Raw genomic sequence first — 56,104 nt, 5'->3', positions numbered from 1 at the left:
TCGACCGGGACGGCCTCAAGCACGCTCTCGCCACGGCGTACGACGAGATCCACGGTGCCGGCTCAGTGCCGGGTCCGGTGGCCCAGCGGTTGACGGAGTTGCTTTCTCCGGCACAGAGGCGCTGGGGAGTGTTCGATTCCGATGTGCTCACGGCGCGCGTCCTCGTCGCTGACCGGGAGCGGATCCATCATGAAGGAGTTGGCGCGGACAAGCGGTACCGGGACGTCGTCCGTGACCTGAGGGGTGTGGCTCAGCCCGGCGAGCCGGCGTTCGCGGCGCTACTCGCGGCCCGCCTGGGGTTGGTGGAATGCCGAGTGTCGTTGCCGGGCCAACGGGACGAGGCTCTCGCCGAGTGGGCGCGGTGCGCGGCGCAGGTCTGGACTGCACCTGTAGACGGACTCCTCGGGCAGCGCCACCTGCTGTCGCTCGTCCGCGAGCTCGGTGCGTTCATGGCCGAGTGCCCGGAGAGGGACTGCTCGCACTCCGAATGTCGTCCGCCGGAACTGATCGAAGTCGTCCTGAACGACTTGCCGGAGGCAGGTCAGGGCTGAGTCGACGCTCAGCGGTACTCCAGGCGCCCCGTCGCCAGGAGCGCGGACAGCCCGTCGCTCAGCTCTCGTCCGACGCCCCCCAATTCCGCGAGTGCCTTTTCCATCTCGACCAGCTTCCTGTGCACTTGGCCGTACGCCTGCTGTTCCTCCAGCGGCAGCCGCAGCGCGTGGAGTCGGCGGACGTCAACCCGCGAGGTGTTCGAAGCATGGGTACCGGCTCGCCTGGCATTCGACCTCTCCCGCAAGCAGGCGGCTAGGAACCACGGGTCGAGGCGTTCTGGATCGACTCGGAGGCGGTACACGTGGTGGCCCAGAGCTCGCGGAGCGGCCGTCTCGACCCATGCGTCGAAGCCGTGTGCGGTCGCTACGACGACCACGTCACCGAACGACGTCAGCGGGAACAGACCGTCCTGGTCCGCTTGTTCGGCGGCAGTCCGGTCGAGCCACTGCTGTTCTTCCGGGCCGATCGCGACGAGGCCTGTGACCAGTCTGACCCCGTCGTCCGGGACGTCGCCCCGCCGTACCGTTTCCTCCGGCAAGGCGATGCCGGAGAGGATGCTGAGGGCCTTCGCCCGTTCCAGTTCGGCGACACTCACGGTCCCCAGACTGACGGTGCCCTGCACCGCAGAGAGTTCGCGCAGGGACCTCCCCGCGTCCTGGGTGGCGAGTAGCCCCTTCTCGTACCGGGTCCACAGGCGCCGCAGGTCCACCGGCCTCGTCGGTCCAGCGGCCGCGGCGTGCCGGGCCGGCGTGAGGTCGGTTTCCTCGCCGAGCAGGTCGGTCACTGGAACGGACACGATGCCAGGCCCTTCACCGCCCTGAAGTGCGCTGAGAACCCGGTCTCCTATCGCATCCCAGTCGATGGCCGGTAGGCGGGAGGCCGAGACTGTGGATGGTGTGTGGCGGCAGTCCGACGTGTCCACCAAGACCACCGAGTCTTGGGAGCGCGGCGCGGGCGCGGCGAGGACCCACAGATGGAGTCCGATTCCGTAGGGCGGCGCGGCCCCGGCCGGCAGAGCGACCACCGCGCGGATCACTCCAGCCCGGAGCAGGCCTGCACGGATGCGCCGCCCGGCCCGGCGGGCGGCCACCCCCGGAGGCAGGAGGACCACGGCCACACCGCCGTGCCCGGTGGCGCCGGCGCCCTTCCCGTGATCCAGCATGGAGACGACGTGTTGGACCCATGCGAGTTCTGATTCCGTGCGGGGCGGTTGTCCGTACGTCCAGCGCCGGTCCGTGGCGAGTTCCGTGTGGCCCCAGTCGCGTTCGTTGGCAGGCGGATTGCAGAGTACGACGTCGACCGGTTCGGACGGCGGGCGCAAGGTGTCCCGCAGCGTGTCCATGGCGGTGACCGAGACCAACGCCTGCTGTCCGGCCTCCAGGATCAGCCTGGCGTCTGCGATCGAGGATAGAACCGGGTCGCCATCGTTCCCCAGGAGCCCAAGAGGGCGGAGGTCGCTCCCCACTTCTGGCTCGGACCATCGGCGGGCCGCGGCGAGCAGCAGCGTGCCGGTGCCGCAGGCGGGATCGGCCACCGTCCGTACCGGCTCCGCCCCGCGCGCTGCAGCCGCGATGGCAGCCATCAGGGTGGCGAGCGGGGCCGGCGTGGTTGCGATCTGCCGGACGTGCGTGCCAAGCCACCGGTCGAGCAGGAACCGGAAGGTCTCGGCTCCGCCCTCGGTGCCAGCCATGCGCACGGCCTCGTCCACGAGCGCCTGCTCCGCCGGGTCCAGCGCTACATCATCCTCTGTGCGGCCGGTCACCGACGCCCTGTCAGCCGCCGAAGCACTAGCGAGTCGTGCGCCGACACCCGCGACCACTCGACCCATCCGGTCCCGATCACCCAGGTCCGCGACCCGCGGCCACAAGCGTTCCAGCGGACCGGCGGTCGCCGCGATCTTGTCGTTTTGCTTGAGCCATTCCTCGACAGCCTCGAGGGCGAACTGCGGGCTGGCGTCGGTGCCACCGACCGGCTCGGGGAAGTCAGGGTGCCTGCGCCGCCAGTTGCTCACCGCCGCGCGACCTACCCCCGCGAGGCGGGCGATCGCCGCCAGGGTCACCGACACTTGATCCGTACGTTGGGCCATCTCGCTCCTCCCGGAACGCCAGGTGCCGACAGCCGTCCCGCATGAGCAAGAAGCCGGCACGTAATCTGTAGCTTGACTGTGCTTTCAGTGTATCGATCCAGGGTGCCGGGCACATCTACCGGATCTGGTGTTCCGACTCACCCGCTCGCTGTGTGTGACGCTTTCCCATACGCGTGTACGGGATGAAGGGGAGACGCCGCTGAGTGGTCGGCTGATGTCCTGGAACCGGCGCAGACTGCGATCTTGGACAGCGCCACACCAGCCGCCGTTCGGTCGAGCGCCTGCCGCGCGGTGCCCCAACCTCTGCCGGTCCGTGGGGTGCCACTCGTTCACCGGCTTCGCCCGTGCACCAACGAGCGGTGATCGCTCAGCCTGTCGTGTTCATCGCCGGTCAGGGCAGGTATGTGCACCCGTCAGCGATTGACGAACCGGGTGTTTCAGTGGGAGTTGTAACGTCCTAGTCGCGGCGATGTCGTCGTCGTCCGTGGCGGTGCTGTTCCGGCCTGGAGTCACGTGTCGACGTCCCGGGCGTCCAGCCGCAGGGCGAGGGGATGGCCCCGGGTGGCGAGGGCCGCCGTCACGCGTCGAACAGCACCGTCCACGCTTTCGTGCTCCCAGATGCGGAGTGGCAGCCAGCCCAGGAGCACGAGGTGCGCGTCGGTCTCCTCGTCCCGGCGAACGTTGGTGTCGAACTTCCTGCGCCACCAGTCGGAGTTGTGCTTCGGAGCGTGCTGATGTGTCGGGCAGGCGTGCCAGAAGCAGCCTTGGACGAACACCGCCGTCCGCCAGCGCGTGAAGGTGACATCAGCGCGCCGACGCGGCATTCCTGGGATCGGCAGGTCCACGCGGTAGCGGAAGCCCAACGCGTGTAGGGCGCGGCGCAGCGCCAGCTCCGGCGCAGTGTCCCGGTTGCGTTGGGCGGTCATCACCTTCCGGACGTTGGCGTCCCGCGGCGCTGGCACGCCCCTACGACTGCCTTTTGTTTCCACCTCCGGACAACTGCTCAGCGTTCATTCGGTAACCCCGTAGGGTCGCGCTCCCGTGTCTGCTTGGGGTGGCCGCCGCCGCACCGCCGCCGCGGAGTGGCAATTCGAGCCAACACGGCTGAAATTGGTCAAACGGTGGCCCGCTCACCCATGGTTCGACACCATGCGCTGGGAGTGATCGACCCGATCCTCACGGAAGCGGAGGGGGAACACGGTGATCGAAGTGCTGCCGGTGACCGGAGAACAGTCGGAGATGCTCGGTGCGGCCATCGCTCTGGGCAACCGCTACACGAAGCGGCTCGGTCTGCTCACGCCACCCGCGTACCGGAAGTACGCCGACGACGGTGGCTTGCTCGTTGCGTTGGACCACGGTGAGCTGGTCGGATACGCGCTCTTCGGACTGCCCAAGCGTAGCCAGCACGTTCGCCTCGTGCACCTGTGCGTGGCGGAGGAGCACCGGGGCAAGGGGGTCGCGAGGCTCCTGATCGCAGAACTGCGGCGCAGTCAAAGTCACAGGCTTGGGATCAGGGCCAGGTGCCGCCGTGACTACGGGCTCAGCGCCACCTGGAGCGGCCTGGGCTTCGTGCCGAAGGGCGAGGGCCTCGGGCGGGGTAGTGACAAGGAGACCCTCGACACCTGGTGGCTCGACCACGGTCACGACGACCTGTTCACTGGAGCGCAGAGCGACGCCCTGCTGGTCGTGACGGTCGACCACACGGTCTTTTCCGGGCTTCACGGCACGGGTGCCGAGAGTGCGGTCGAGGAAGCGAGGGCCCTTGAGGCCGGGTGGCTCGCAGACCTGGTCGAGCTCGCCTATACGCCGCAGCTCCTCCTACACGTTCAAGCGGTGGAGGACCGGGAGGAGCGGAACCACCAACGTGCCGGCCTGTCCAGGCTCCGCTCCCTGGCGCCCGACACCGCCGCGGTGGTCAGCCGCCAGCAGGAGTTGACCGCAGCGGTGGGCAAGGAGATGCCCGGCGTTGTGATCGATGTCGGCCTGCGTGCGCGGCTGCGCTACGTGGCCGAGACGTCTTGTGCTGGCCTGCAGGTACTGGTGACCCGTGATTCCGACCTGGCGGCGCTGGCAGACATCGCCTGGGAGGTGGCGCGCGTCAGGGTAGTCTCTCCCGAGGCCGTGACGCTCCATGTGGACGAACTCCGCCAAGCCCAGATGTATCGCCCTGCCGATCTCATGGGAACGGCCTTCTCCGCCGCCGAGGTCGAGCCCGGAAGTGAAGAGGGGCTCGTCGCCTTCTTCGACGAGGCCGGTGGTGACGGTGGAGTCGGCTTGTCGGAGCGTCTGACCAGCCTTGCCCGTGATGGTGTCTTGTGGCGCAGGGAACTCATCCGGGACGGCGATGGGCGCCCTGTCGCGCTGTACGCCTGGGCGCTGGACGGCCGCACGCTGAACGTTCCTCTCCTGAGGACCGCATCGCACGCTCTGGAAGAGACGCTGGCCCGCCAGTTGCTCTTCATGCTGAAGAGACTCGGGCGGGACCGGGGCGCCCAGGCCGTGCGCATCATCGACCCCGGCCCCTCAAGGGCGGCTGTGGTCGCAGCAGGCCCCGACGGCTTCGTCGAGGACGAGAAGGGCTTCACCGCGCTCCTGGTAGACGTGTGCGGGCCGACGGAGGCGGTCTCCGGGGCCGCCGGGCAGATCGCGGGGCGGACCGGCGCTGTGACGCCGGTCCTGGACGCCCGTGCGCCAGCGGAGATCGCGAGCATCGCCGAGAGGGTGTGGTGGCCGGCGAAGCTGGTCGATTCTGCCCTGCCGACCTTCATCGCACCCGTCAAGCCGCGCTGGTCCACGGAGCTCTTCGACGTTCCGGCAATGCTCGTACCGCGCGACGACGTACTCGGAATCAGTCGCGAGCACGTGTACTACCGGTCGGCCGGCCATCGGGGCGAGAGCGTCCCCGCTCGGATCCTTTGGTACGTCAGTGAGGGGTCCGCAGGGCAGCAGGGCAAGATGGTGATCGGCTGCTCGCGCCTCGACGAGGTGGTCATCGGCGACCCTGACGCCCTCTTCTCGCGATTCGAACACCTGGGCGTATATGGTCGTGCCGAAGTGCGTGCGGCAGCCGATGCTACGGGCCGGGTCATGGCGCTGAGGTTCTCGGACACGGAGCTGTTTCCCGTACAGGTGACGCATTCGCGATTGACCGCGCTGGCGAACGGGCTGGGGCTACGGTTGTCGCTGATGTCGCTGTCGAAGATCGACAACGCGCTGTTCCAGGCCGTGTACGAAGAGGGGCACCGAAAGACGTGAGCGATCCGGAGCGCGCGATGCTGTTGTCCGTCCACCCGAGGTTCGCGACGGCGATCCTGGCCGGCACCAAGACGGTGGAGGTACGCCGCCAACGCGTCGCCGCTCCTCCTGGGACGCCCGTACTCCTCTACGCGACCGCGCCGACGATGGCCATCGTCGGCATGGCGAGGATCGCCTCGGTGCAGGTGGCCAGCCCTCGTGAGGTGTGGACCGCCAGTCGCACGAGCACTGGCATCAGCCGTCGGGAGTACGACGACTACATGAGCGGCGCGACCCGGGCCAGCGGCCTCTCCTTGGAGGAGCCGGTCGCCTTCGAGGAGCCGGTTCCTCTGGCGGCTCTCAGGGCCTCCGGCTCGTTCCATCCACCGCAGAGCTACCGGTATTTGACTGGCGAGGATCTGCGGAAACTGGCTGCGGCGACCCGTCTCAAGAGCGAAGCCCTACAAGGGGCCCTCAGTGAGTTGACGCCTGCGTAGGCTCCTGTACGAGCAGTGGGGACGTCACGCTGGTAGTGATCGGCCACCTGGTGCCGTAGCAGGACTTCCGGGTGGCCTCCGAGCCGCCGTCTCCCCGATGGCTGACTGCCGCGTCGCTCACCCAGGATGAGAGCGCCGGTGGGATACGGCAGCGGGCTCGTGGCAGTTCGCGTTCCAATGGCTCTACAGGTAAGACGCTTGGAGCGTGCGGGCCTTGTGCCCGGACTGCCCGATAGGCAGTCTCGGACACGGCCGAAGAGAGGTCCTCCGCCAAGCCGATCAACGCCCTCCGCGTGGACGGGGTTGCCGTCAGGCCTGGAGCCTCGGAACAACCACCGTGAATGCGGCGAGACGGAAAGCGTTGCGGATTTCCGTCAAGGGCTCCCGATCGCGGTTGAAGCGGAGTTTGTTCGTGAGGAGGACGGCCCACCGGTCTTGGGCCGGGCTGATCCACATGCCCGTGCCGGTGAAGCCGTAGTGGACCCAGACGTCCTCGGCCGGGTCGGTGCCGGGGGCGGGGTGCCAGAAGAGGCCGCGGGCGGGGGTGAGGGTGCCGGTGTGGATGCGGAGGGAGTCCTTGATCCAGGTGGGGCCGAAGGTGACCTGGGTGGGGGCGAGCATGTGGCGGAGGAAGAGGGCGAGGTCGTCGAGGACGGAGAAGGTGCCGGCGATGCCGCAGATGCCGCCGAGGAGGCGGGCGGAGAAGTCGTGGGCGGTGCCCTTGAGGTGGGTGCCGGTGGAGTCGTCGTACTCGGTGGGGGCGCAGCGGGCCGCCTCGGCGGCGGGGAGGGGGCCGAAGCGGGTGTGGGCCATGCCCAGGGGGTGCCAGACGCGGGCGGTGGCGAGCCGGTCCAGGGGCTGGCCCGACAGGTGCTCGGCGAGGTAGCCGAGGATCAGGGCGGCCCGGTCGGTGTACTCGACGGCCTCGCCCGGCGGGCGGTGGAGGGCTTCGTGGAGGACGCCGTCGCGGATGTCCTGGGGGTCGGTGCCGTAGAGGTTCTTCAGGTTGGCGCGGAGGGGCAGGCCTGCGGTGTGGGTCAGAAGGTGGTGGGCCGTGGCCCGGGCCAGGGGGTGGCCGGCGACCTCGTACCAGAAGGTGCCCAGAGGGGCCTGGAGGTCGAGTTTGCCCTCTTCGGCGAGCGTGCCGATCGTGGACCAGACGGCGAGGATCTTGGTGAGGCTGGCCACGTCGAAGACGGTGTCCAGCCGCATCGGGTCGTCGGGCCGGTCGGGGTCGAGGAGGCCGACGGCTCCGCCCGCGCGGATGCCGTCGGCGTCCCCGACCGCCCACACCGCGCCGGGGTAGACCTCCTCGCGCACGCCGGTCTGGAGGAGGTTTTCGATACGGGCGGTGGAGGAGGGCGTCGTCATGGTCTCCCGATCGTCGTACGGCCGCGGGTGGTCCGCTGGCCAGCCTAGTGACGTGGCCGGGGCGGGCCCGACTGCGCCACGGGTGGTGTCAGGTGAGCCGTCGGCCCAGGTCGGTGATGGCCGAGGCGGTGGCGCTGAGGGGGAAGCGGGCGGCGTTGGTGCGGCCGGCCGCACGAAGCAGTTCGAGCAGGCCCGGTGTGGTGCGGAGGCGGTTGAGGTCGTGGGCCGCGGTGGCGGGGGTCGTGAAGTCGGTGGCCATGCCCGTGCCTGCGAGGGCCTCGGTGAGGCCGGGGACGGGTTGGTAGAGGACGGGGAGGCCGCAGGCCTGGGCTTCGAGGGCGACGAGGCCCATGGCCTCCAGAGTGGTGGAGGGCACGGCCAGGACGTCGTGGTCGGCGAAGACCTTCCACAGCTGCTGTCGGCGGAACCAGCCGAGGTAGCGGACGTGGACGCCGTGCTGGCGGATGACCGGTACGAGGTCCTGGAACTGCGCCCGGGGTGCGGCGACGCTCAGTTCGATGGAGGACGTGGCGGCGACGGCTTGGAGGAGGGGTTCGAGGCCCTTCTCGGAGCTCACGCGGCCTGCGAAGAGGACGCGCAGGTGGCTGGTGCGGCGTCGTGCGGGTCGGGGCGGCGGAGTGGTGAGGAGCTTGTCGGGGACGCCCCAGGGGATCTTCTCGATCTTGCGCCTGTCGGTCTTTGGGGCGAGCTTGAGTAGGCGGTCGGTCATCGCGTGGGTGGGGACGACGATCGCGTCGGCCGCGTTCGCTGCCTCGCGCAGGACGCGGAGCTGGGTGCTGTGGTTCTCGGCGTACAGGAGGTCGGTGCCGTGGACGAACGCGATGCGGGGGTGGCGGGGGAAGGCGCGCAGGAGGGCTGGGGTGGCGCCGAAGGCCAGGTGGTGGAGGTGCAGCACGCTGATCTGCCGCGGGTCGACGGCGGCCGTGAGGGCGTGACGGAGGTCGGTGACGTACCGGTTGAAGTGGTCGCCGCCGATGCACTTGCCGGTGGCGTGGAGAAGGTCGAGGCCGGCGGGCGTCCGGGGGCGGGGGCCGTCGGGGGCGAGCATGAAGGCGCGGGCGGGGATGGCGGGCTGCTCGCCGGTGTAGAGGTCGAGGAAGAGCTCGACGCTCCCGCCTGGGCTGGGGTACGGGAGGTCGAGGGCGGTGGCGACGAGGGGGTTCACCGGCGGCCTCCGGGGTTCTCCTCGTAGAGGCGGGAGATCTCGATGCCTTCGCTGGTGCGGTACTTGAGGCCGTGTTGCTGGTAGCTGGCGGGCGTGCCGTGGGTGCGGAGGAAGACGAGCTTGCCGAACGTCATGCCGGGCCGGACGCGCACGGGGCGGGTGGCCCTGATCTCCAGGGTCCAGCGGATGGCGTGGCCCTGGTGGCCGAGGGGCGCGGAGACGTGGACCCAGATGCCGAGGCAGCCGGTGGTCCGGTCGCCGTTGAGGAGCTGGGCGTAGGACTCGGATCCGGTCTGCTCCAGGGTGTGGCCGAGGTAGAGGTTGCCGGGTTCGAGGACGTAACCGTCGTCAAGGAGGGTGACTTCGCGGAAGGCGGTGGGGGCGGCGGCGTCCAAGTCCCCCTGGCAGATGCGGAGGGTGCTGCCGAGGCGCCAGTCGTAGGCGTTGGGGGAGAGGCGGTCGGGGTCGTACGGGTCGATCGTGATGTGGCCCGCGTCGCGGGCGGCGGCGATGGCCGGTCCGGTCAGGATCACGACGTCACCGCCGAGGAGTCGAGGTCGCGCCAGAAGGCGGAGGGCTGCGGGCCGGCGGATGCCTGGTACTTGCCCGAGTACAGGTTGATGGCGCCCTCCGAGACGAAGAACATGATCTGCCCGATCTTCATCCCGGCGTAGACGCGGACGGGGCGGGTCGGGGTGAGCATCAGCGTCCACTGCCCGTGGAAGCCGATGTCGCCGATGGGCGCGGTGATCTCGACGAACAGTCCGAGCCGGCCGACGGAGGAGCGGCCGAAGAGCAGCGGGACGAAGCGGTCCGAGCCCACTTCCTCCATGGTGTGTCCCAGGTACAGCTCGCCCGGCTGCAGGGTGTGCCCGTCCTTGCCGACCTGGATGCGGTGGGTGGGGTTGGGGCGGTGGGAGTCGAGGACGTCGTCCGTGTAGGTCAGCAGGGTGGACCCGAGGCGGACGTTGTAGCTGTTCGGGTTGACCTGGGAGGAGGAGAAGGGGGCGATGCGCAGCCGCCCGTCGCCCGAGGCGGAGATGATTTCCGGACCGGTCAGGATCACTGGTCGTCTCCGTTCGTCAGGGTGCTCCGGATCGCAGAGCCCAGGCTCAGGCCGACGGGACGGGTCCGGCCGCCCAGGCAGCTGTTGGCCAGGTAGTCAGTGGTCAGCACGTTCGTCAGCCCGGACGGAAGCGGGTCGGGAGAGGTGACGAGCGGCCCGACCCGCTCGGTGAGGTGGCTGAGGAGGGCTTCGGTGTCGTGGCGGTGAGCCGGTGCGATGCAGGCCTCGACCAGGGAGTTCGCGAACGGCTCGATGGCCAGCAGATCGCCTGTGGTCAGGATCTCGCCCAGGACCGTGGTGCGGAGGGCGGTCTCGTTCAGGACGACGGCGTCCCTGCCCAGGCCGCTCCGGAGGCGGTCGGCCAGGTTTTGGGCCAGGGCCCGGCGATCGAGCTGCTCGTTCCGGTACGGTTCCGCGATCCGGCCCAGCGGCTCGGCCAGCTGTGCGTCGAACGCCGCGATCCGGTCCCGTACGGAGGCCAGCTCGGGCGGCAGGACAGATGGGGTGGTGTTCGCCGTGTCGGAGAAGAGGGCGGTCCGGCCGACCCAGCGGTCGGGGGTGTACGTCGCGACGGCGTAGCCGATGCCGAGCTCGCGGCCCTTGAGGATGAGGGTGCTGCCGATGTGGGTGGGGCCCGTGTGGTCGCTGTGGCAGTGGCCCGAGAAGATCACGTCCAGGAAGGGACAGGCTTCGGCGAGCCCGAGGTCCTCCTCGAAGCCCGAGTGGCTGAGGAGCACCCAGGATTCGACCTCGTGGTGGTGCGCCAGCATCAGCTCGCGCAGGGCCTTCACCGGCTCGACGGCCCGCTGTCCCAGCCGTTGGGCGACCGGGATCGAGTTGAACGCCTGGAGCCCGATCACCCCGGTGACGGCCGTACGCCGGCCTCCGATCTCCACGACGTGCAGCCGCCGGAACAGAGGGTTGCCGGTCGAGTCGTCGACTGCGTTCGCGCAGACGGTCCGCTTGTGGAGGGCGGGCTCGAAGTAGTGCGCCCAGCCGTGGTTTCCGGGGACGATGACGTCGTACAGGCCGAGCAGGATGTCCCGTTCGAGCTCTCCCTGGCCGAGTCGGTAGTAGCCGGTGCCTTCGAAGAAGTCGCCGCAGTCCACGAGCAGGCTGTCCGACCGTGCCTCGTGGAGGTGGCCGAGGAAGGAAGCGCCGGCGCCGAGGGCGGAGTGGACGTCCGTGGTGGCCAGGATCCGTTGGATCGTTCGGCTCGCGGTCACGGGGCGACCTCGCAGATGTCGGCGCCGAGCTGGAGGAGCTTGCCGGGCAGGTCGGCGTGGCCCCGGCGCAGTTGGGCGACTCCGCCGAGGGTCGTGATCCCGCGGGCGGTCAGGGCCGCCACCATGAGGGCGGAGCCGGTGCGGATGTCCGTCGCTTCGACACCGGATCCGGTGAGGCGCTGGGGACCGGTCAGGCGGCACTCGGTGGGTGAGATCTCCTCGATGTCGGCTCCGAGCCTCGCCAGCTGGGGCAGGAGGTTGCCGTGGCGGCCGGGGTTGATCGAGTCGGCAAACAGGTGGGTGCCGGGTCGGCCCAGGGCCAGTGCCATCAGCGGTGGCTCGAAGTCCGCGTCCAGGCCCCCGGGTGCGAGGGAGGCGATGGCCCGCAGCGGCCGGCCCGTCGGGTTGGCGTTGCTGCCGTCGACGAGGAGCGTCTCGTCCCCCACCGATGTGGGGATGCCCAGCCGCTGGAGCGTTACCTGGAACGGCACGAGGTCCCGGCAGTGGATGCCGTCGATCCGGGCCTTGCCGCCGGTGGCGGCGACGGCACAGGCGAGCGTCCCCGCCTCGATCTTGTCGCCCGGCACGCGCCAGGCCGGGATCTCGTCGGTGGGCGTGGATGCCGGATCGAGGGCGAGGACTCGGTCATTCACCTTGACCTGCCAACCCACCGAGCGCAGCGCGTCGAGCACGGCCAGGACTTCCGGCGAGAGGTTCGGGAGTTCCAGGCGCAACGCCCGGTCGGAGACGACCGCCCGCAGCACGGCGGCGACCGTCGCGCCGCGCGACCGGAAGGGCAGCGCGTGCGAGACCGTGCCGCCGCTGCCCTGCCCGCCGGCCTCGACGGCGTACCCGGCGTCCTGGACGGTGACGTGGTCCCCGAACGCCTCGTACACCTTGAAGTGCAGTTCCATCCCGCGCTGCCCGATCCGGCAGCCGCCGGGCCAGGGAAGCCGGGCACTGCCGCGTAAGGCGAGGAGGGCGGGCACCAGGTAGTACGAGGCCCGAATGGCCGAGGCGCCGCTCAGGTCGGGAACGGCGGGCGGGTGCTCGGGGGTCATGACGAGCAGGGTGTCCGACCGCCCTACGGCCTGCGCCACGTGCCAGCCGGTCCCGTGGAGGAGGGCCACCATCGCCTGGACGTCGGCGCTGGCCGGAACGTTCTCCAGCTGGACGTTCCGACGTACAGCCGCCCCGGTCGCCAGCAGGGGAAGGGCGGCGTTCTTGGAGCCGTCGACGGTGACGGAGCCGGCGAGCGCGCTGCCGGGGCGTACGGCTATCACTTCGGCGTTCGAGGCCGAAGCGCGGGTGAGTGCCACGATCAACTCCTTTGGTCGGGAGGTTTGGGGAGGGCGGAGGCCGTGGGGCGGTACGGGCGGGCGGCGAGGTCGAACTCGGCCCAGCAGGACTTGCCTGAGGAGCCCTGTTCAACGCCGTGCTCGTCTGCGAGGGCTGCAATGATCAACAGGCCCCTGCCGTGCTCGGCGTCCGGGTAGACGGCGGACTTCTGGGGGACGGCCGAGCTCTGGTCGCGGACCTCGAAGCGCAGCCGGTCGCCGCGCAGGCGAGCTGTGATGGATGTGGTCCCGGCGCCTCCGTGCCGGACGGCATTGGCCAGGAGCTCGCCCGCCACGGTCTCCGCTCCGTGCAGGTCGTCGGTGACCGTGCTCCGGCGCCAGCCATTGACCTCGTCCATCACCGTGCGCCGGGCGCGGGCGGCGCCTTCCGGCGTACCCGTCACCGGCAGGGTGACCTCGTGCACTTCCATGGGCGGCCTCCTGAATGGGTGCGGTTCCACCAGGCAAGCGGGCCGAGGGGGCAGCCCGCGACGTAGCACGCAGGTCGCGCATCAATCATGCAGCTTCTGCATGGCGGGCAATTTCCCTACCGATAGGCTCGGTTGAGCAGGCAGGATCGGTCTCGGCAGAAGGGGCCGTGGCGCAGATGGCCGACACACAGGGCGAGGCACACCGCATCGGTGCGCTGATCCGTCGGGCAAGGGTCTTACAGAGCCGCTCACAAGCGGACGTGGCCGCCGAACTGGGTTACCACCAGTCGAAGATCAGCCGCCTGGAGGGCGGCCGCGGAACCGACGACATCCGGGTCCTCCGCGAAGTCGCCCAGGTGCTGCGAATCCCGCCGGCCCACCTCGGGCTCGCTGAGGCCGCCCGGGAAGCCGAGTCCCCCGATCCGGAGACAGACGACATGCGCCGCCGTACCTTCCTCGCCGCCGGTGTCACCGCGCTGGCCGCCCCCGTGCCCGCCGCGCACCCGGCGCTGGTCCAGGCCCTCCTGCCCGGCGTGCTCGCAGCCCCGACGACAGAGCCCGTCTCCACGGACCAGCTTCACCTACGTGCAACCGCCATCCGCAGGCTGCTGACCACGTGCGACTACGCGGAGCTGGAGCGCACGCTTCCCGGCCTGATCACGGACCTGCGCCATGCGCTCGGCAGCTCGTCCCGGCCCGAAGAAATTTCCCGCTTCCTCGCCACGGCCTACCAGACCTCGGCCAGTCTCTTCCTCAAGCAGGGGGATGCAGGAACGGCCTGGCTGGCCGTCGGCCGCGCCATGGCGGAGGCCGAACGCTTCGGCGACCCCCTCGTCCTCGCCGCCAGTGTCCGGCTCCACGCCCACGTCCTCGTCCGCGAGAAGCACCCCGGCCAGGCAGTCACGCTGATCCGGCACACGGCTTCCCAGCTCACCGGCTCGTACGACCGCCGCTCCCCACACCACCTCGCCGTCCTCGGGCTGCTCCTGCTGCGCGGAGCCACGGCCGCGAGCCGCGCGGCCGACCGTGCCGCCACCGGGGAGTTCCTTGCCGAAGCGGAGGAGGTGGCCCGGTACGTCGCTCTGGACCGGCCGGACGCCTGGGCCAACTTCAGCCCTACGAACGTCACCCTGCACCGGATCAGCGCGGCGGTCTCCTTCGGCGACGCTGGCATCGCCCTCGACGCGGCCCGCCCGCTCATGCACCGCCACATCCCGGTCCCCGAGCGCCGTGCTGCACTCTGGATCGAAGCCGCCCGCGCCTATGCCCAGCAGGGCCGCCTGGCCGACGGCTACCAGGCCCTGCGGATCGCCGAGACCTGCGCCGCCCAGGACGTACGCCGTCCCGCCGTCCGCGAGCTGGTCGCCGACATGGCCGCGCGGGACCGCCGACGTACGCTGCCGGAGCTCCACCACTTCAGCCGCAGACTGGGAGTACCCGCGTGACTGAGCCGCAGCCCAAGCCCTTCCTGTACGTCGTCGTGTGCGCCGCCGGTATCGCCGGCGACGTCGGCAGACTCATCACCGCGGCGCAGGAACGCGGCTGGGAGGTCGGGGTCATCGCTACTCCGCAGGGTCTGGAGTTCCTCGACGTCCGGGCGATCGAGGAGCAGACCGGGTACCCGGTGCGGTCCGCATGGCGTTCGCCCGGCGAGGCGCGGACGTACCCGCGGGCGGACGCCATCGCGGTCGCTCCGGCCACGTTCAACACGGTCAACAAGTGGGCCGCGGGCTTCGCCGACAACCTGGCCCTCGGCATCCTCTGCGAGGCCCCCGGCATGGGCGTCCCCACGGTCCTGCTGCCCTACGTGAACACCGCTCTCGCCGCCCACCGGGCCTACCGGCGCAGCATCGATGAGCTCCGGGAGATGGGCGTGCTGATCGGCAGCTATGAGCCCCACCGTCCGAAGTCCGGTGGCGGGGCCGACCGCTTTCCGTGGGAGGAAGCGGTCGATCTGCTGGCCCCGCTCTTCCATGCCGGGGCCGAGCCGCAGTGAACGTGTCGGCATCGCCCTTCGGGGCAGCCAGCCCACCCGACCTGGAGGAGCAACGTGGAGCAGCAGAACGCTGAGGGGCGACCGGCCATCGCAGCGGCCGTGGTGGTGCACGAGGGCCGCGTTCTGATGGTGCGGCGCCGGATCAGCGAGGGGCGGCTCTCCTGGCAGTTCCCCGCCGGTGCGGTCGAGCCGGGCGAAGCCCGGGAGGAGGCCGCCGTACGCGAGACGCTGGAGGAGACCGGCCTCGCCGTGAAGGCGCTGAAGCTGCTGGGGGAACGGGTTCACCCTGACACCGGCCGCTTGATGTCGTACACCGCCTGCGAGGTGTCCGGCGGCCACGCGCACGTCGCGGACACCGACGAGCTGGCTGAACTTGCCTGGGTGGCCCGCGCCGACATCTCCGAGTACGTCCCGTACCGCCTGTTCGAGCCGGTGCAAGAACACCTCGACGTCGTCCTGGAGCACTGACGCGGACCGACCGCGCGCATTGGGATAGCACGCCAGACCGTGGATCTCGGGGACCATGGTGGGGCAGGCCCTAGCCGTCTTCGAGAAGTCGGTCGGTGGCGTCCTGGACGCGGGCGGAGGCTCGGCGGACCGCAACGAGCACGGCGTCGAGTTGGGTGTCAGTTGGTTGGCCGCCGGAGTTGACGGCGCGAGTCAGCTGGTTCAGGTTGTTGCCGATCTGACCGAGGTGCCTGCGGGCAGCGAACAGCTCGGTGACCGTCTCACGACGCCCGGCGATGGCCGCGGCGCTGGTGTGCGGGTCGAGGGCGGCCCTGAGGGCGGCTTTGGCGAAGAAGCCGGCGACGGTAACGCCGATGGCCTTCGCGGCGGTCGCGACGAGCGCGTGCTCGTCGTCGTTCACACGGACGCTGCACACTTTGGAGCGCTGGCCGTGCTTGTGGGTACGGCGTCGTATACGGGGCTCTGGAGGGGGAGCAGAGGCGTACGTGGCTTCGCACGGATACTGTTGCTCTTCCCCCGGCTGCGTCCGTCCCGCGGTCGCGGCCTCCTCGTCAGGCGTCCCCCGGCGCCGGACGATGCTCCGCCCCCCTGGGGCGGTGAGTCCTTTGGACACTCCGCCGGTGGTGGAGTGTCCAAAGGGATAACTTGCTCCGTCTCGGGCTTGGGTAGGGGCCGCCTGCTGGTGGTCGTGGGGACTCGTGGTTGTGGAGGCGTCGTGCAAGAGCGTGTCTCCTGTTGGTCGGGCTGGAACGGCTTCGGTGCTGTGGGGATGGGGCGTACGAACGTCAGCTCGCCCCGCGACGTATGCGCGGGTGAGCAGCCTGACTTCGGACGGGACTCACGCGGCGTCCGCCCTGCCACTGTCGAGTTCGACCTGGACCTGCCGGGTGATCTTGTCCCGGCGGTCCCTGCCGATGGAGAGGCCACGTGCGCGGACAGCCGTCTCGATGTGGCGGCTTGACGCGCGTCCATCGCGTCCGAGCGGGGCGGTGCGGGCGATGGCGCGGAGTTCGTCGTCGGTGGCGGCGGGCTTGCGACCGGTGCGCTTCTTCGGCGGGACGTGGGCTTCCGCCACTTGATCGGCCTCTTCCGCCACATCGCCTGGTGCGTCCCGTAGGGCGTCAGCCGGAGCGAGGCGGCCACCCTCGCGTGGAGGGCTGTGAGGGTCCACGAGCCCTTCTGGGTAGGGGAGCTGCTCCGTGGCGGGGTGCGCGCGAGGACCGTCCAGGGCCGCGGGATGCGCTGACGATTCCCCTGCCGGACGGCGACTGTGGCGGGAATCGTCGGCGGCGACGTGGCGGTGGATCTGCCGCATGAGGACGGCGAAGGCGAAGAGCGCGGCTGCTGGAGGCACGGCTGCGACGACGTAGTCGAGGGCCGGGGCCGGGGCGCCGTTGGTGCTGCTGACGCCGGCGACGTTGAGGGCGATGGAGCCCAGTGATCCGGCAGCGGTGAGGGCGATCGCCCACCCGTCGGTTTCCCGGCGGAGGCTGGCGCGGAGCATCAACACTTCCCCGGCGACGATGAAGGCATCGAGCGTTGCCGGCCACGCCCACTGGCGGGCTGGGGAAGCGCTGAGGCCGTGCTGCCCCGCGACTTCGGCGAGATGGGCGTAGGAGAGCCAGAATCCTGCTGCGGTGAGCGCGACGATGACGCAGCCTGCGACGGCCAGGGCGTACCGCTCAGCCGTCTGGGTGCGGTGGGAGGTGGTGGTCAAGCGGGTGGTGCTCCAAGGGGTTGGCGCGTTCAAGCGGCAGGGGAGGTGCGGCGGCGGTCGGCGCCATCGAGGACGACCCGGTGGGTCATCTCGGAGAGGCGGGAAGCGACGCGGTCGCCGAGGGCGGTGCGGAGCTCGGGGATGGGGAGGTTGGTCGTGAGCAGGGTGGGGCGCAGGTACTCGTACCGGTGGTTGATCAGCCGGTAGGTCAGCTCCTCCGTCCACTCGCTGCCCTTGGCGGCGCCGAGGTCGTCCAGGAGTAGCAGCGGGCAGCGGGCCAAGGTGTGCAGCTCACGTTCCGCGTCGAGGCCGGGGCGGGGCCTCAGGCGGGCGTACAGGTCGGCGGCTGTGACCGCCTCCCAGCGCAGGCGGACGCCGGCAGCGAGCAGTGCGCGGACGGCCCCGTAGGCCTGGTGGGTCTTGCCGGTGCCCGTGGGACCAGCGATGAGGAGCGACGGGCCCTCTGCTATGCCCCGCGTACCGCTCGGGCCGGGGCGCCCGGCGCACGCGATATCGTCCACCCAGGCGGTGACTTGGGGGTGATCGGCGAGGGCATGCCGGTAGCGCGGGGGGATCCGGGCGTCGGCCAGTTCCAGTGCGCTGACAGGCTCGGGCGTGGGCTCCGGTTCCTCCGAGCCGATGACGGGGTCCATGCCCCGGCGGGCCAGGATGCCCGCCACGGCCCGGACGGCCTGACCGGAGGGCTGGGGCAGGGTGGTGGCGGTCAGAGCGCACCCCCGTAGGCAGCGGCGACGTCGGTGGGGTTGGTCCAGGGACGGTGGGTGACGGCGGTCGTGGGCGTCCCCGCGTTCATGACCTCGTGCACGACACTGGCCAGGGTCTTCGGGTGAAGGCCCTTGGCCCGGTGGCGGTCCAGACCGGCTCGTACGTGGGCGGGGTCGATGCCCTCGGCCAGGAGCTTCGCGGCTTCCCGTCCGAGTTGACCGAGCACGCTCGCGGGCGGACGGTGTTCGCAGGCCGCGGCGTACTTGGTGACGAGGTCCTTCGCCGAGACGGTCTGGGGCGCGGGGGCGCTCGCGCCCCCCAACGGGGTAGTTCCTAGTTCCCTGTTCCTAGGTCCTAGATCCGGACGCTGAGGGTTCACCGCGGCCTTTACGAGCCCTCCCTGAGCACGCGCTGACGACTCACTGAATCGCCCCTGACCTGCAGAGTCTCGGCTCATGGTGGGCTCCGTGTCTTCTCCCGGACCTTTCACGGAAGCCTCAGCGACTGCTCCGCGCATGGGCAGTGAGGTCTCACGGGGAAGGCCGAGGTCGTGGTGCGGGCAGTCCGAGATCCTGCTGGCGCTGGGGCGGTTGATCTTCTGGTGGCGGCCGAAGGCGACGATGTGCAGGTACTGCCTTCCGTCCTCGCCCTCGTAGCGGCAGATCAGGCCGACAGCGTCGAGCTGCGTCAGGTCGTCCTCGACCTCCACCGGGCCGTGCTCGCGGCGCAGCGACCACAGCTGTCCGGCGATGACGGCGGCCTGGTCACGGATGCGGCCCCTGTCGTCGGCTTGGGTGAGCAGGCCGAAGAAGGTCCGCTCGGCTGTCAGGGACACGGCCGCCAGGGACTCGGAGGCGAAGGCCTCGGGCTTGATGGTGCGGATACGGGCGATGAGGACCGACCGCCTTTCGAAATTGGGGGCGTGGAGACAGCGGGGCAGTGATGCGTGGACAACACAGCCACACCCCTGCCCCGGAAGTCCAGGGCTGGTTCTAGGACTCCTGAAAGATTTTCCGGCTGCAGGGTAGACCTGAAATCCCGGTCGCCGAAATCTCCCCCAAATTCTGCTGGCATCGCTCACGGCAGACAGGAAATCCTTCCGAAGGCTCGGGCGCGCAAGCTACAACACAGCAATGCCGCCACGCCCCCTTGAAATCGGACCCGCCGGACGGGCCGCCGCCCACGCCATCGAACGCACCCGCGTCGCCCGTGGCTACTCCCAGCGCCAGCTCGCCGCCCGCGTCACCGCACTCGGTCGCCCCATGACCTTCAGCGCGCTCTCACGTATCGAACGCACGGTCCGGCGCTGCGACATCGACGACCTCGTCGCCATCGCTGCCGCCCTCGGAACCCCTCCGCAGATCTTGCTGGCGACGGTGCCGATCCACCCGGCTCCCGTCGGGGTGGGCGGAATATAGCCGACGACCCCCGGTTTCCGAAACCGGGGATTCTCCGGACCATTCGTGGTCCTGTACGTCTTCGCCGCCCATGGCGGCGGGGCGCTTTCATTCCCTTCGTCTGCCTTAAGGATTCTCGCTTGTCTCCTGTCGATCCGGTCTCCTCCGTCAGTGCTGCCGAATTCCGTCACCGTCCGCCCATCAGTCGCGCGTTTCTCGGGGTGCAGGACGCGGCTGAATATCTCGGTATTTCACCCAAGACGCTCTACGTATGGCGTCACCGGCGCCAGGGTCCGCCGAGTTTCCGCATGGGTGCCCGCGGGCGAGTGACGTACCGGATCGATGCGCTCGATGCCTGGATACGGGAGCAGGAGCAAGCGGATTCCCGATCCAACCCCGCCCTCAACCCGGTGAGCGCCGCGCCGCCTACTTGGCAACCGTCTGACGCCTCCCGACCTCCCCCTCACGACCCCTACCCACAAGGAAACACTTGGCCGGCTACATCGAAGACCGCTGGATCAACAAGAAGAAGGACCCCGTCACCGGCAAGCGCGAGCGCACCGCCCGGTACGGAAAGGGGAGTCGCTACCGGGTTGCGGGCATCCCGGGGGTCCGGGGCATGTCGTTCGACACCCTGGAGGACGCCAAGGCGTGGCTCCGCAGGGCCGGTACCGACAGCGAGCGGGGCGAGTTCGTCGACCCGCGCGACGGCTCCATCACCCTCGCCGACTACGTCACGCGCCACTGGCAGGCGGGCGTACGAGGCACACCGGGCACGGTCAAGCGGGTCGACGAGCGCGTGCGCCTCCACGTCCTTCGGCACATCGGCGAGGTGGCGCTGCGTGACGTCTCCGCGTCCGTCCTGCGCAGCTACATCGCCACGCTCGAAGGCGAGTGCGCACCGCGCTACGCCCGGCAGATCCTCACCACCCTCTCGAACGTCTTCGAGACGGCGATCGACGACAAGCGTCTGGTCCGCAATCCGATGCGTGCCAAGTCGGTGCGCTGGCCCAAGGCTCCTGAGGACCAGCGGGAGGCATGGCTGCTGGAGACCGCGCAGCGGGTACGGGACGTCATCAACCAGCGGTACCGGATCGCCGTCGTCGTCGCCCTCGGGTGCGGGCTGCGCCAGGGGGAGGTCTTCGGGCTGTCGCCGGCGGACGTCGACTTCGAGCGCGGCCTCATCCGTGTCCGTCGACAGGTCCAGCTCCTGTACGGGCGCCTGTACTTCACCCTCCCCAAGGGCGGGAAGACCCGGGTCGTCGACATGCCGCCTTCGGTGGCCGCCGAGCTGCGCGCACACTTCTTGCAGCTTCCGGCCGTCGAGGTCGAGCTGCCCTGGGGCGGCCCTGAACCGGATCGGGAGAAGCGCTCCTTCCCGCTGGTCCTGACCACCACTTACGGCAACGCGATCCGCGCCAACATCTTCAACGACGAGGTGTGGAAGCCCGCCCTCGCGAAGGCTGGTGTGATCCCCGTGCGGGAGAAGGGCCAGCGTTGGAAGGCCTCCCGCAAGGACGGCTTCCACGTTCTCCGGCACACCTACGCCTCCGTAATCCTGGAGGCGGGTGAATCCGTCGTCACCCTCGCCCGATGGCTCGGCCACTCCAGCCCGACCATCACCCTCGACCACTACGCCCACTTCATGCCCGAGGCCGGCGGCAAGGGGCGGGCAGCCGTTGATGCGCTGATCGGCGTGATCCCTGAGTGCGTCCCCGAGAACGTCACGCTCGAATGAGAAATGGGTGGCACAGCGTCTGCTGTGCCACCCATTGTGGCGTCCGGGACTCAGTGCATGGGCTGTCTATGCTGGCGGACGTCTCGCACAGTGTTGGAGACGGCTCAGAACAGTGGAATGCCAAGGCTCGCTGAAACCAACTGGGCAACTCCTGTCCAGCCGAGGGCGGGCAGATTGGTCTTGGCGCTCTGCAGCACCCTCTCCGTGAGCTGTCGAATCCGCCCGGGCTCAGGTGCGCCCACGGCGAGTTCCGCTGCGAGGGCCTCCGCATCGGCGATGACTACGGCTCGGACTTCCTCCGGCACGTCTGCGGACTGCGCGGCGGCCAGAACCTCCCGCGCGAACAGCGCGAGCTGCTGCGGGTCGTAGCCGAAGACGTTGTTCTGGGTGTTGTCCTGGCCCATCTGGGGCGCGCCCCCGTTGACGGTGATGTTCCACTCGTTGTGGATGCGGGGTCGTTGCTGCTCGTTCAAGAAGTTCCTCACAGAGATGGGATCTTTGAAACCACACTCGATGCCGAGAGCCGTCAGGGTGAAGGCTCGAATGGTTTGAGGTGTCTGATCGACCGTCAGGATCTTGTTCGCCTCGAGGTACTCGACCGCCCGGAAGACCTCAGCGACCTCCAGGATCTCGTCCAGTACGGCCATGTGCTTGGAGAGCAGGAAGTCGATCACCTCTACGCGCCCCGATGGGTAGTTGGCCACGCCGGCTGCGACAAGCCCGTTGAGGGCATGGTCGAACCTCATACGGGGGTTGTCTCGTTCTGCGATGAGTCGATCGGCCTCGGCCAATCCACGGGGGGTGAGGGAGCAGGCCGTTCCGGATGCATGGAGCTCGGTGTTGTGCACCATGCCGGCGGCTTTGAGGTAGTTGATGAGGGTGACAAGGCGAGCATCGCCGACGGGGTGCCAGAAGGGTTCCGCGTCCACCAGGGCTTGGGTGTCGCCAGCGGACTCCGCGCGTAGCCAGACCAAGAGCAGGTCCGTCTCTATCTCGATCGTCACAGAAGGATGCTAGGCGGTCTCTTCCGCATCTTGCAGGTAGAACCCGTGCCGTCCACTGTCATGAGGTCTCTCCAGATCCGCAGTGCTGAGGACCTTTGCAGACGGGCAATGTCCCAAGTGGCTGGATGTCCTGGGGTCTCTCGGCGGTGCCCTGCGGCATGGAACATTCGGCGGGCCATGCAGCGTAGCGGCGCGAGCTGCTCGCCAGAACGCGACTGCATAGAACGTCAGGTGAGGGCGCGATGCCACCCTTCGCGGAGTTGCGCATTCTCCCCAGATTCTCCCCACGGGACCTCTGGGGCGTGATTCAAAGTTTGCTTGCGCTAAGTTGATCAAGCCTTCATGGTGAGTCGCTACAGCCAGTCCCTCTTCCTGAAGATCACGTACAGGCTCGTACAGACCACCGCCATCAGCAGGATCGCGAACGGATACCCCGCCGCCCAGTGCAGCTCGGGCATGGTCTCGAAGTTCATCCCGTAGATGGTTCCCACCAACGTGGGTGCAAACAAGATGGCGGCCCACGAGGAGATCTTCTTGATCTCCTCGTTCTGTTCGAAGCCGGCTTCTGCCAGCGCGCGCATTTCGGCGTTCTGTTGTTGGGAGACCAGGGTGGCGTTGACCGTGAGGATTTCGGTCAGGGCCTGGCGGAAGCCGTCCACGCGTTCGCTGGTGTGGGTGACGTGGTCCGCTACGTCGCGGAGGTAGCGCTGGAGTTCCTCGTCCGTGCCGTACTTGGCGAAGCCGGCCATCAGGGCGTGGAGCATGCCGACCAGGGGGCGGGTGGCGCGTTGGAACTCGACCATTTCGCGGGAGAGTTCGTAGATGCGGCGGGAGACCTCCGGGTCGCCGCGGAAGACTTCCGTCTCGATCTCGTCCATGTCGTTCTGGACGCCCGCCACGACCGGGACGTAGCCGTCCACCACCGCGTCGAGGATGGCGTACAGGACGGCTTCCGGGCCGAGGGAGAGGAGGTCCGGGGTCTCCTCCATGCGGCGGCGGACCGCCGAGAGTTCGGGTGCCGCGCCGTGGCGGACCGTGATCAGGAAGTCGGGGCCGACGAAGACGTGGAGTTCGCCGAAGTCGACCTCCTCCTGGGCGTCGAGGTAGCGGGCCGCGCGCAGGACGACGAAGAGGGTGTCGCCGTAGCGCTCCAGCTTGGGGCGCTGGTGGGCCTCCAGGGCGTCTTCGATCGAGAGGGGGTGGAGGTTGAACTCGGCTGCCAGGGAGTGGAGTTCTGCTTCTGTCGGGCGATGGAGGCCGATCCAGGCCATGCCGTCGGGCTGTTCGCGGAGCCGGCGGAAGGTCTCGGCGAGGGTGGTGGGGGAGGCGACGCGGCGGCCCTCGCGGTAGACCGCCGAGTCGATCACGCTGTGCCGGTCCGGGGGGACGGGGGCCGGGGGCGGTGACGGGGGCGCGGGGGTGTGGCCGGACGGGCGCAGCCAGGGGGTGCGCTTCGCGGGGGTGGGGCGGCGGTCTGGGCGCTCCGGCATCGCAGCTCCGGGAGGGGGAGGGGGGAGGGAGGGGGTTAGGTTGCGGGTATGGCTTCCGTTACGAGTCCCGTGCTCGGCACCCGCGCTTTGAACCGTGCCACGCTCGCCCGCCAGCTGCTGCTGAGCCGCGCCGAGATGCCCGCCCGTGATGCCGTCGCGCACCTGGTCGGACTGCAGGCCCAGAACGTCAAGCCGCCCTACTTCCAGCTGCACGCCCGGCTCGCCGGATTCCGGCCACAGGAGCTGGGACGGCTGATGGAGGAGCGGGAGGTGGTGCGGATGGTGACCATGAGGTCCACCATCCACACCCACACCGTGGAGGACGCCAGGAGCCTGCGGCCCCTGGTGCAGGGCGCCCGGGACCGGGAGGTCCAGTACTTCCGCAAGGGGCTGGTCGGAGTCGACCTGAAGGCGCTGGCCGCACGGGCCCGGGGGTTCGTCGAGGAGGAGCCGCGGACCATGGCGGAGATCCGCGAGGAGCTGCTGCGCACGTGGCCCGGGGCCGATCCGCAGTCGCTGGCCGTGGCCGCGCGCTGCCTGCTGCCGCTCGTGCAGGTCACCCCGCGCGGGGTGTGGGGGCGCAGCGGGCAGGTGCGGCTGACCACCCTGGAGGCCTGGGCGGGCCCGTCCGCGGGGGAGGAGGGCGGGGGTGTCGACGGGCTCGTGCTGCGGTATCTCGAGGGCTTCGGGCCCGCCTCCGTCAAGGACATGCAGACCTGGGCCGGGCTCACCCGCCTCCGGGAGGCCTTCGAGCGGCTCCGGCCCGCTCTCGTCACCTTCCGCGACGAGCGCGGCGTCGAGCTGTTCGACCTCCCCGACGCACCCCGCCCCGACGCCGGCACCCCGGCGCCGCCCCGCTTCCTGCCCGAGTACGACAACCTGCTGCTCTCCCACGCCGACCGGGCCCGCGTCGTCCCCCCGGAGTTCAAGGGGCGCAACACGAGCGGGAACCAGAGCCGGTGCGCGGTGCTCGTCGACGGGTTCCTCGCGGGGGTGTGGGCGAACGAGGGCGGGGTGGTCACCGTCGAGCTGTTCCGGGAGGTGGCGGGCGGGGTGCTGGAGGAGATCGCCGCCGAGGGCGAGGCGATGGCCGCCGCGCTGGGCGAAGGGGCCGCCACCGTGCGGTTCGGGTCAATCCGAGGCTGACGCCGCCCTGGTGGAGGGCCCGCCCCGCGCGGCACCATGCCTCCCATGACCATGACGGAGAACAGCGCCACCGACGGCTTCGACAGCTTCCTGGCCGCACGGGACTTCCTGCTCGCCCACCGCGGCGGGTACGAGAGCGCCCGCGCCGGCTTCACCTGGCCCCGCCCCGAACGCTTCAACTGGGCGTTCGACTGGTTCGACCGCCTCGCGGAGGGCAACGGGGCCGACGCGCTGCGGATCGTCGAGGAGGACGGGACCACCGAGACCGTCACCTTCGACGAGATGCGGCTGCGCTCCGGAGCCGCCGCGACCTGGCTGCGCGGGCAGGGCGTCGCGGCCGGTGACCGGATCCTGGTCATGCTCGGCAACCAGCGCGAGCTGTGGGAGGTGATGCTCGGCGCGATGAAGCTGCGCGCCGTCGTCATCCCCGCCACCCCGCTCCTCGGCCCGGCCGACCTGCGCGACCGGATCGAGCGCGGCAACGTCCGCCACGTGATCGCACGCGTCGCCGACACCCCCAAGTTCGACGAGGTCCCCGGCGACTACACGCGCATCGCCGCCGGTGACGGGGTTCCGGCCGGCTGGCTGCGGCTCGCCGACATGGACGGCGCCGACAGCGCCTTCCCGCCCGACGGCCCCACCCTCGCCTCCGACCCCCTGATGCTCTACTTCACCTCGGGCACCACGGCCCGCCCCAAGCTCGTCGAGCACACCCACGCCTCGTACCCCATCGGGCACCTGTCCACCATGTACTGGCTCGGCCTGCGCCCCGGCGACGTCCACCTCAACATCGCCTCGCCCGGCTGGGCCAAGCACGCCTGGTCCAACCTCTTCGCGCCCTGGAACGCCGGCGCCACCGTCTTCGTCCACAACTACACCCGCTTCGACGCGCAGCGGCTCATGGCCGAGATGGACCGCGCCGGGGTCACCACCTTCTGCGCCCCGCCCACCGTCTGGCGGATGCTGATCCAGTCCGACCTGACCGCCCTCCGGCGTCCCCCGCGCGAGGCCGTCGCCGCCGGTGAACCGCTCAACCCGGAGGTCATCGAACGGGTCAAGGAGGCCTGGGGCATCACCATCCGCGACGGCTTCGGCCAGACCGAGACCACCCTCCAGGTGGGGAACTTCCCCGGCGCCCCCGTCAAGCCCGGCTCGATGGGCCGTCCCGCGCCCGGGTACGAGATCGTCCTGCTGGACCCCGTCACCGGCAAGGAGTCCCCCGACGAGGGGGAGCTGTGCGTGGACCTGCGCACCCGTCCCGCCGGGGTGATGACCGGCTACCGCGACGACCCCGAGCGCACCGCCGAGGCCATGGCGGACGGGCTCTACCGCACCGGGGACATCGCCTCCCGCGACGCCGACGGCTACCTCACCTACGTGGGCCGGGCCGACGACGTCTTCAAGGCCTCCGACTACAAGATCAGCCCCTTCGAGCTGGAGAGCGCCCTGCTGGAGCACGAGGCGGTCGCCGAGGCGGCCGTCGTCCCGGCCCCGGACGCGCTGCGGCTCGCCGTGCCCAAGGCGTACATCACCCTCGCCGCCGGCTGGGAGCCCGGGGCGGAGACCGCGCGGGTGCTGTTCGAGCACTCCCGGGCGGTGCTCTCCCCGTACAAGCGGATCCGGCGCATCGAGTTCGCCGAGCTCCCCAAGACCGTGTCCGGGAAGATCCGCCGGGTCGAGCTCCGGGACCTCACGGCCGCCGGTTCCGCCCACGAGTACGACGAGGCCGACCTGACGGGATGAGGCCCGCCCCGGGCGCCCGTACGCGAACGGGCGCCCGAACGCCAGCGGTCAGGCCGCGAGTGGTCAGGCCGCGAGCGGTCAAGCCGCCAGCGGTCAGGCCGGCAGCTGCGCCTCGATCGCGGCGATGACCTCCGGAGCCTCCGGCTCGGTGCGGGGGCGGAAGCGCGCCACGACCTCGCCGGCCGGGGAGATCAGGAACTTCTCGAAGTTCCACTGGATGTCCCCGGCCGCACCCTCGGCGTCCGCGGTCTTCACCAGCTCCTGGTACAGGGGGTGCCGGTTCTCACCGTTCACCTCGGTCTTCTCCAGCATCGGGAAGGTCACGCCGAAGCCGGCCGCGCAGAACGTCTGGATGTCCTCCGCCGTGCCCGGCTCCTGGCCGCCGAACTGGTTGCAGGGCACACCGATGACGGTGAACCCCTTCTCCTCGTACTTGAACTGCAGTCGAGCCAGACCGGAGTACTGGGGGGTGAGCCCGCACTGCGAGGCGGTGTTCACCAGCAGGATGGCCTTGCCGCGGTGGGCCGCCAGGCTCGTGGGCTCGTCGTCCAGGGTGGTCAGCGGGATGTCGTACAGGCTCATCGAGCTCTCCTCGGCAGGCAACAAGGTCGAACAACACGTGCGAACAGCATCCGAGCCTAGGCCCCCCGCCCGACCAGTGCGTCCGCCGGGTCGTTGACCGGCTGCGGCATACCCGTGAGGTCCATGACGAACAGCGGTATCCCCAGGTCGTCCGCGCGCCCCCGGGCCTCCTCCGTATAGCCCGCCAGGGCGAAGTACACGCTGGTCGCCGACGCCGTCAGGCCGTTCAGCCACACGCACTCCACCGCCCGCAGCCCGGCCGGAGCCGTCGTCGGGTCCACCTGCGCCACCACCCCGGGCGCCCGCAGGTCCACCGCCGCCGAGGGGATCGGCACCCCCTCGGGCTGGCGGACGTCGCGGAAGCCGAGCCAGCGCAGGTACAGCGCGGCCGTCGCCACCGCGTCCCGGGCGGTACGGATGGTCACGGGCCGGAACGGCGGCCGGGAGGCGGGACCGCTCCCCGCGCCGGCGGAGCCGCCCCCGGGGCCCGCCGGAGCCCGTCCGGCCGGCCGCGCGTCCCCCCGTACGCCGTCCTCCGCGCCCGGCGCCCCCCGTACGCCGGGCTCCGCCCCGGCCACCGCCCCCGCACCCGCCGGGGGCTCCGCGGGCTCCGGCGGCTCCGGCGGCCGCACGGGCACCAGCACCACCGTCCCGCACGCACCGCAGCCCACCTCCGGGTGCGGCCACTCGCTCTCCCGGCCGCAGGAGCCGCAGCGCACCGTGACCCAGCTGTCCCGCCAGGTGCGGTGGGTCAGCGGCAGCGGCGCCGCCGCCAGGTCCAGCGGCGGGGTCACCGGGCTCCCGCAGGCACACGGGAAGACCGGGGAGATGTAGCCGTTCTCGCGCTGGCACGCCGGGCAGCGCACCGGTACCGCTTCCGCCATGAGCCTTGGACCCCCTCCGTCGCTGTGCGTGGGTCCATGCTCCACCACCGGCTACCGCCGGGGCGACCGAGCCCGCCGAATCCCGCCGATTCACCCCACCGTCCCGGACATTTGTGCAACTCACCGAAAGAGATGCGGCTTTTGGTGGGTTCCGAGGTGCCCCACCGCCTTGACGTGCGGGAGGCCGACACTTAGCTTGTTTCGTATAGCAGAACAAAAATTCCGGATGCCGGAAAAAGTCTGACCGCCAGACCCGCAGGAGAACCTGATGCCTCGTATGACAGCCGCCGCTGCCGCCGTTGAGATCCTCAAGCTCGAGGGTGTCGAACAGGCGTTCGGCGTGCCCGGTGCCGCGATCAACCCGTTCTACCGCGAGCTCAAGAACGTGGGCGGGATCGCGCACACGCTGGCCCGTCACGTCGAGGGCGCCTCGCACATGGCCGAGGGCTACACCCGTGCCAAGGCGGGCAACATCGGCGTCTGCATCGGTACCTCGGGCCCGGCCGGCACCGACATGATCACCGGCCTGTACTCGGCGATCGCGGACTCCATCCCGATCCTGTGCATCACCGGCCAGGCCCCGGTCTCGAAGCTCCACAAGGAGGACTTCCAGGCCATCGACATCGCCTCGATCGCCAAGCCCGTCACCAAGGCCGCCACCACGGTCCTGGAGGCCGCGCAGGTCCCCGGCGTCTTCCAGCAGGCCTTCCACCTGATGCGCTCCGGCCGTCCGGGCCCGGTCCTGATCGACCTGCCGATCGACGTCCAGCTGACCGAGATCGAGTTCGACCCCGAGACCTACACCCCGCTGCCGGTCTACAAGCCGCAGGCCAGCCGCGCCCAGGCCGAGAAGGCTCTGGGCTTCCTGCTGGAGGCCGAGCGTCCGCTGATCGTCGCCGGCGGCGGCATCATCAACGCCGACGCCTCCGACCTGCTGGTCGAGTTCGCCGAGCTGACGGGCATCCCGGTCATCTCCACCCTGATGGGCTGGGGCACCATCCCGGACGACCACGAGCTGGCCGCCGGCATGGTCGGCGTCCAGACCGCCCACCGCTACGGCAACGCGACCTTCCTGGAGTCGGACACCGTCATCGGTATCGGCAACCGCTGGGCCAACCGTCACACCGGTTACAACCTGGACGCCTACACCAAGGGCCGCAAGTTCGTCCACGTCGACATCGAGCCCACCCAGCTGGGCAAGATCTTCGCCCCGGACTTCGGCATCGCGTCCGACGCCAAGGTCGCCCTGGAGCTGTTCATCGAGGTCGCCAAGGAGTGGAAGGCCGAGGGCAAGCTGCCGGACTTCTCCGCCTGGGCCGCCTCCGCGCAGGAGCGCAAGGCCACCCTGCAGCGCCGCACGCACTTCGAGAACATCCCCATGAAGCCGCAGCGCGTCTACGAGGAGATGAACAAGGCGTTCGGCCCGGAGAGCCGCTACGTCACCACCATCGGCCTCTCCCAGATCGCGGCCGCGCAGTTCCTGCACGTCTACAAGCCGCGCCACTGGGTCAACTGCGGCCAGGCCGGCCCGCTCGGCTGGACCATCCCGGCCGCCATCGGTGCCGCGACCGCGCAGCCCGACGTCCCGGTCGTCGCCCTCTCCGGCGACTACGACTTCCAGTTCATGATCGAGGAGCTGGCGGTCGCCGCCCAGCACAAGGTCCCCTACGTCCACGTCCTCGTGAACAACGCCTACCTGGGTCTGATCCGCCAGGCGCAGGGCGGCCTCGGCATCAACTTCGAGGTCAACCTCGAGTTCGAGAACATCAACACCCCGGAGATCGGCGTCTACGGCGTCGACCACGTCAAGGTCGCCGAGGGCCTGGGCGTCAAGGCCATCCGCGTCACCGACCCGGACAAGCTGGGCGAGGCCTTCGAGGAAGCCAAGAAGCTGGCGCAGGAGTTCCAGGTCCCGGTCGTCGTCGAGGCGATCCTGGAGCGCGTCACCAACATCGCGATGAGCAAGACGGTCGACATGAGCGACGTCACCGAGTTCGAAGAGCTCGCGACCGAGCCGGGCCACGCCCCGACCGCGATCAAGGCCCTCCAGGTCTGATCCACCCCGCACGACGCACACAGCGGCCCCCGTACCTCCTGAAAGGGAGGAGCGGGGGCCGCTGTGCGTGGTGCGGTGGTGCGGGCCGGTGGGTGGGCGGTCGCCCCCGGGCGGTGGCGAAACCACGGGCGGGACCAGGAGGGCGGCGGGACGTGAGCTGGGCGGTCTCAGGGAAGGGTTGGGGCTTTCCCGCCAGTCCCACTGTCCTTCCGGCCCCAAAGGAACGGGACGGATGTAAGGCGGGCATGCGGCCGTGTCAGGGACCAGCCGGGGTCGTCGGGGGCCGGCAGACCGGGCACCCGGCCCCCAACAGCCGTAAGCCGCAACCGGGACCGCCGGACGCACCAGATCGCTACGCGCTCCCCACGTCTCGGCGGCTTGCCGCCGTCCTGGGCTGGGATGCTCTGCGCGTTGGCATGGGGTGGCCCGGCTGCCCGGGTTGCCGGCCCCCACCCCCACCGCCCCGCAGAGGGGGAGGCCGGTCGGCAGGCGCCGACCCGCCCCCGGCACGTCGAGGGGGAGGTGGCGGGCCCGCGCCGGGGGAACGGCAAAGCGCCGAGTCACGGGACCGTCCGTGACTCGGCGCTCTGGTTGTTACCGCCCGACGGAGCGAGGCTGGCGCGACAGGACGTTCGCACCGCCGGGCGGAGACAAGGGGGAGGAGTTCTCCTCCGTGAGGAGTTGTTCTCCTCTATATAGGGGACTCTGTGCGTGGCCCCTATATAGAGGAGTGGCTGGGACCGTGGCGGGCGGGCGACGAGAACTCCGGCGTCGTCTCCCTCAGGTCAAGAGACGGGCCTCGGAACCCATTACCACCGCACTGGCTCGCACGCCCGCCACGGTCCTCACGCGGCGCCAGCCGCATGGGCTGGCGCAGTCTGCCCTCACCACGTACCACCCCTCATCCGGGTCCGCGGTGCGGGCTCAGCACCCGGGGCCTGACCTCCCGTCAGGCCCCCGGTACATCTGTGGGGCTCAGGCGTCGCGCAGGGCGCGCACGGCCTCCTCGACGCGCTTGCCGTAGTCGGCGTCCGCGGCGTGGAAGTGAGCCAGGTTCTTCTCGATGACGTCCTCGAGGGTGACCTGCGACAGGCCGCCGGCGATGTTCGCCACCAGGCGCTGCTTCTCGGCCTCCGACATCAGGCGGTAGAGCTCACCGGCCTGGAAGAAGTCGTCGTCCTTCGTGTGGGCCGGGGCCTCGTGGGTGCCCGTGTAGCCGGAGACGGCCTTCGGGGCGCCGAGCGGCAGACCGGTCTCGGCCGGGCCCTGGTACGAGTTGGGCTCGTAGTTCTTGTCGGTGCGCGAACCGTTGCGCAGCGCCATGACGCCGTCGCGGCCGTAGTTGTCGGCCTTCGTCGCCTTCGGGGCGTTGACCGGCAGCTGGGTGTGGTTCACACCGAGGCGGTAGCGCTGGGCGTCGGCGTAGGCGAACAGGCGGCCCTGGAGCATCTTGTCCGGCGAGGCGGTGATGCCCGGGACGAAGTTGTTCGGGGAGAACGCGGACTGCTCGACCTCGGCGAAGACGTTGTCCGGGTTGCGGTCGAGGACCAGGCGGCCCACGCGCTGCAGCGGGTAGTCGGCGTGCGGCCACACCTTGGTGAGGTCGAACGGGTTGAAGCGGTAGTCCGCGGCCTCGGCGGCGGGCATGATCTGGACGTAGAGGGTCCAGCTCGGGTTCACACCGCGCTCGATGGCCTGGAGCAGGTCGGTCTGGTGCGAGTTGGCGTCCTTGCCGACGAGCTCGGCGGCCTGCTCGGCCGACAGGCAGCGGATGCCCTGGTTCGTCTTGAAGTGGTACTTGACGAAGAAGGCCTCGCCCTGGGCGTTGGTCCACTGGTAGGTGTGGGAGCCGTAGCCGTTCATGTGGCGGTAGGAGGCCGGGATGCCGCGGTCACCCATCAGCCAGGTGATCTGGTGCGTCGCCTCGGGGGCGTGCGCCCAGAAGTCCCAGACGTTGTCCGGCTCCTGCTTGCCCGTGAACGGGTCGCGCTTCTGGGAGTGGATGAAGTCGGGGAACTTGATCGGGTCCTTGATGAAGAACACCGGGGTGTTGTTGCCGACGAGGTCGTAGTTGCCGTCCTCGGTGTAGAACTTCAGCGCGAAGCCGCGCGGGTCGCGGACGGCGTCCGCACCACCGAGGGAGTCGGCCACGGTGGAGAACCGCAGGAAGGTCTCGGTCTTCTTGCCGACCTCGGAGAGGAACTTGGCCGAGGTGTAGGCGGTGACGTCGTCGGTCACCTCGAAGTAGCCGTACGCGGCCGAGCCGCGGGCGTGCACCACACGCTCCGGGATGCGCTCACGGTTGAAGCGGGCGAGCTTCTCGAGGAGCTGCTGGTCCTGGATCAGGAGCGGGCCACCGACGCCGGCGGTGGCGGAGTTCTGATTGTCGGCGACCGGGGCGCCGGACTCGGTCGTCAGCGTGCGCTTCGACATGGTGACCTTCCGTACGGGTAACTGCTGACGGAAAGCGTCTTCCGTCATGCGGATGAGCCTAATTTCGGCGTGAACGCGACGTCAACAGTTTGTTGAAAGAAAGAGTGGGGAGGTAATCCGGACGGTGCCGGCGCTTGGGCGCGACAGGACAGGTGTCAGCACCGGCACCATCCGGAAACTCGGACCCCCGTCAGGCGGGGGAGTGCGGCCCGGGCGAGCGGGCCGCCGGGGGATCAGACCTGGGCGCCGGAGAGGCGCTCGACCGCACGCAGCAGGGCGGAGTGGTCCAGGCCGCCGTCGCCCTGGGCGCGCAGGGAGGCGACCAGCTGGGCGACGACCGCGCCGACGGGCAGGGCGGCACCGACGTTGCGGGCGGCGTCGGTGACGATGCCCATGTCCTTGTGGTGCAGGTCGATCCGGAAGCCGGGCTTGAAGTCGCGGTTCAGGAAGTTGTCCTTCTTGCGGGTCAGGACCGTGGAGCCGGCCAGACCGCCGTTGAGGACGTCGAGGGCGGCTTCGAGGTTCACGCCGGACTTCTCGAGGAAGACCACGGCCTCGGCGCACGCCTGGATGTTCACCGCGACGATGAGCTGGTTGGCGGCCTTCACCGTCTGGCCGGAGCCGTGCGGACCGCACAGGACGATGACCTTGCCGAGGGTCTCAAGGATCGGCAGGGCCGCGTCGAAGTCGGCCTGCTCGCCACCCACCATGATCGACAGGACGGCCTCGATGGCGCCGGCCTCGCCGCCGGACACCGGGGCGTCGATGACGCGGATGCCCTTCTCGGCGGCGTTCTTCGCCAGGTCGACGGAGGTCTGCGGGGTGATCGACGACATGTCGATGATGAGCGCGCCGGACTTGGCGTTCTCCAGGATGCCGTTCGGGCCGTAGTTGATGGCCTCGACCTGCGGGGAGGCGGGCACCATCGTGATGATCACGTCGGCGTCGGCCACGGCCTCGGCGATCGAGCCGGCGGCGGTGCCTCCGGCGGCGGCCAGGCGGTCCAGCTTGTCCTGCTCCAGCGTGAAGCCGGTGACCGAGTAGCCGGCCTTCAGCAGGTTCTCGGACATGGGGGAGCCCATGATTCCGAGGCCGATCCAGGCAATCTTCGGGAGCGCAGCAGCGGGGTTGCTCATGATGAGGGTCCTTCTCTTAATGCATCGTACGAAAAGTGCGTGAGGTGCCTGGCTGATCGCCCGGACTTTGTCCTCTTACTTGGCGGCGCGGGCCTCGGCCGGCAGCCAGTCGAAGGACGCGGCGGCGTCGGCAGCCTTGTACTCCAGGCCGACAAAGCCCTGGTAGCCGGCCTTCTTGAGCTGGTCGAGGAGGTCCTCGAGGGGCAGCTCGCCGGTGCCGGGGGCACCGCGTCCGGGCTTGTCCGCGATCTGGACGTGCCCGGTCTTGGCGGCGTACTTTTCGATGACCTCGGAGAGGTCCTCATCGTTCATCGCCAGGTGGTACAGGTCGAGGAGGAACTTGGCGTTGCCGAGGCCGGTGGCCTCGTTCACCTTGTCCACCACCTCGATGCCGGCCGGGGCGCTCACCAGCGGGTAGAGCGGCGACTCGGGCTTGTTGAGGGTCTCGATCAGGAGGATCGCGCCCACGCGGTCCGCGGCCTGCGCCGCGACGACCAGGTTCTTGAGGGCCAGCTCGTCCTGGACGGCCGGGTCCACGCCTTCGACGCGGTTGCCGTAGAGGGCGTTGAGCGCCTTGCAGCCGACCGAGGCGGCGAAGTCCGCCGCGACGTTGATGTTGGCGTTGAAGCGGTCCGACTCCTCACCGGGGACCGAGACCGCGCCGCGGTCCGGGCCGGGGAGCTGGCCGGCGTAGAAGTTCAGGCCCACCAGCTGGGTGCCGGCGTCCTCAAGGGCCTTCTTGAGGGCGTCGAGCTCCTCCTGAGCGGGGGTGGGGGTCTCGATCCAGGGCCACCACAGCTCGACCGCGGTGAAGCCCGCCGCGGCGGCGGCCGCGGGGCGCTCCAGGAGCGGGAGTTCCGTGAAGAGGATCGAAAGGTTCACATCGAAGCGCTGGTCGGTGTATCCCATGAGGGGTGTGCGCTCCTTCCGTATTGCGGAAGTTGTTTTCTGCTTGATGGAAGACTGCAAGCCGGGCGTCTCACTTGTCAAGTGCCGACTCCCGAAATCTCACGCCCGCCCGTCACCCGACCGCCGCCCCTCATGGAGGCGCTGTCGCGCCGCCCCTGCCATTGGGTAGCTTGACGACGTGCGATTGAGAGTTGAGTTCACGACCGAGCCCTTCGATCTCGAAGAGGCCCCCGCCCACGCCGTGGCCGCCCGCGAGGTCATTCAGAAGGCCGAGCTGGACGCGGTCGACGTGGGCCCGTTCGGCAATACGGCCGAGGGCGATTCCGACCGGGTGCTGACCGCGGTGGCCGCGCTGCTGCGGGATTCCCTGGAGGCCGGCGCCACCCGTGTCTCGCTCCAGGTCAACGTGATCGATGAGGACGGAGCATGACCGAACCCCGCGACCACCCGTTCGTCACCGCGGTCAAGCCGCTGGTGGACGCCATGGGCGGCGAGCTGATGGACCCCTCCGCGGCCGAGCCCGACGACGTCGTGCTGACGTGGGAGGGGCAGGAGCTGCTGGCCGTGCGCCTGCCGCAGCTGTCCGACTCGCTGGACCACATCCTGGCCGCGCTGGAACGGCGGCACGGCGTGCCGCTGGCGCAGCTCGACCGGAAGTCCAAGCAGGACGTGGTACGCATACTGGAGGCGCGGGGCGCCTTCTCCGTCCGGCACGGCGTCGAAACGGTCGCGGGAGCCCTGGGCGTAAGCCGCTTCACCGTCTACAACTATTTGAACCGGGAAAACGCGAACAAGACACAGGGGCAGAACACCCCGGAGTGAGGGACGCTCCACCCACGGTCACGAGCCGCCGCCCAATTCACCCGGGCGGCGGCTTTTGTGTACAGGAAGTTTCAACAAAGTGTTGACGCCGTGTTGTCGAGGGCGTTAGCTATGCGCAGCCCGTCAAAGCAACAACAGGCCACGGAGGCCTACCGTGACTTCGAGCCCGACCCCGGGTCTGACCCGGTTCAACGCCTTGGACGACAGCGAGGCCACGGCCGAGCTGCACGAGGTGTGCGCCAGTTCGGCGTGGGGGAGCAAGATGCTCGCCCAGCGCCCCTTCGCCACCGCCGACTCCCTTTTCGCCGCGAACGAGGCCGCCATGGCGGAGCTCACCGCGGACGACCTGGGCGAGGCGATGGGAGGCCACGCGCCGATCGGCCGGCCGAAGCCGGGAGACCCGACCTCCGCCCGCGAGCAGCGTGGCATGGCCGGTGCCTCGGAGGAGCTCAAGAACGAGCTCCTCGAACTGAACCTGGCCTACCAGGACAAGTTCGGCCACGTGTTCCTCATCTGCGCCACCGGTGCCACCGGTGAGTTCATGCGGGACTCGGTCAAGGTCCGGATCGAGAACACGCCGGAGCAGGAGCGAGAGATCGCCCGCGGCGAGCTCGTGAAGATCAACCGGATCCGTCTGACCCGCCTCGTCGAACTCGCAGAAGAAGGAGCGTGAGCATGAGCACCGCGACCACCGCGTCGGTGTCCACGCACATCCTGGACACCAGCATCGGCCGCCCCGCCGAGGGCGTCGCCATCTCCCTGTCCGCCCGTACGGGCCTGGACGGCGAGTGGGCGGCCCTGGGCGGTTCCGCCACCGACGCCGACGGGCGCTGCAAGGACCTGCCGGCGCTGCCGGAGGGCACCACACACGTGCGTCTCGACTTCGAGACCGAGACGTACTTCTCCAAGAAGCAAGCCGAGGCGCAGCAGGACGCCCCCCGCGTAAGGGACAGCGGTGCGTTCTTCCCCGAGGTAACGATCACCTTCGCGGTGAACCCGGGCGAGCACTACCACGTACCGCTGCTGCTCAACCCGTTCGGCTACTCCGTTTACCGAGGGAGCTAGCATGGCCACGATTCTGGGCCAGAACCAGTACGGCAAAGCAGAGAACCGCGTCGTCAAGATCACGCGGGACGGCGACACCCACCACATCAAGGACCTGAACGTCTCGGTCGCCCTCTCCGGCGACATGGACGACGTCCACTACTCCGGCTCGAACGCCAACGTCCTCCCGACGGACACCACCAAGAACACGGTGTACGCGTTCGCCAAGGAGTACGGCATCGAGTCCGCCGAGCAGTTCGGCATCCACCTGGCCCGTTGGTTCGTGAACAGCCAGGAGCCGATCCAGCGCGCGCGCATCCGGATCGAGGAGTACGCCTGGGACCGGATCGCCACCTCGGACGCCAACTCGAAGTTCATCGGCTCCGACGAGGTCAACCACTCCTTCGTCCGCAAGGGCATGGAGACCCGCGTCACCCAGATCACGTACGACGGCCAGAACTGGGAGGTCATCTCCGGCCTCAAGGACCTGATCGTCATGAACTCCACCAACTCGGAGTTCTGGGGCTACGTGAAGGACAAGTACACGACCCTGCAGGAGGCGTACGACCGCATCCTGGCCACCCAGGTGTCGGGCCGCTGGCGGTTCAACTGGACCGACGACGAGCAGCGGATGCCCAACTGGGAGAAGTCCTACGCCGAGACCAAGAAGCACATGCTCCAGGCCTTCGCGGAGACCTACTCCCTCTCGCTGCAGCAGACCCTGTACCAGATGGGTTCGCGCATCATCAACCACCGTTCGGAGATCGACGAGGTCCGCTTCTCGCTCCCGAACAAGCACCACTTCCTCGTCGACCTGGAGCCCTTCGGCCTCAAGAACGACAACGAGGTGTACTTCGCCGCGGACCGTCCGTACGGTCTGATCGAGGCGACGGTCCTCCGCGACGGCGCTGACGCCCGCATCCCCGTGGACATGACCAACCTCTAAGCACGGCAGGCGCGTCCCGGGGCTCCGCAGTGGCCCCGGGACGACACCCCACAGCTTCCTGAATCGGCACCCGGACGCATCACACGGGGCGGCAGTACTGTCAGCTGTCAGGCCCCCGGCTCCGGCACTCAAATCCCCAGGGTTTTGCCGTGCCCGCACCGCCACTGAAAGCACGAGGAAGTCCCATGGCAGCATCGGCAGCCCATGACGGCGCCGTAGCGCGCATCGTCATCGAGAACTGTGCGATCGCGACCGTCGACGCCAACGACACCGAGTACGCCTCGGGTCACGTCGTCATCGCAGGCAACAAGATCGAGTTCGTCGGCGCGGGCAAGGCCCCCGAGAACCTCGAGAACGTCGTCCGCCGCATCGACGGCACCGGGCACCTCGTGACCCCCGGCCTGGTCAACACGCACCACCACTTCTACCAGTGGATCACGCGCGGCCTGGCCACCGACCACAACCTCTTCAACTGGCTCGTCGCGCTGTACCCGACCTGGGCGCGCATCGACGAGCAGATGGCGTACTCGGCGGCCCAGGGCTCCCTGGCCGCGATGGCCCGCGGCGGCGTCACCACCGCGATGGACCACCACTACGTCTACCCCAAGAACTCCGGCGACCTCTCCGGCGCGATCATCCGCGCCGCGTCCGAGATGGGCGTCCGCTTCACCCTCGCCCGCGGCTCCATGGACCGCAGTGAGAAGGACGGCGGCCTGCCGCCGGACCACGCGGTCGAGACCCTCGAAGGTGCCCTCGCGGACACCGAGGCGACGGTCAAGAAGTACCACGACGCCTCCTTCGACGCGATGACCCAGGTCGCCGTCGCCCCCTGCTCCCCCTTCTCCGTCTCCACCGAGCTGCTGAAGCAGGGCGCCGAGCTGGCCCGCCGCCTCGGTGTGCGCATGCACACGCACGGCTCGGAGACCGTCGAGGAGGAGAAGTTCTGCCACGAGCTCTTCGGCATGGGCCCGACCGACTACTTCGAGTCGACCGGCTGGCTCGGTGAGGACGTGTGGATGGCGCACAGCGTCCACATGAACGACTCCGACATCGCCGCGTTCGCCCGCACCAAGACCGGTGTCGCGCACTGCCCGTCCTCCAACGCCCGTCTGGCCGCCGGCATCGCCCGCGTCCCGGACATGCTGGCCGCCGGCGTCCCGGTCGGCCTCGGCGTGGACGGCACCGCCTCCAACGAGTCCGGCGAGCTGCACACCGAGCTGCGCAACGCGCTGCTGATCAACCGCCTGAACCCGGTGCACCGCGAGGCCGCGCTCAACGCCCGCCAGTCGCTGCGCCTGGGCACCTACGGCGGTGCGCAGGTCCTCGGCCGCGCCGACAACATCGGTTCGCTGGAGGTCGGCAAGTGCGCCGACCTGGTCCTGTGGAACCTCAACACCTTCCTGCACTCCTCGATCGCCGACCCGGTCACCGCGCTCGTCTTCGGTGCGGCCGCCCCGGTCACCGCCTCGTTCGTCAACGGCAAGCAGATCGTCGAGAACAACCGGCTGCTCTTCGCGGACGAGGACGCCATCGCGGTGTCCACCCGCGAGGAGGCCCAGCGCCTGGCGCGGATCGCCGCGCAGGGCTGATCCCCACGGAGTCCGGCCGGGGGGGACGGCCCTCGGCCGGTCGCCGCGGACCCGAGCGGGGTCCGCGGCAGCCGTTCCCGGGAAGCGCCCGAGGAGAGATCCGACGGCGCCCCCGGGCGCGGTGGCTCGCGACACCCCTTCCCCCGCACGGCGCGTCACCCGCGCCACTGCCACGGCACCCCCAGCCCTGACCGGGCTGGAACCACCGCGTGGAACCGGTTTTTGGGCGAATCGATTCCGCACCCCTTGGGACGAGAAGTAGCTCCACCCACCACTCCATACAGGCTCGACCAGCACGCTTTCGCACCACCTCCCTGACACCCACGTCCCTGCCGACGTGTTTAACCGACCGGAGGAAGCCGTGGCCGATGCGCCCAGGTTTCGCAAAGATGCAGTCGCAGTACCGGAGGAGAAGCACCCGGTCGACGAGACCCTGCCTCCGCTCCGCATGTTCACCAGCGGCCTCCAGCACGTGGCCGCCATGTACGCGGGTGTCGTGGCCCCGCCCATGATCGTCGGCCCCGCCGTGGGCCTCTCCGCCACCGAGACCGCCTTCCTGATGGGCGCCTCCCTCTTCACCGCAGGGCTCGCCACCCTCCTCCAGACCCTCGGGTTCTGGAAGATCGGCGCCAAACTCCCCTTCGTCAACGGCGTCTCCTTCGCCGGTGTGACCCCGATGATCGCCATCGGCAAGGGACAGGGGCACGACGCCATCCCCGTCATCTTCGGCGCGATCATCGTCGCCGGACTCGTCGGCTTCCTCGCCGCCCCCTACTTCGGCAAGCTCGTCCGGTTCTTCCCGCCCGTGGTCACCGGCACCGTCATCACCCTGATCGGCGTCTCGCTGCTCCCCGTGGCGTTCAACTGGTCCCAGGGCGGCAACCGCACCGCCACCGACTACGGCTCCATGAAGAACATCGGCATGGCCGCGCTCACCCTGGCGATCGTCCTGGTGATGCGCAAGTTCCTGCGCGGGTTCCTCCAGCAGATCTCCATCCTGCTCGGCCTGGTCGCGGGCACCCTCGTCGCGATACCGCTGGGCATGGCGAACTTCGACGCCGTCAGGAACGCGGACCTCGTCGGCTTCCCGACCCCCTTCCACTTCGGCGCCCCGCAGTTCCAGGTCGCGGCGATCATCTCGATGTGCATCGTGATGCTGGTCTGCATGACCGAGTCCACCGCCGACATCCTGGCCCTCGGCAAGATCGTGGGCCGTCCGGCGGACGCGCGGACCATCGAGGGCGGCCTGCGCGCCGACACCCTCGGCAGCGCGCTCAGCCCCCTGTTCAACGGGTTCATGTGCAGCGCCTTCGCGCAGAACATCGGACTCGTCGCGATGACCAAGGTCCGCAGCCGCTTCGTCGTCGCCGCGGGCGGCGGCATCCTGATCCTGCTGGGCCTGTGTCCGGTGGCCGCCTCCGTCATCGGGGTCGTCCCGCTGCCCGTACTCGGCGGCGCCGGCATCGTGCTCTTCGGCTCGGTGGCGGCCAGCGGCATCCAGACCCTGGCGGGCGCGGCCATGGAAAAGGGCGAGAACGCCCTCATCGTCGCCGCCTCGGTCGGCATCGGCCTGATCCCGATCGCCGCGCCGAACTTCTACCACGCCTTCCCCAAGGACCTGCTGGTCGTCCTCGACTCGGGCATCAGCACCGGATGCGTGGTGGCGATCGTGCTCAACCTGGCCTTCAACCACCTCGGCGCCAAGAAGGCCGCGGCGGAACCGTCCCCGGAACCGGCCTTCGTGCACTGAAGCCCGGAGCCGGGCGACCCTCCGTGCCTCCGGCGGGCGTGCGGCGGCGCGTACGTCACCCACTGCGGGTGTGGCGTACGCGCCGGCGCCCGCCCGCCGGAGGCACCCCCGCTTCCGGCGGTGGTGGTCCCGGGTCCCGATCAGGTCCGGTCCACCACCCCCGGCGCCGGGTCCGTCCAGATGTCCGGCCGGACCGTCCGCACCCGCCGCCCCGTCTGGTCCAGCTCCTGCGCCTCCGACTTGCGCACGTGCAGCGCCACCGCGGAATCGGTGATCCGCAGCCCCGGCAGCCGCCGTGACAGGTCGGCCGTGTAGCGCGCCAGCCCCTCGATGGTGCGCAGCCGGGCGCTGATCATGAAGTTCCAGGTGCCGCTCACCGACATGCAGGTCCGCGTCTCCCGCAGCCCCGCGGCCACCGCCGCGCAGTCGGCCACCTCGTGCTCGCGCACCTCCGCCCACAGGGTCGCCGACACCGGCCAGCCGGACAGTCCCGAGGCCATCGCACAGCTGTAGCGCAGGCCCTGCCCCGCCTCCAGCCGCCCCAGCCGGCGCCGTACCGTCGACTCGCTCATCCCCGACTCCCGCGCCAGCGCGGCCACGCTGCGCCGCCCGTCCGCGGCCAGTGCCATCAGCAGCGGCCGGTCCTCCTCCGGTACCGGGGCGACCGGCGGAGCCACCGCCCCCGGCGCTCCCGGCGCCCGCCGGGTGCGCCCGGTCAGGAGGGCGGCCTGCGCCGGGGAGAGGTGGTCCATCCGCCAGCGGTCGGGGGCCGAGTGCACCGCCGTGACCATCGAGGACCGGGTTCCGGTCACCCCGGGGATCCGCTGCACCCGGAAGGACAGGTAGCGGAACAGCATGTGCAGGTCCGGCACGGCCACGAAGGCCAGCAGATCCCGGCCGCCCGTGGTGTGCTCCACCCCCATCGTGTGCGCGTCGCCGACCAGGGCCGTCCCCACCGCGGGGGAGGTCCCCGCCGCGCACATCACCTCCACCCACGCCATACAGGGCGCCTGGCTGCCCGTCCGCAGCCCCAGCCCCGACACCCAGGCCTCCCCGGCGGACGTCATCCGCTCCCAGCGCCGGGCCAGCGTCTCCGGGCGCGCACCCAGGACCGGCGCCAGCCGCTCCCAGCTGGCGCGGGGCGCGAGCTGGAGGGCGTGCACCAGCGCACGGTCGGTGTCGTCAATGGTGGAAATGGCCGAGTTCATACTTACCCCTGGCGGTTTTCCCGGCCCCGGACCGGTTAACCGGACTTTCGACTGATCATCTCTCTTCGTGTGCCGAACCGCCGCACCGGACGCCGTGCGGAGGGGACGGACGTGCGCAGCCCCAGGACAGCAGCGGGAGGACGTATGGGCGAGCCGGGTTCGAGCGCGCCTCAAGCGGTGCCCGTCGAGCTGTCCAGCCTCGTCGGCCGGGCCGCCGAAGTGGCCCGCGTCCTGACCCTGCTGGCCACGGAACGCCTGGTCACGCTCACGGGCCCGGCCGGAGTGGGCAAGACCCGGATCGCCGTCCGCGCCGCCCGCGAGCTGTGTGGCGGGCGCGGCGCCGACGTCGTGTGGGCCGGCGCGTCCCGGCGGCGCTCCGCCGGCGCCGAGGCCCTGGCCGACGAGCTGGGCGCGGGGCTCGAAGGGCGCGAGGCGCTGCTGGTCCTGGACGGCTGCGAACAGCTCGGCGACCTGGCCGGGGAGCTCGTGGGGGAGCTCCTGGGGCGGTGGCCGGGGGTACGGATTCTGGCCACGTCGCAGCGGACCCTCGACGTGCCGGGGGAGGCGCTGCTCGCCGTCGGCCCGCTGGCCCTGCCCGCCGCCCCGCAGGACCCCGACGCACCGGGCGCGGTGGCCGAGGTGGCCCTGTCCCCCGCCGTACGGCTCTACACGGAGCGGGCGCGGGGGGCCGACCCGCGCTTCGAGCTCACCGAGCACAACGCCGGGGCCGTCGCCGCCCTGTGCCGCGCCCTCGACGGGATCCCCGGCGCACTGGAGCTCGCGGCCGTGCGGACGCGCGGCCACGGCCCCGCCGAGGCGCTGCGCCGGCTGACGGCCGACCCGCTGGAGTTCTTCGCCGGCGGCCCGGGCAGGGCGGGCGGGGCCGACGCCCTGCGCCTGTGCCGGCTGGCCGCCCCCGGGGAACGGCTGCTGTGGGAGCGGCTCTCGGTCTTCGCGGGCTCCTTCGACGAGGCCGCCGTCGCCGAGGTCTGCGGGTTCGGCGCGCTCGGCCCGCGGGCCGCCGTCCAGACCCTGCGGCGGCTGGCCCCGGCCCTGCTGGCGGAGCCCGGGTACGCGGGCCGCTACCGGCTGCCGCTGACCGTACGGGCCTACGCGGCCCGGCGGCTGGCCCGCGATCCGCTCGGGGACGGGCCGACCGCCGTCCGCCGCCACCACGAACGCTGCCGGGTCATCGCGGAACGCGCCGCGCAGCTGTGGCGGTCGGGGGCGCAGCTGGAAGCCCGGGCCCTGGCCCTGCGGGAACTGCCCGAGCTGCGCCTCGCGATGGACCCCCGGGGGCCGGCCGGGGCGGCGGGCGCGATGGAGATCGCGGTGTCGCTGTGGTTCCTCTGGTCGGCGTGCGGGCTGGCGGAGGAGGGACGCGGGCACCTGGAACGGGCCCTGGCCCCGCACCCGGAGCCCCGCCCGGCCCGGGCCCTGTGGCTGGCCGCCTGGCTGGTGGCGAGCTTCGGCCAGGCGGAGGCGGCCGATCCGCTGCTGGTGGAGGCCTGGGCCACGGCCGTGCAGGAGGGGGAGGACACCGTCCTCGCCTACCTCGCGCACGTCCGGGGCACCGTCGCCCTGTGGCGGGACCGGCCGGAGGAGGCCGGCGACGAGTACCGCGAGGCCCTCGAACTGCTGCCGGCGGAGCCCGAGTACGGGCCGGGGCGGCGGGCCCTGGAGGCGGGCCTCGCCATGGCCCTCGCGTACACCGACCCGGCGGCCGTGCCCTTCGGCTCCGGGGCGTCCGACGGCTCCGACCCCTGGGCCCGGTCCTGGGCCGGCTACGCGCAGGCCCTGCTCCAGCGCCGCCAGGGCCGCCCGGCGCTGGCCCGTACCTGGCTGCTGCGCTCGCTGGAGACCCAGTTCGCGCTGGGCGACCGGCTGGGCCAGGCCCTGTCGGTGGAGCTGCTCGCCCAGCTGGAGGTCGACCTGGGCCGCTACGAGCCGGCCGCCCGGCTGCTCGGCGCCGTCGCCGGCCACCGCCCGGCCTCGGCCTGCCCGCCGCGCGCGGAGCGGCTCCTGCGGCTGCGGCTGACCCCGGAGGACCTCCGCGCCGCCTACGCGGAGGGCGCCCGGACCCCGCTGCGGGAGCTCCTCCCGGAGCTGTGAGCCGCTCCCGGGGCCGGCCCCGGGAGCGCCGGCCGGCGCCGCCGGTGCGGAGCCGGGGCTGAGGGTTGGCCGGGGTCCGTCCTGGGCCGGTGCGGAGCCTGAGGGCTGCTCGGGGTCCGTCCTGGGCCGGCGCGGAGCCGACCCCGAGGGCCGGCCAGGCCCCTCGTGCGGCCGGTGCGGAGCCGGGGCTGAGGGTCGGTCGGGGCCCCTCGTGCGGCCGGTGCGGAGCCGGGGCTGAGGGTCGGTCGGGGTCCGGTCTGGGGCCGGGGTGGATCCGCGGGGCACGGGGTGCCAGGGGGCCCGGAGTTGCCGGCCCGATGCGGCGTACGGCGTAAAGGACGCGGAAAGACATCGCTTGAGCGCTGGCTCGCCCCACCCCTCTGACCGGACAGGTGGTACAGCGATGGCCGAGACCCCGCAGCTGTGGATGCGCAGCGAGACCCGACCCACCGAACGGCGCGCGCCCCTGACCCCCGACGACGCCGGGCTCCTCGTCCGGCGGGGCGTGCGGATCACCGTGGAGGACTCCGGCCACCGCGTCTTCCCGCTCGACGCCTACGCCGCCGCCGGCTGCCGCACCGTCCCGGCCGGCTCCTGGATGCGGGCCGCGCCCCGGACGGCGTACGTCCTCGGCCTCAAGGAGCTCCCGCCCGCGCCCGAGGCCCTGCACCACCGGCACGTCTACTTCGGGCACGCCTACAAGGGCCAGCCCCAGGCGCCCGGACTGCTGCGCCGGTTCGCCGCGGGCGGCGGGACCCTGCTCGACCTGGAGTACCTGGCCGACGCCCAGGGCCGGCGCCTGGCCGCCTTCGGCTACTGGGCCGGTTACGCGGGCGCCGCCCTCGCCGCCCTGCACGCGCGCGGCCGGCTGACCGCCCCCCTGGTCCCGACGCCCCGGCCGGAGCTGGACGCCCGCCTGCGGGACGCGCCGGCGGACGGGTTACGCGCCCTGGTGATCGGCGCGGGCGGCCGCAGCGGGCGCGGCGCCTGCGACGCCCTCACCACCGCCGGGATCGCGGTCACCCGCTGGGGGCGCGGTGCCACCCGCCGGCTGGACCGGGCCGCGCTGCTGGACCACGACATCCTGGTCAACGCCGTCCTCACCACCCGGCCCGTACCGCCGTTCCTGACCCCCGCCGACCTGGAGACCGGGACCGGCCGGCTCTCGGTGATCGCCGACATCACCTGTGACACCGGATCAGAGCTGCACCTGCTCCCGGTCTACGACCGCCTCACCGACTGGACCTCCCCGGCCCGCCGGCTGCGCGGCGGCACCCGCCCGCTCGACGTGATCGCCATCGACAACCTGCCCTCGCTGCTCCCGGCGGAGGCGGCCCGCGCCTTCTCGGCGGACCTGCTGCCCAAGCTCATCGACCTGCACTCCCCGGCCCCGGACCCGGACTGGCTGCGCTGCCGGGCGGCCTTCACCTCGGCGATGGAGGCCCTCACCGGCCCGGACCGCGCGGCGTAGGGATCGTCCCTCAGCCTTCCCGCAGCACGGCGACGGCCCCGCGCGCCCGCGTCCCGTCGGGCAGTTCCCACTCGGCGGTGACACGGCCGAGCGCGCCGGGGTCGCCGGTCCGGCCGGCCTCCAGCACCCGCACCACTTCCAGGTCGCCGAGCCGCCGCCCGCCCGCCTCCACCACGAGACGGGTGCCCTCCGGTCCGTCCTCCACGGCCACCGCCGCCGCCCCGGCGGGCAGGGCGCCCTCGCCTGCCTCGGGGACGACGGTCGGGTCGGGGGCCCCGGTCACGCTCTGGTGCTGCGGCTCCGCCTCGCCCCGCAGGAGGGCGATCAGCCGCTCGGTGAGCACCGGGTCGTGGGCGCCGTCGTAGATCCAGCGGGTCCCCAGCACCCCGTGCTCGGAGGTCCCGACGAGCCCCTCCTCGGCCCCTTCGAGCGGGGCCCCGCGGTAGGTCAGCGGCACGAGGTAGGCGACGGGCTCCGCCGCCGACGCGTCGGTGACCACCACGAACTCGATGCCCACCTCGCCCGCGGGGTCGTCGATCCGGAACCCGCCGGCCCGGGCCAGCTCGGGTGCCGTGGAGGCGCCGGTGTACCAGGGGCGGGAGGGGAGCCAGCCCGCGAGCAGCTCCAGCTTGCCGGGGTTCATGGTGGTGCGGTGGATGACGGCCATGTCAGGTCAACTTCCTTCGGTGGTCCGGGGTTCCCCGAGGGGGCGTGCGCTCACGGCCTGATCATGTCAGCCGAGAGCCCGCTCCCCTCGGGTTGTCAGCCGATCATGTCAACTGAGCGCCGGCCCCCTCGGGTTCCCACCGCATCACGGAGCGGACGTCAGGTACATCCCGCTCTGGTCGCCACCGGCGGTGTTCTTGCAGCTGGAGGCGGAGTCCGCGGGCTGCGCCACGGCCAGCGCCAGGCAGCGGCCGACGGCCAGCTGGCCGAAGTAGTTCGGGTGCATGGACTCCTGGATCAGGCCCTGGGTCTCGTTGTTGTCGATCCAGCGGGCCCACTCGCTGGTCTTCGCCGACGCGGGGACCGTCGAGGTGACCTGCTTGCTGGCCTTGGCGCAGACCTCGCGCCCCTGCATCATGTCGCGCAGGTCCAGGAACTGGGTGCCCTTGGCGGCCGCGACCTGCTGGAGGCGGCCGGCGAGCTGCGGCACCAGGGAGTCGCGGGCCCAGTCCGAGTCACGGTTCCAGAAGGGACAGCCACCGCTGTTGAGCCGGCTCCAGTCGCTCTGGGTGTACCGGTTCTCGGCGCCGCGCGGGATCGGCGAGGGGTAGGACTGGAGCACGATGCGGTACGAGGAGTCGGCGTACCCGGCCCCGCGCATCACGGCCCGGATCTCGTCGACGGACTTCCCGACGTTCGCCATCACCCCGTCGATCTTCGCGTCGACGGCCGCCTGCTGGTCGTCGTAGCAGTACGAGCCCCAGAGCACGAAGTCCATCGCGCACTCCTTGATGATGTCGGCGAACCCGAGATCGTTCCCGCCGACGGAGAGCGCGATGACCTTCACGTTGCGGCTCGCGGCCACGGCCGCCAGCTGGTCGGCCTGTGGGGCCTCGCCCTTGTAGGACACGCCTCCGTTGGAGGCCCGGAAGACGTTCTCCGAGGTCGCCCCGGAGCAGGCGAGGTTCACGGCCGTCTCGGCGACCGCGCCCGCGCTCAGCACCTCGGCCGAGTCGGAACGGTCGCAGCCGCCCGCCGTGCCGCCGTATACCTTCGCGGGGTCGTAGGTACTGGCACTGACCCACGCCCGGTCGGTGCCGTTCCTGCTCCCGCTGTTGGTCAGGCTGTTGCCCTTCCAGCGCCCGGCCTCGCCGGAGATGTAGCTGTCGCCCATGGACACGACGGCGGTGGGCCCGGTCCCGGGCCCGGCGGCGGCCGTTCCGGCCCCGCCGACGAGCAGCGCGCCGGCGGCCAGCGGTACGACCATCCCGGCCCCGGCCAGTCGCCGCACACGACGCCGGACGGCGGTGTCCTTGTCGGCCTTGCGGAATCCGATCACTGCGGAACTCCTGCGGTCGGCCACGCCGAAGTCGGGAACAACTCCGGGGCGTGGCTTGGAAAGTGGGGGTACCGCCGGCGCCGGTGGCATCGGAAAGGTGGCACGCGCCCACTTGTTACCGCTAGGTACAGTCGGATTACGATGACGTAACGCCCGACCGGTCGGTCGGGCAGGCAGGGGCCCCGCGGAAGCGGTCCGGAGCGGACCCGGGCCCGGGTGCGGCAGTTGGCGGCGGGCGCACGGTTTCGCACCCGCGCACGGCGCGCCCCCGATCGGCAAACGGCCGCGCGCCCGGGGAACGACTCCGCCCCCGGGGCCCGTGGAGGGCGGCGGGGGCGGAGGGGGTCGGCTGCTGTGCGGTTCAGCCGATGTGGGGGTGTCAGCCGGTCAGCTGGTCGTACGCGGGGAGGGTCAGGAAGTCCGCGTAGTCGGCGTCCAGGGAGACCTTGAGGAACAGGTCGTGGGCCTGCTGCCACTTCCCGGCCGCGAAGGCCTCCTCGCCGGCCTCGGCGCGGATCGCGGCGAGTTCCTCGGCGGCGAAGGCGCGCGTCAGTTCGGCGGTGGCGCGCTCGCCGTTCTCGAAGACGACTCCGGCGTTGATCCACTGCCAGATCTGGGAGCGCGAGATCTCCGCCGTGGCGGCGTCCTCCATGAGGCCGAAGATGCCGACGGCGCCCAGGCCGCGCAGCCAGGCCTCGATGTAGCGGATGCCGACCTGGACGGCGTTGCGCAGGCCCTCGTAGGTGGGCCGGGCGTCGAGGGAGTCGATCGCGATCAGGTCGCCGGGGGCGACGGCCACGTCCTCGCGGAGGCGGTCCTTCTGGTGGGGCTTCTCACCCAGGACGGCGTCGAAGGAGGCCATGGCGATCGGGACCAGGTCGGGGTGGGCGACCCAGGAGCCGTCGAAGCCGTCGCCGGCCTCGCGGTCCTTGTCGGCCTTGACCTTGGCGAAGGCGACCGCGTTGGCCTCGGCGTCCTTGCGGGACGGGATGAAGGCCGCCATGCCGCCGATGGCGTGCGCGCCGCGCTTGTGACAGGTGCGGACGAGCAGTTCGGTGTAGGCGCGCATGAAGGGGGCCGTCATCGTCACCGCGTTGCGGTCCGGCAGGACGAACTTCTCGCCGCCGTCGCGGAAGTTCTTGACGATCGAGAACAGGTAGTCCCAGCGGCCCGCGTTGAGACCGGAGGCGTGGTCCTTGAGTTCGAAGAGGATCTCTTCCATCTCGTAGGCCGCGGTGATGGTCTCGATCAGGACGGTCGCGCGGACGGTGCCCTGCGGGATGCCGACGTAGTCCTGGGCGAAGACGAAGATGTCGTTCCAGAGGCGGGCCTCCAGGTGCGACTCCGTCTTCGGGAGGTAGAAGTAGGGGCCCTTGCCCAGGTCGATCAGGCGCTGGGCGTTGTGGAAGAAGTACAGGCCGAAGTCCACGAGGGAGCCGGAGGCCGGGCCGCCCTCGAAGCTGAGGTGGCGCTCCTCCAGGTGCCAGCCGCGCGGGCGCATGACGACCGTGGCGAGCTCGGCGTTGGGCTTGAGGGCGTACGCCTTGCCGGTGCGCGCGTCCGTGAAGTCGATGCGGCGCTCGTAGGCGTCGATGAGGTTGAGCTGGCCGAGGACCACGTTCTCCCAGGTGGGGGCCGAGGCGTCCTCGAAGTCGGCGAGCCAGACCTTGGCGCCCGAGTTCAGGGCGTTGATGGTCATCTTGCGGTCGGTGGGACCGGTGATCTCCACACGGCGGTCGTTCAGGGCGGCCGGGGCCGGCGCCACCTTCCAGTCGCCCTCGCGGACCTGTGCGGTGTCCGGGAGGAAGTCGAGCGTGGAGGTGCGGGCGATCTCGGCGCGCCGCTCGCCGCGTCGGGCGAGGAGCTCGGCGCGGCGGGGGGCGAACCGCCGGTGGAGCTCGGCCACGAAGGCGAGGGCCGCATCCGTGAGGACTTCGTCCTGCCGGGGCAGGGGCTCGGCGTCGACGATGGCCAGCGGGGACGGCGCTGGTGCGGACATATCTGTCACTCCTTCAGCGGCGGTGCCTTGCGGCCGCGGGGAATGCTCGCGCGAGACGGCACGCAGTGCCGTCGGGTGTGGAGAGTTCCGGTTAACGGTCGCGGGCGCCGTCTGGGGGTTCGGGCGCTTCTGACCAGTGGATAGTAATTTCCTCATGGTGGAAGTTCAATGGTTTGTTGATGTCGAGATTCTCTGAGTCGACAGATTCCGGTCGCCCGTGGCCCTCAGTGCCATGGCGGTCACTGCCCGCTCCGGCGGCCCCGGCCCGGCTCAGACCAGACGCGCCAGGTCGGACGGGGTGTCGATGTCGAAGGCGGCCGCGACGTCCCCGCACTCCACCAGCATGAGCTCGTCCGCGTGGTTCTTCAGGTGGACCCGCGCCCCCTGGTCCCCTGTCGCCGTCGCCGTGATGTCCGCCCAGCGGTCCGCCCCGAACAGCACCGGATGCCCGCGCTCCCCGTCGTACGCGGCCGCCGCCAGGCTGGCCGGGGACCGGTAGGCGGCCCGCACCCGGGCCACGGCCTCCGGCCCGATGCCCGGCTGGTCCACCAGGGAGACCAGCGCCGCGCCGGCCCCGGTGCCGGCCAGCGAGGCCAGGCCCACCCGCAGGGAGGAGCCCATGCCCTCGGCCCAGTCCGGGTTGTCCACCACCACGCACCCCGCCAGGTCGGCGCGCTCCCGGACCTCCGCCGCGGAGGCGCCCAGCACCACGTGCACCGGTCCGCAGTCGGCCTCGCGCAGCACGCGGACGGCGTTCTCCACCAGCGGACGGCCGCGGTACGGGAGCAGGGCCTTGGGGCGCCCCCCGAGCCGCCTGCCGCCGCCGGCCGCCAGGAGCAGGCCCGCGATCACCGGGGGCGCGCCCGTGTTCACCGGGGGAGCGGACTGGGGTGTGTGTTCGACTGCTGACATGGGAGCGATTCTCGCGCCCCCGTCGCCCGTACGGGTGAGTGCCGCGCGAGCAGCCGCCGTACGGAGGCCAGCGCGGCCCCGATCCGCAGCGGCTCGGAGATCCGGTTCTCGGCGGCCGCCAGCAGCGCCCGCTCGTCACGGTCGGTGAAGGCGGTGGACATGTCGTACGGCATTTTCCGGACTCTCCTTGCCAATCGAGGGCCAATACAGGGAGTCTGGTCCCGGATTGGCCTGGCCGGCAGAGCCAATCAGGGGAGGTTGGCATGGCGAACGGGCGAGAGGTCCACAGAGTGGTCCATACGGCCGACAGGACCGTCGGCAGCCGGCAACTGGCGGCGATGCTCCCGGCCGAGGTCCTGGCCCGCCCCGGCTACCGGTCCCTCGCCGACGCCGTCCGCACCCTGATCCTCGACGGCCGGATCGCCCTGCACGTGCGCCTCCCCGCCGAACGCGAGCTCGCCGAGGCCGTCGGCGCCAGCCGCGCCACCGTCACCGGCGCCTACGACCTGCTGCGCGAGAGCGGCTACGTCCGCAGCCGCCGCGGTTCCGGCACCTGGACCGAGCTCCCCGAGGGACACGGCCCGGTCGGCGCCCACCTGCTGGTCGGCGGGGTCGGCGGCCGGGCCGACGGGGAGCCCGGCATCGACCTCGCCATCGCCGCCATGGGCGCCCCCGCCGACAGCTTCGCGGAAGCCCTCACCTGGGCCGTCCCCCGGCTGCCCGCCCTCGCCCGCGACCCCGGCTACCACCCCTTCGGCCTGCCCGACCTGCGCGCGGCCGTCGCCGACCGGTTCACCCGGCGCGGGCTGGCCACCCGCCCCGAGCAGATCCTGGTCACCGCCGGCGCCCAGCAGGCCTTCGCCCTGGTCGTCAGCCTGCTCTGCCGGCCCGGCGACCGGGTCGTCACCGAGAGCCCCACCTACGCCAACGCCCTCGACGCCCTGCGCCACGCCCGGCTGCGCACCGGCTCCGTCCCCGTCTCCGACGCGGGCTGGGACATGGAGACGGCCGAGTCCACCCTCCACCAGACCGTCCCGCGGCTGGCGTACACCATCCCGGACTTCCACAACCCGACCGGCGCCCTGATGCCCGAGGAGCACCGGCTGCGGCTGCTGGCGGCGACCCGGGCAACCGGGACCTGGCTGGTGGTGGACGAGACCATCGCCGACATCGCCCTGGACGTGCCCGCCCCCGCCCCGCTGGCCTCGCTCGCCCCGCGCTCCGGCGCCGACCACGTGATCACCATCGGCTCGCTGAGCAAGACCCACTGGGGCGGGCTGCGGGTGGGCTGGATCCGGGCCACCGCCAAGCTCGTCAACGAGCTGACGGCGGTCCGGGTGTCGGCCGACATGACCGGCTCCGTCCTCGACCAGGTGGTGGCCCTGCCGCTGGTGGAGGGCCTCGACCGGGCCCTGCCCCGGCGCCTCGCCGAGCTGCGGGTCCGGCGGGCGGCCCTGGTGGGCTCGCTGCAGCGGCACACCCCGGAGTGGTCCTGGCGGCTGCCGCCGGGCGGCCTCTCGCTCTGGGTCGACCTCGGCGAGCCCGTCAGCTCCGCCCTCGCCGAACGGGCGGCCGCCGCCGGGGTGCGCATCGGCCGGGGCGCCCGCTTCGGCGTCGACCCCGGCACCTTCGAACACCGGCTGCGCATCCCGTACACCCTGCCGCCCGACCGCCTCGACGAGGGCGTGCGCCTCCTCGCGGCGGCCTTCCACGACGGGGTGCCGCTGGCCCCGGCGGTGGACCGGCCCTACTGGGTGGCGTAGCCGCGGCGGCTCAGCTGTGCCGCAGCTCCGTCCAGGTCGCGGCGTCGACCACGCCGGTCCCGGGCAGGCCCCGGCGGTCCTGGAAGAGCCGGGTGGCCGCCTCGGCGTCCGGGCCGAAGACGTCCCGGGGCTCCTCCTCGGTGTCCTGCAGCCCCGTCCAGAACCCGAGCAGGCAGCGGGCCTCCATCACGGTCCGGCCCCTGTCGCCCCGGGTGACAGGGGGCGGAGGGGTCCGGCCGTCGAAGCCGCAGGACAGCCCGGTGAGTTCGGGCTCGGTGCCGGCCGCGGAGGCCGCGGCGGCGGAGCCCAGGAGGAGGGATACGGTCAGCGCGGCCGAGGCCGCGGCGCGTGTCAGTAAGGAATTCATGGTCCAGACCTTAATGATCATGACGACGCGGCAAAAGCGATATTCACGGCGTGCGGATCAGCCGGCGGGTGGCGGCCGCCGCCACCGCCGCCGTACGGGAGTCCACGCCGAGCTTCGCGTACACGTGCACCAGGTGGGACTTGACCGTGGCCTGGCTGAGGAAGAGCCGCTTGGAGATCTGCTGGTTCGACAGCCCGTCCGCGACCAGCTGGAGCACCTCCAGCTCCCGCTTGGTCAGCGCCTCCGCCGGGGTCCGCATCCGGTCCATCAGCCGCAGCGCCACCGCCGGGGCCAGTGCCGACTGGCCGGCCGCGGCCGTGCGGACCGCCGCCGCGAGCTCCTCCGGCGGGGCGTCCTTGAGCAGGTAGCCCGAGGCCCCCGCCTCCACCGCCGCGAGGATGTCCGCGTCCGTGTCGTACGTGGTCAGCACCAGGACCCGGGGCCCGCCCGGCCGGGCGGTGATCGCCGCCGTGGCCGCCGAGCCGTGCATGCCGGCCCCGAACTGGAGATCCATCAGCACCACGTCCACCGGCTCCGACGCCGCCAGCTCCACGGCCCGCTCCGCCGTCGCCGCCTCCGCGACCACCGCGAAGTCCGGTTCCGTGTCCAGCACCGCGCGCAGCCCGGCACGGACGACCGGATGGTCGTCGGCGAGCAGCAGCCGGATGGTCATCGTCAGGCCTCCAGGGGCAGCGGCAGGGTGACGGCCACGGCGGTGCCCTGGCCCGGGTCGGACTCCACGGTGAACAGCCCGCCCAGCGACTCGGCCCGCGCCCGCATCGCGGGCAGGCCGAAGCCGCCGTCGCCGGACGGGGCGGAGGCGGGGTCGAAGCCGCGGCCGTCGTCGACGACGTCCAGCGTGACCGAGGTGTCCATGAAGGTCAGGGTGATCCCCGCCCGGTCCGCCCGGGCGTGCCGCACCACGTTGGCCAGCGCCGACTGCGCGATCCGCAGCAGAGCCACCTCGTACGGGGTGGGCAGCTCGCGCGGGACGCCGCTGACCGAGAACCGCACGCGCGGACCGGGCGCGCCCGAGCACAGCCGCTCCAGGGCCCCCGCCAGCGAGCCGTGCTCCAGGTCGGGGGGAGCCAGCGCCCGCACGAACCGGCGCGCCTCGGCGAGGTTCTCCTGCGCGGCCTCCCGCGCCCGCCCGATGTGCGCGAGCGCCGCCGCTACGGCACCGGCCGAAACGTCCCCGCCCGCGCCGCCCGCGCCGCCCGCCCCGGCAGACCCTGCGGGGTCGGGCGTCGGGGGCGGGGGGTCCTCCGACAGGGCGCGCTCGGCGGCCCGGAGCAGGAGGTGGATCGAGGACAGGCCCTGCGCGAGCGTGTCGTGGATCTCCCGGGCCAGCCGCTCCCGCTCGGCGAGGATCCCCGCGCCCCGCTCGGCGACGGCCAGCTCGGCCCGGGTGGCGATCAGCTCCTCGATCAGCTCGCGGCGCCGCTCGCTCTCCCGGTACAGCGCCTGGTAGCCCAGCACGGTGGCCACCGCCACGGCCCCGCCCAGCAGCGGCCCCAGGAAGGCCCCCGGCGTGACGGAGCCGCTGTGCCCCAGGAACCCGCCGATCGCCGCGCAGGCCGTCACCGCGACCGCCGCCAGCGCCCAGCGCAGCCGCAGCAGGTGCAGCTCCAGGAAGTACAGCGGGAACGCCAGCCACAGCCCGTCGGGGGACAGGACGAGCAGGGCGCCCCACACCCCGCCCATCCCCGCCAGCCACGCCCCGGCGGCGCGGGCCGACCGCCCGACCGCCGGGGCCCGTACCCCGGCCGCGTACGCGGCGGCCAGCAGGGCGCAGACGGCGACCACCCATCCGGCCCGGGGCGCGGAGCCGGTGACGGCCCGGGCGGCGGCCAACGCGAGCAGCCCCGCGAACAGGGCGTGCAGGCACAGCCGCAGGACGCGGGTGACGGGGGTCAGGGGGCGGGAGGGTGCGGCGGAGGACATCGTCCGACCAGCGTAAGCGGGCCGCAGGGGGCACCGGTCAACCGAAAGTTCGATATCGGAATGCCTCCTTCGATACCAGGATCCCTCCCGTGGCGCGATGCCCCGGGCCCGGGCGGACGACCAAGGTGGGGGACATGTTCGTCGCATGGAGAGATCTACGGTTCGCCAGGGGCCGCTTCGCCCTCATGGGCTCGGTCGTCCTGCTGATCACGCTGCTGGTCGGCCTGCTGTCGGGGCTCACGTCCGGTCTGGCCCGGGAGAACATCTCGGCCGTCACCGGGCTGCCCGCCTCCCGGCTGGCCTTCGCCCTGCCGCCCGGGGACCAGAAGGTGTCCTTCACCAGCTCCCAGCTGCCCGAGAGCGCCTGGCAGGCCTGGCGCGGGCGCCCCGGCGTCAAGGCCGCGGAGCCGCTCGGCATCCGCACCACCAACGCCCTGGCCGGTGAGCGCACGGCCGCAGTCTCCCTCTTCGGCGTCGAGCCCGCCGGCCGCCTCGCCCCGGCCGGGACGGGGCTGGGCCCGGGCCGGGCCGTCCTCTCCGAGAAGGCCGCCAAGGAACTGGGCGGGCTCACCGCGGGGGACCGGTTCCGGGCCGGGCCGCTGGAGCTGACCGTCGCCGCCGTCTCGGGCACCGCCGCCTACAGCCACACCCCGGTCGTCTGGACGGACCTGGGCGACTGGCAGCGCGCCGGCAACCCCGGCACCTCCTCCACCGCCACCGCCACCGCCACCGTCCTCGCCCTCGACGGCTCCGGCAACGTGGACTGGGCCGCCGGCGACGAGGCGGCCGGCACCCGCAGCCAGACCGTCGACGAGGCCCTCGGCGCCATAGGGTCCTACCAGGCCGAGAACGGCTCGCTCCAGCTGATGCGCGGCTTCCTCTTCGCCATCTCCGCGCTGGTCATAGGGGCCTTCTTCACCGTGTGGACCATCCAGCGCAGCGCCGACATCGCCGTGCTCAAGGCGCTGGGCGCCTCCACCCCGTACCTCCTCAAGGACGCCCTCGGCCAGGCCGTCGTGATGCTGGCCCTCGGCACCGGGGCCGGCACCGCCCTCGCGTCCGGGATCGGGGCCCTGATCAGCGGCGGGGACGTGCCCTTCGTCCTCGACGCCGCCACCGTGCTGGCCCCCGCCGGGATCATGATCGTGCTCGGTGCGCTGGGCGCGGCCCTGTCCATCCGGCGGATCACCGCCGTCGACCCGCTGACCGCCCTGGGGAGCGCCCGATGACCCTCTTCCTCCACGACGTCACGCTGACCTACCCCGACGGCGACGGCCGCCTGACCGCCCTCGACGCGGTGGAGCTGGAGGTGCCCGCCGGCACCCTCACCGCGATCGTGGGGCCCTCGGGATCCGGGAAGTCCAGCCTGCTGGCCGTCGCGGCCACCCTGGTGACCCCCGACTCCGGCCGGGTCCTCGTCGCGGGCCGCGACACCGCGCGGCTGGGCGCCGCCGAGAAGGCGGCCCTGCGCCGCGAGGAGATCGGCATCGTCTTCCAGCAGCCGAACCTGCTGGCGTCGCTGACCGCCGCCGAGCAGCTCCAGGTGATGGCCCACCTCTCCGGCCGCCCCGCCCGGCAGCTGCGCCGCCGGGCCCTGGAGCTGCTGGACGCGGTGGGCCTGGCCGACAAGGCCGACAAGCGCCCCCACCAGCTCTCCGGCGGGCAGCGCCAGCGGGTGAACATCGCCCGCGCCCTGATGAACGAGCCCTCCGTGCTGCTGGTCGACGAGCCCACCAGCGCCCTGGACCACGAGCGCGGCGC

The 56,104-nt window shown here is 71.3% G+C and carries 52 protein-coding genes and 1 pseudogene (2 of these 53 running past the window's edge); 24 read left to right on the top strand and 29 right to left on the bottom strand.

Features of this window, described 5'->3' with window-relative positions; translation table 11 throughout:
- A protein-coding gene (locus ACFY0O_RS17090; protein ID WP_388947472.1) for a serine/threonine protein kinase crosses the window boundary here: on the top strand, window positions 1-551 show its end. 997 nt of this gene lie to the left of the window's left edge; only the last 551 of its 1,548 coding nucleotides appear in the window; the start codon falls outside the window, past its left edge; it ends in the stop codon at window positions 549-551.
- Between the two features lie 8 nt (window positions 552-559).
- Here the strand turns inward: ACFY0O_RS17090 and ACFY0O_RS17085 are convergent, their stop codons facing one another.
- On the bottom strand, window positions 560-2,638 hold the full coding sequence (locus ACFY0O_RS17085; RefSeq protein WP_327738246.1) for an N-6 DNA methylase: 2,079 nt from the start codon (window positions 2,636-2,638) through the stop codon (window positions 560-562).
- A gap of 509 nt (window positions 2,639-3,147) precedes the next feature.
- Complete coding sequence (locus tag ACFY0O_RS17080) at window positions 3,148-3,600, bottom strand: very short patch repair endonuclease (RefSeq protein WP_388171879.1); 453 nt, start codon at window positions 3,598-3,600, stop codon at window positions 3,148-3,150.
- A 238-nt stretch (window positions 3,601-3,838) separates the two neighbouring features.
- Here ACFY0O_RS17080 and ACFY0O_RS17075 point away from each other — a divergent pair, with 238 nt between their 5' ends.
- Window positions 3,839-5,893 carry a GNAT family N-acetyltransferase gene (locus ACFY0O_RS17075; RefSeq protein ID WP_362141805.1) on the top strand — a complete coding sequence of 685 codons (2,055 nt, stop codon included), beginning with the start codon at window positions 3,839-3,841 and terminating at the stop codon, window positions 5,891-5,893.
- Window positions 5,890-6,369: an ASCH domain-containing protein gene (locus tag ACFY0O_RS17070; protein ID WP_362141806.1), complete on the top strand. Its 480-nt coding sequence runs from the start codon at window positions 5,890-5,892 to the stop codon at window positions 6,367-6,369. The genes ACFY0O_RS17075 and ACFY0O_RS17070 overlap by 4 nt, the downstream gene beginning before the upstream one ends.
- A gap of 309 nt (window positions 6,370-6,678) precedes the next feature.
- On the opposite strand, the gene ACFY0O_RS17065 is transcribed toward ACFY0O_RS17070, so the two are convergent.
- The 7 genes from ACFY0O_RS17065 to ACFY0O_RS17035 all read right to left on the bottom strand — a co-directional run bounded on the left by ACFY0O_RS17065 (window position 6,679) and on the right by ACFY0O_RS17035 (window position 12,986).
- Window positions 6,679-7,740 carry a serine hydrolase domain-containing protein gene (locus ACFY0O_RS17065; RefSeq protein WP_388947471.1) on the bottom strand — a complete coding sequence of 354 codons (1,062 nt, stop codon included), beginning with the start codon at window positions 7,738-7,740 and terminating at the stop codon, window positions 6,679-6,681.
- 88 nt (window positions 7,741-7,828) lie between these two features.
- Entirely contained in the window at window positions 7,829-8,926 is a 1,098-nt protein-coding gene (locus ACFY0O_RS17060; RefSeq protein ID WP_388947470.1) for a glycosyltransferase family 4 protein, read from the bottom strand.
- On the bottom strand, window positions 8,923-9,459 hold the full coding sequence (locus ACFY0O_RS17055) for a deoxycytidine triphosphate deaminase (RefSeq protein WP_388947469.1): 537 nt from the start codon (window positions 9,457-9,459) through the stop codon (window positions 8,923-8,925). Before ACFY0O_RS17055 ends, ACFY0O_RS17060 begins: the two co-directional genes overlap by 4 nt.
- A complete protein-coding gene (dcd, locus tag ACFY0O_RS17050) occupies window positions 9,456-9,992 on the bottom strand; it encodes a dCTP deaminase (protein ID WP_388947468.1) in 537 nt (178 codons plus the stop codon). Before dcd ends, ACFY0O_RS17055 begins: the two co-directional genes overlap by 4 nt.
- Window positions 9,989-11,218, bottom strand: a complete 1,230-nt coding sequence (locus ACFY0O_RS17045; protein ID WP_388947467.1) for a metallophosphoesterase — start codon at window positions 11,216-11,218, stop codon at window positions 9,989-9,991. The genes dcd and ACFY0O_RS17045 overlap by 4 nt, the downstream gene beginning before the upstream one ends.
- Entirely contained in the window at window positions 11,215-12,537 is a 1,323-nt protein-coding gene (locus tag ACFY0O_RS17040) for a UDP-N-acetylglucosamine 1-carboxyvinyltransferase (RefSeq protein ID WP_388947466.1), read from the bottom strand. The genes ACFY0O_RS17045 and ACFY0O_RS17040 overlap by 4 nt, the downstream gene beginning before the upstream one ends.
- A 2-nt stretch (window positions 12,538-12,539) precedes the next feature.
- Window positions 12,540-12,986, bottom strand: coding sequence for an ATP-binding protein (locus tag ACFY0O_RS17035; RefSeq protein ID WP_388947465.1), 447 nt, complete (start codon window positions 12,984-12,986; stop codon window positions 12,540-12,542).
- 176 nt (window positions 12,987-13,162) lie between these two features.
- Between ACFY0O_RS17035 and ACFY0O_RS17030 the strand changes: the two genes are divergently transcribed.
- From ACFY0O_RS17030 to ACFY0O_RS17020, 3 genes are read left to right on the top strand one after another with little or no spacing between them, the layout of a single operon-like run.
- Window positions 13,163-14,431, top strand: a complete 1,269-nt coding sequence (locus ACFY0O_RS17030; protein WP_388947464.1) for a helix-turn-helix domain-containing protein — start codon at window positions 13,163-13,165, stop codon at window positions 14,429-14,431.
- A complete protein-coding gene (locus ACFY0O_RS17025) occupies window positions 14,428-14,982 on the top strand; it encodes a flavoprotein (RefSeq protein WP_388947463.1) in 555 nt (184 codons plus the stop codon). The genes ACFY0O_RS17030 and ACFY0O_RS17025 overlap by 4 nt, the downstream gene beginning before the upstream one ends.
- A gap of 54 nt (window positions 14,983-15,036) precedes the next feature.
- A complete protein-coding gene (locus ACFY0O_RS17020; protein WP_388947462.1) occupies window positions 15,037-15,450 on the top strand; it encodes an NUDIX hydrolase in 414 nt (137 codons plus the stop codon).
- 70 nt (window positions 15,451-15,520) lie between these two features.
- Here the strand turns inward: ACFY0O_RS17020 and ACFY0O_RS17015 are convergent, their stop codons facing one another.
- From ACFY0O_RS17015 to ACFY0O_RS17000, 4 genes are all read right to left on the bottom strand, one after another.
- Window positions 15,521-15,865 carry a plasmid mobilization protein gene (locus tag ACFY0O_RS17015; RefSeq protein ID WP_388947461.1) on the bottom strand — a complete coding sequence of 115 codons (345 nt, stop codon included), beginning with the start codon at window positions 15,863-15,865 and terminating at the stop codon, window positions 15,521-15,523.
- A gap of 423 nt (window positions 15,866-16,288) precedes the next feature.
- Window positions 16,289-17,167 carry a DUF2637 domain-containing protein gene (locus ACFY0O_RS17010; protein WP_388947460.1) on the bottom strand — a complete coding sequence of 293 codons (879 nt, stop codon included), beginning with the start codon at window positions 17,165-17,167 and terminating at the stop codon, window positions 16,289-16,291.
- Between the two features lie 29 nt (window positions 17,168-17,196).
- Window positions 17,197-17,820, bottom strand: a complete 624-nt coding sequence (locus ACFY0O_RS17005; protein WP_388947533.1) for an ATP-binding protein — start codon at window positions 17,818-17,820, stop codon at window positions 17,197-17,199.
- 71 nt (window positions 17,821-17,891) lie between these two features.
- Window positions 17,892-18,785 carry a hypothetical protein gene (locus ACFY0O_RS17000; RefSeq protein WP_388947532.1) on the bottom strand — a complete coding sequence of 298 codons (894 nt, stop codon included), beginning with the start codon at window positions 18,783-18,785 and terminating at the stop codon, window positions 17,892-17,894.
- A 241-nt stretch (window positions 18,786-19,026) separates the two neighbouring features.
- On the opposite strand from ACFY0O_RS17000, the gene ACFY0O_RS16995 reads away from it, so the two are divergent.
- The 3 genes and pseudogenes from ACFY0O_RS16995 to ACFY0O_RS16985 all read left to right on the top strand — a co-directional run bounded on the left by ACFY0O_RS16995 (window position 19,027) and on the right by ACFY0O_RS16985 (window position 21,028).
- Window positions 19,027-19,311, top strand: coding sequence for a helix-turn-helix domain-containing protein (locus ACFY0O_RS16995; protein ID WP_388947459.1), 285 nt, complete (start codon window positions 19,027-19,029; stop codon window positions 19,309-19,311).
- Between the two features lie 200 nt (window positions 19,312-19,511).
- Window positions 19,512-19,649: pseudogene (locus tag ACFY0O_RS16990) on the top strand (helix-turn-helix transcriptional regulator); the annotation flags it as partial.
- A gap of 131 nt (window positions 19,650-19,780) precedes the next feature.
- A complete protein-coding gene (locus tag ACFY0O_RS16985) occupies window positions 19,781-21,028 on the top strand; it encodes a tyrosine-type recombinase/integrase (protein ID WP_388947458.1) in 1,248 nt (415 codons plus the stop codon).
- Window positions 21,029-21,132: 104 nt separating this feature from the next.
- Here ACFY0O_RS16985 and ACFY0O_RS16980 read toward each other — a convergent pair whose 3' ends face one another.
- Together ACFY0O_RS16980 and ACFY0O_RS16975 are read right to left on the bottom strand one after the other, a co-directional pair.
- Complete coding sequence (locus tag ACFY0O_RS16980; protein ID WP_388947457.1) at window positions 21,133-22,032, bottom strand: hypothetical protein; 900 nt, start codon at window positions 22,030-22,032, stop codon at window positions 21,133-21,135.
- Window positions 22,033-22,385: 353 nt separating this feature from the next.
- Window positions 22,386-23,522, bottom strand: coding sequence for a magnesium and cobalt transport protein CorA (locus ACFY0O_RS16975; RefSeq protein ID WP_388947456.1), 1,137 nt, complete (start codon window positions 23,520-23,522; stop codon window positions 22,386-22,388).
- 48 nt (window positions 23,523-23,570) lie between these two features.
- Between ACFY0O_RS16975 and ACFY0O_RS16970 the strand changes: the two genes are divergently transcribed.
- Window positions 23,571-24,668: a winged helix DNA-binding domain-containing protein gene (locus tag ACFY0O_RS16970; protein WP_388947455.1), complete on the top strand. Its 1,098-nt coding sequence runs from the start codon at window positions 23,571-23,573 to the stop codon at window positions 24,666-24,668.
- A 51-nt stretch (window positions 24,669-24,719) separates the two neighbouring features.
- Window positions 24,720-26,411, top strand: coding sequence for an AMP-binding protein (locus ACFY0O_RS16965; RefSeq protein WP_388947531.1), 1,692 nt, complete (start codon window positions 24,720-24,722; stop codon window positions 26,409-26,411).
- A gap of 93 nt (window positions 26,412-26,504) precedes the next feature.
- On the opposite strand, the gene ACFY0O_RS16960 is transcribed toward ACFY0O_RS16965, so the two are convergent.
- Window positions 26,505-26,993, bottom strand: a complete 489-nt coding sequence (locus tag ACFY0O_RS16960; RefSeq protein ID WP_388947454.1) for a glutathione peroxidase — start codon at window positions 26,991-26,993, stop codon at window positions 26,505-26,507.
- A gap of 56 nt (window positions 26,994-27,049) precedes the next feature.
- Window positions 27,050-27,877, bottom strand: a complete 828-nt coding sequence (locus ACFY0O_RS16955; RefSeq protein ID WP_388947453.1) for a hypothetical protein — start codon at window positions 27,875-27,877, stop codon at window positions 27,050-27,052.
- Window positions 27,878-28,145: 268 nt separating this feature from the next.
- Between ACFY0O_RS16955 and gcl the strand changes: the two genes are divergently transcribed.
- Window positions 28,146-29,933, top strand: a complete 1,788-nt coding sequence (gene gcl / locus ACFY0O_RS16950; RefSeq protein ID WP_388947452.1) for a glyoxylate carboligase — start codon at window positions 28,146-28,148, stop codon at window positions 29,931-29,933.
- Between the two features lie 975 nt (window positions 29,934-30,908).
- Here the strand turns inward: gcl and ACFY0O_RS16945 are convergent.
- The 3 genes from ACFY0O_RS16945 to ACFY0O_RS16935 all read right to left on the bottom strand — a co-directional run bounded on the left by ACFY0O_RS16945 (window position 30,909) and on the right by ACFY0O_RS16935 (window position 34,411).
- Entirely contained in the window at window positions 30,909-32,366 is a 1,458-nt protein-coding gene (locus tag ACFY0O_RS16945) for a catalase (RefSeq protein ID WP_388947530.1), read from the bottom strand.
- A gap of 233 nt (window positions 32,367-32,599) precedes the next feature.
- Entirely contained in the window at window positions 32,600-33,502 is a 903-nt protein-coding gene (locus ACFY0O_RS16940; protein WP_388947451.1) for a 2-hydroxy-3-oxopropionate reductase, read from the bottom strand.
- A gap of 75 nt (window positions 33,503-33,577) precedes the next feature.
- Window positions 33,578-34,411 (bottom strand): TIM barrel protein, encoded by an 834-nt coding sequence (locus tag ACFY0O_RS16935; protein ID WP_125598712.1) that lies wholly within the window; start codon window positions 34,409-34,411, stop codon window positions 33,578-33,580.
- A 178-nt stretch (window positions 34,412-34,589) separates the two neighbouring features.
- Between ACFY0O_RS16935 and ACFY0O_RS16930 the strand changes: the two genes are divergently transcribed.
- The 7 genes from ACFY0O_RS16930 (at window position 34,590) to ACFY0O_RS16900 (ending at window position 40,562) form a co-directional block, all read left to right on the top strand.
- Complete coding sequence (locus ACFY0O_RS16930) at window positions 34,590-34,841, top strand: thiamine-binding protein (RefSeq protein ID WP_388947450.1); 252 nt, start codon at window positions 34,590-34,592, stop codon at window positions 34,839-34,841.
- A complete protein-coding gene (locus ACFY0O_RS16925) occupies window positions 34,838-35,233 on the top strand; it encodes a helix-turn-helix domain-containing protein (protein WP_388947449.1) in 396 nt (131 codons plus the stop codon). The genes ACFY0O_RS16930 and ACFY0O_RS16925 overlap by 4 nt, the downstream gene beginning before the upstream one ends.
- 154 nt (window positions 35,234-35,387) lie before the next feature.
- On the top strand, window positions 35,388-35,906 hold the full coding sequence (gene uraD, locus ACFY0O_RS16920; protein WP_358894934.1) for a 2-oxo-4-hydroxy-4-carboxy-5-ureidoimidazoline decarboxylase: 519 nt from the start codon (window positions 35,388-35,390) through the stop codon (window positions 35,904-35,906).
- Window positions 35,907-35,908: 2 nt separating this feature from the next.
- Window positions 35,909-36,298: a hydroxyisourate hydrolase gene (gene uraH, locus ACFY0O_RS16915; RefSeq protein ID WP_048478356.1), complete on the top strand. Its 390-nt coding sequence runs from the start codon at window positions 35,909-35,911 to the stop codon at window positions 36,296-36,298.
- 1 nt (window position 36,299) lies between these two features.
- Window positions 36,300-37,223 carry a factor-independent urate hydroxylase gene (gene pucL / locus ACFY0O_RS16910; protein ID WP_249768523.1) on the top strand — a complete coding sequence of 308 codons (924 nt, stop codon included), beginning with the start codon at window positions 36,300-36,302 and terminating at the stop codon, window positions 37,221-37,223.
- A gap of 185 nt (window positions 37,224-37,408) precedes the next feature.
- Window positions 37,409-38,812 carry an 8-oxoguanine deaminase gene (locus tag ACFY0O_RS16905; RefSeq protein WP_388947448.1) on the top strand — a complete coding sequence of 468 codons (1,404 nt, stop codon included), beginning with the start codon at window positions 37,409-37,411 and terminating at the stop codon, window positions 38,810-38,812.
- A gap of 361 nt (window positions 38,813-39,173) precedes the next feature.
- Window positions 39,174-40,562 carry a nucleobase:cation symporter-2 family protein gene (locus tag ACFY0O_RS16900; protein WP_388947447.1) on the top strand — a complete coding sequence of 463 codons (1,389 nt, stop codon included), beginning with the start codon at window positions 39,174-39,176 and terminating at the stop codon, window positions 40,560-40,562.
- 140 nt (window positions 40,563-40,702) lie between these two features.
- Here ACFY0O_RS16900 and ACFY0O_RS16895 read toward each other — a convergent pair whose 3' ends face one another.
- Complete coding sequence (locus ACFY0O_RS16895) at window positions 40,703-41,770, bottom strand: Lrp/AsnC family transcriptional regulator (RefSeq protein WP_388947446.1); 1,068 nt, start codon at window positions 41,768-41,770, stop codon at window positions 40,703-40,705.
- Window positions 41,771-41,947: 177 nt separating this feature from the next.
- Here ACFY0O_RS16895 and ACFY0O_RS16890 point away from each other — a divergent pair, with 177 nt between their 5' ends.
- Window positions 41,948-43,882 carry an ATP-binding protein gene (locus tag ACFY0O_RS16890; protein WP_388947445.1) on the top strand — a complete coding sequence of 645 codons (1,935 nt, stop codon included), beginning with the start codon at window positions 41,948-41,950 and terminating at the stop codon, window positions 43,880-43,882.
- Between the two features lie 403 nt (window positions 43,883-44,285).
- Window positions 44,286-45,353, top strand: a complete 1,068-nt coding sequence (locus tag ACFY0O_RS16885; protein WP_388947444.1) for a saccharopine dehydrogenase — start codon at window positions 44,286-44,288, stop codon at window positions 45,351-45,353.
- Between the two features lie 10 nt (window positions 45,354-45,363).
- On the opposite strand, the gene ACFY0O_RS16880 is transcribed toward ACFY0O_RS16885, so the two are convergent.
- The 5 genes from ACFY0O_RS16880 to ACFY0O_RS16860 form a co-directional block, all read right to left on the bottom strand.
- On the bottom strand, window positions 45,364-46,020 hold the full coding sequence (locus ACFY0O_RS16880) for a 1,4-alpha-glucan branching protein (protein ID WP_388947443.1): 657 nt from the start codon (window positions 46,018-46,020) through the stop codon (window positions 45,364-45,366).
- Window positions 46,021-46,164: 144 nt separating this feature from the next.
- Window positions 46,165-47,448 carry a GDSL-type esterase/lipase family protein gene (locus ACFY0O_RS16875; protein ID WP_388947442.1) on the bottom strand — a complete coding sequence of 428 codons (1,284 nt, stop codon included), beginning with the start codon at window positions 47,446-47,448 and terminating at the stop codon, window positions 46,165-46,167.
- A 289-nt stretch (window positions 47,449-47,737) separates the two neighbouring features.
- Window positions 47,738-49,357: a malate synthase A gene (gene aceB, locus ACFY0O_RS16870; protein ID WP_358894926.1), complete on the bottom strand. Its 1,620-nt coding sequence runs from the start codon at window positions 49,355-49,357 to the stop codon at window positions 47,738-47,740.
- A gap of 270 nt (window positions 49,358-49,627) precedes the next feature.
- Window positions 49,628-50,269, bottom strand: a complete 642-nt coding sequence (locus ACFY0O_RS16865; RefSeq protein WP_388947441.1) for an NTP transferase domain-containing protein — start codon at window positions 50,267-50,269, stop codon at window positions 49,628-49,630.
- Entirely contained in the window at window positions 50,227-50,442 is a 216-nt protein-coding gene (locus tag ACFY0O_RS16860; RefSeq protein WP_388947440.1) for a hypothetical protein, read from the bottom strand. The genes ACFY0O_RS16865 and ACFY0O_RS16860 overlap by 43 nt, the downstream gene beginning before the upstream one ends.
- Window positions 50,443-50,532: 90 nt before the next feature.
- Here ACFY0O_RS16860 and ACFY0O_RS16855 point away from each other — a divergent pair, with 90 nt between their 5' ends.
- Window positions 50,533-52,032, top strand: a complete 1,500-nt coding sequence (locus ACFY0O_RS16855; protein ID WP_388947439.1) for a PLP-dependent aminotransferase family protein — start codon at window positions 50,533-50,535, stop codon at window positions 52,030-52,032.
- A gap of 10 nt (window positions 52,033-52,042) precedes the next feature.
- Here ACFY0O_RS16855 and ACFY0O_RS16850 read toward each other — a convergent pair whose 3' ends face one another.
- From ACFY0O_RS16850 to ACFY0O_RS16840, 3 genes are read right to left on the bottom strand one after another with little or no spacing between them, the layout of a single operon-like run.
- On the bottom strand, window positions 52,043-52,399 hold the full coding sequence (locus ACFY0O_RS16850; protein ID WP_388947438.1) for a peptidoglycan-binding protein: 357 nt from the start codon (window positions 52,397-52,399) through the stop codon (window positions 52,043-52,045).
- Between the two features lie 43 nt (window positions 52,400-52,442).
- Window positions 52,443-53,072, bottom strand: a complete 630-nt coding sequence (locus ACFY0O_RS16845) for a response regulator transcription factor (RefSeq protein ID WP_042815756.1) — start codon at window positions 53,070-53,072, stop codon at window positions 52,443-52,445.
- A gap of 2 nt (window positions 53,073-53,074) precedes the next feature.
- The gene (locus ACFY0O_RS16840; RefSeq protein ID WP_388947437.1) at window positions 53,075-54,343 is read right to left on the bottom strand and encodes a sensor histidine kinase; all 1,269 of its coding nucleotides are present in this window, start codon (window positions 54,341-54,343) and stop codon (window positions 53,075-53,077) included.
- 134 nt (window positions 54,344-54,477) lie between these two features.
- Between ACFY0O_RS16840 and ACFY0O_RS16835 the strand changes: the two genes are divergently transcribed.
- Together ACFY0O_RS16835 and ACFY0O_RS16830 are read left to right on the top strand one after the other, a co-directional pair.
- The gene (locus ACFY0O_RS16835) at window positions 54,478-55,572 is read left to right on the top strand and encodes an ABC transporter permease (RefSeq protein ID WP_388947436.1); all 1,095 of its coding nucleotides are present in this window, start codon (window positions 54,478-54,480) and stop codon (window positions 55,570-55,572) included.
- A protein-coding gene (locus tag ACFY0O_RS16830) for an ABC transporter ATP-binding protein (RefSeq protein ID WP_388947435.1) crosses the window boundary here: on the top strand, window positions 55,569-56,104 show its 5' portion. 175 nt of this gene lie beyond the right edge of the window; only the first 536 of its 711 coding nucleotides appear in the window; the start codon lies at window positions 55,569-55,571; its stop codon lies off the right edge, out of view. Before ACFY0O_RS16835 ends, ACFY0O_RS16830 begins: the two co-directional genes overlap by 4 nt.

It is taken from the genome of Streptomyces sp. NPDC001594 (assembly GCF_042893675.1).
In the GTDB taxonomy this organism is placed as follows: Bacteria; Actinomycetota; Actinomycetes; order Streptomycetales; family Streptomycetaceae; genus Streptomyces.
The sequence above is the reverse complement of the archived record's forward strand: the minus strand, read 5'-3'. Positions and strand labels throughout refer to the sequence as shown.

Coding starts and splice junctions, on each gene's coding strand:
- ACFY0O_RS16875 (WP_388947442.1), bottom strand. CDS start 47,448: ATGCCACCGGCGCCGGCGGTACCCCCACTTTCCAAGCCACGCCCCGGA.
- ACFY0O_RS17085 (WP_327738246.1), bottom strand. CDS start 2,638: ATGGCCCAACGTACGGATCAAGTGTCGGTGACCCTGGCGGCGATCGCC.
- ACFY0O_RS17005 (WP_388947533.1), bottom strand. CDS start 17,820: ATGGACCCCGTCATCGGCTCGGAGGAACCGGAGCCCACGCCCGAGCCT.
- ACFY0O_RS16880 (WP_388947443.1), bottom strand. CDS start 46,020: ATGGCCGTCATCCACCGCACCACCATGAACCCCGGCAAGCTGGAGCTG.
- ACFY0O_RS16960 (WP_388947454.1), bottom strand. CDS start 26,993: ATGAGCCTGTACGACATCCCGCTGACCACCCTGGACGACGAGCCCACG.
- ACFY0O_RS16905 (WP_388947448.1), top strand. CDS start 37,409: ATGGCAGCATCGGCAGCCCATGACGGCGCCGTAGCGCGCATCGTCATC.
- ACFY0O_RS16995 (WP_388947459.1), top strand. CDS start 19,027: ATGCCGCCACGCCCCCTTGAAATCGGACCCGCCGGACGGGCCGCCGCC.
- ACFY0O_RS16850 (WP_388947438.1), bottom strand. CDS start 52,399: ATGAATTCCTTACTGACACGCGCCGCGGCCTCGGCCGCGCTGACCGTA.
- ACFY0O_RS16885 (WP_388947444.1), top strand. CDS start 44,286: ATGGCCGAGACCCCGCAGCTGTGGATGCGCAGCGAGACCCGACCCACC.
- ACFY0O_RS16935 (WP_125598712.1), bottom strand. CDS start 34,411: ATGGGATACACCGACCAGCGCTTCGATGTGAACCTTTCGATCCTCTTC.
- aceB (WP_358894926.1), bottom strand. CDS start 49,357: ATGTCCGCACCAGCGCCGTCCCCGCTGGCCATCGTCGACGCCGAGCCC.
- ACFY0O_RS16955 (WP_388947453.1), bottom strand. CDS start 27,877: ATGGCGGAAGCGGTACCGGTGCGCTGCCCGGCGTGCCAGCGCGAGAAC.
- ACFY0O_RS16945 (WP_388947530.1), bottom strand. CDS start 32,366: ATGTCGAAGCGCACGCTGACGACCGAGTCCGGCGCCCCGGTCGCCGAC.
- uraH (WP_048478356.1), top strand. CDS start 35,909: ATGAGCACCGCGACCACCGCGTCGGTGTCCACGCACATCCTGGACACC.
- ACFY0O_RS16860 (WP_388947440.1), bottom strand. CDS start 50,442: ATGCCGTACGACATGTCCACCGCCTTCACCGACCGTGACGAGCGGGCG.
- ACFY0O_RS16975 (WP_388947456.1), bottom strand. CDS start 23,522: ATGCCGGAGCGCCCAGACCGCCGCCCCACCCCCGCGAAGCGCACCCCC.
- ACFY0O_RS16865 (WP_388947441.1), bottom strand. CDS start 50,269: ATGTCAGCAGTCGAACACACACCCCAGTCCGCTCCCCCGGTGAACACG.
- ACFY0O_RS16835 (WP_388947436.1), top strand. CDS start 54,478: ATGTTCGTCGCATGGAGAGATCTACGGTTCGCCAGGGGCCGCTTCGCC.
- ACFY0O_RS16840 (WP_388947437.1), bottom strand. CDS start 54,343: ATGTCCTCCGCCGCACCCTCCCGCCCCCTGACCCCCGTCACCCGCGTC.
- ACFY0O_RS16925 (WP_388947449.1), top strand. CDS start 34,838: ATGACCGAACCCCGCGACCACCCGTTCGTCACCGCGGTCAAGCCGCTG.
- pucL (WP_249768523.1), top strand. CDS start 36,300: ATGGCCACGATTCTGGGCCAGAACCAGTACGGCAAAGCAGAGAACCGC.
- ACFY0O_RS17035 (WP_388947465.1), bottom strand. CDS start 12,986: ATGGAAGTGCACGAGGTCACCCTGCCGGTGACGGGTACGCCGGAAGGC.
- gcl (WP_388947452.1), top strand. CDS start 28,146: ATGCCTCGTATGACAGCCGCCGCTGCCGCCGTTGAGATCCTCAAGCTC.
- ACFY0O_RS17030 (WP_388947464.1), top strand. CDS start 13,163: ATGGCCGACACACAGGGCGAGGCACACCGCATCGGTGCGCTGATCCGT.
- ACFY0O_RS16845 (WP_042815756.1), bottom strand. CDS start 53,072: ATGACCATCCGGCTGCTGCTCGCCGACGACCATCCGGTCGTCCGTGCC.
- ACFY0O_RS16940 (WP_388947451.1), bottom strand. CDS start 33,502: ATGAGCAACCCCGCTGCTGCGCTCCCGAAGATTGCCTGGATCGGCCTC.
- ACFY0O_RS16965 (WP_388947531.1), top strand. CDS start 24,720: ATGACGGAGAACAGCGCCACCGACGGCTTCGACAGCTTCCTGGCCGCA.
- ACFY0O_RS16895 (WP_388947446.1), bottom strand. CDS start 41,770: ATGAACTCGGCCATTTCCACCATTGACGACACCGACCGTGCGCTGGTG.
- ACFY0O_RS17065 (WP_388947471.1), bottom strand. CDS start 7,740: ATGACGACGCCCTCCTCCACCGCCCGTATCGAAAACCTCCTCCAGACC.
- ACFY0O_RS16970 (WP_388947455.1), top strand. CDS start 23,571: ATGGCTTCCGTTACGAGTCCCGTGCTCGGCACCCGCGCTTTGAACCGT.
- ACFY0O_RS16855 (WP_388947439.1), top strand. CDS start 50,533: ATGGCGAACGGGCGAGAGGTCCACAGAGTGGTCCATACGGCCGACAGG.